53 protein-coding genes and 1 pseudogene (2 of these 54 only partly in view) are annotated in these 57,671 nt (G+C 34.0%); 35 read left to right on the top strand and 19 right to left on the bottom strand.

Translation table 11 applies throughout. The annotated features are described in order from the left end of the window. The 3 genes from BMY39_RS08750 to BMY39_RS08740 all read right to left on the bottom strand — a co-directional run. Positions 1-514, bottom strand: the 5' portion of a protein-coding gene (locus BMY39_RS08750; RefSeq protein WP_092578665.1) for a M28 family peptidase. It extends 536 nt beyond the left edge of the window; 514 of the gene's 1,050 nt are visible here — the first part of the coding sequence; it begins with the start codon at positions 512-514; its stop codon lies beyond the left edge, outside the window. Between the two features lie 113 nt (positions 515-627). Beyond that, a complete protein-coding gene (locus tag BMY39_RS08745; RefSeq protein ID WP_092578663.1) occupies positions 628-969 on the bottom strand; it encodes an FUSC family protein in 342 nt (113 codons plus the stop codon). 12 nt (positions 970-981) lie between these two features. Then, positions 982-1,746: a DUF3108 domain-containing protein gene (locus BMY39_RS08740; protein WP_092578661.1), complete on the bottom strand. Its 765-nt coding sequence runs from the start codon at positions 1,744-1,746 to the stop codon at positions 982-984. Between the two features lie 182 nt (positions 1,747-1,928). Between BMY39_RS08740 and BMY39_RS08735 the strand changes: the two genes are divergently transcribed. From BMY39_RS08735 to BMY39_RS08700, 8 genes are all read left to right on the top strand, one after another. After that, on the top strand, positions 1,929-2,774 hold the full coding sequence (locus tag BMY39_RS08735; protein ID WP_092578660.1) for a universal stress protein: 846 nt from the start codon (positions 1,929-1,931) through the stop codon (positions 2,772-2,774). 17 nt (positions 2,775-2,791) lie between these two features. Beyond that, entirely contained in the window at positions 2,792-3,247 is a 456-nt protein-coding gene (locus BMY39_RS08730; RefSeq protein ID WP_092578658.1) for a hypothetical protein, read from the top strand. A 90-nt stretch (positions 3,248-3,337) separates the two neighbouring features. Next, on the top strand, positions 3,338-3,679 hold the full coding sequence (locus BMY39_RS08725; RefSeq protein ID WP_092578655.1) for a DUF4870 domain-containing protein: 342 nt from the start codon (positions 3,338-3,340) through the stop codon (positions 3,677-3,679). A 256-nt stretch (positions 3,680-3,935) separates the two neighbouring features. Next, positions 3,936-4,973, top strand: coding sequence for a glutathione synthase (gene gshB / locus BMY39_RS08720; protein WP_092579191.1), 1,038 nt, complete (start codon positions 3,936-3,938; stop codon positions 4,971-4,973). Positions 4,974-5,080: 107 nt separating this feature from the next. Then, entirely contained in the window at positions 5,081-6,235 is a 1,155-nt protein-coding gene (locus BMY39_RS08715; protein ID WP_092578653.1) for a sulfurtransferase, read from the top strand. Continuing rightward, positions 6,228-6,740 carry a hypothetical protein gene (locus tag BMY39_RS08710; protein ID WP_092578651.1) on the top strand — a complete coding sequence of 171 codons (513 nt, stop codon included), beginning with the start codon at positions 6,228-6,230 and terminating at the stop codon, positions 6,738-6,740. The genes BMY39_RS08715 and BMY39_RS08710 overlap by 8 nt, the downstream gene beginning before the upstream one ends. A 42-nt stretch (positions 6,741-6,782) precedes the next feature. Further along, complete coding sequence (locus BMY39_RS08705; protein ID WP_092578649.1) at positions 6,783-7,613, top strand: N-formylglutamate amidohydrolase; 831 nt, start codon at positions 6,783-6,785, stop codon at positions 7,611-7,613. Positions 7,614-7,615: 2 nt separating this feature from the next. Then, positions 7,616-8,776 carry a peptidase MATCAP family protein gene (locus BMY39_RS08700; RefSeq protein WP_245738220.1) on the top strand — a complete coding sequence of 387 codons (1,161 nt, stop codon included), beginning with the start codon at positions 7,616-7,618 and terminating at the stop codon, positions 8,774-8,776. Between the two features lies 1 nt (position 8,777). Here BMY39_RS08700 and BMY39_RS15080 read toward each other — a convergent pair whose 3' ends face one another. The 5 genes from BMY39_RS15080 to BMY39_RS08680 form a co-directional block, all read right to left on the bottom strand. Beyond that, complete coding sequence (locus tag BMY39_RS15080) at positions 8,778-8,951, bottom strand: hypothetical protein (RefSeq protein ID WP_177176574.1); 174 nt, start codon at positions 8,949-8,951, stop codon at positions 8,778-8,780. A gap of 60 nt (positions 8,952-9,011) precedes the next feature. Next, positions 9,012-11,093 carry a DUF4139 domain-containing protein gene (locus tag BMY39_RS08695; protein ID WP_092578648.1) on the bottom strand — a complete coding sequence of 694 codons (2,082 nt, stop codon included), beginning with the start codon at positions 11,091-11,093 and terminating at the stop codon, positions 9,012-9,014. A gap of 112 nt (positions 11,094-11,205) precedes the next feature. Next, entirely contained in the window at positions 11,206-11,628 is a 423-nt protein-coding gene (locus BMY39_RS08690; protein WP_092578647.1) for a hypothetical protein, read from the bottom strand. Between the two features lie 70 nt (positions 11,629-11,698). Next, entirely contained in the window at positions 11,699-12,118 is a 420-nt protein-coding gene (locus tag BMY39_RS08685) for a thiol-disulfide oxidoreductase DCC family protein (RefSeq protein ID WP_092578646.1), read from the bottom strand. A gap of 18 nt (positions 12,119-12,136) precedes the next feature. After that, positions 12,137-14,035, bottom strand: a complete 1,899-nt coding sequence (locus tag BMY39_RS08680; RefSeq protein ID WP_092578645.1) for a tetratricopeptide repeat protein — start codon at positions 14,033-14,035, stop codon at positions 12,137-12,139. 308 nt (positions 14,036-14,343) lie between these two features. Here BMY39_RS08680 and BMY39_RS08675 point away from each other — a divergent pair, with 308 nt between their 5' ends. Continuing rightward, the gene (locus BMY39_RS08675; RefSeq protein WP_092578644.1) at positions 14,344-15,885 is read left to right on the top strand and encodes a thiol-activated cytolysin family protein; all 1,542 of its coding nucleotides are present in this window, start codon (positions 14,344-14,346) and stop codon (positions 15,883-15,885) included. Between the two features lie 77 nt (positions 15,886-15,962). On the opposite strand, the gene BMY39_RS08670 is transcribed toward BMY39_RS08675, so the two are convergent. Continuing rightward, on the bottom strand, positions 15,963-16,826 hold the full coding sequence (locus BMY39_RS08670) for a polysaccharide lyase family 7 protein (RefSeq protein WP_092578642.1): 864 nt from the start codon (positions 16,824-16,826) through the stop codon (positions 15,963-15,965). Between the two features lie 51 nt (positions 16,827-16,877). Then, positions 16,878-19,046: an endonuclease MutS2 gene (locus BMY39_RS08665; RefSeq protein ID WP_092578640.1), complete on the bottom strand. Its 2,169-nt coding sequence runs from the start codon at positions 19,044-19,046 to the stop codon at positions 16,878-16,880. A gap of 168 nt (positions 19,047-19,214) precedes the next feature. On the opposite strand from BMY39_RS08665, the gene sppA reads away from it, so the two are divergent. After that, positions 19,215-20,978, top strand: a complete 1,764-nt coding sequence (sppA, locus tag BMY39_RS08660; RefSeq protein ID WP_092578638.1) for a signal peptide peptidase SppA — start codon at positions 19,215-19,217, stop codon at positions 20,976-20,978. Positions 20,979-21,070: 92 nt separating this feature from the next. On the opposite strand, the gene BMY39_RS08655 is transcribed toward sppA, so the two are convergent. Next, positions 21,071-22,714, bottom strand: a complete 1,644-nt coding sequence (locus BMY39_RS08655; RefSeq protein WP_092578636.1) for an acyl-CoA carboxylase subunit beta — start codon at positions 22,712-22,714, stop codon at positions 21,071-21,073. A gap of 141 nt (positions 22,715-22,855) precedes the next feature. On the opposite strand from BMY39_RS08655, the gene BMY39_RS08650 reads away from it, so the two are divergent. The 6 genes from BMY39_RS08650 (at position 22,856) to ettA (ending at position 27,634) form a co-directional block, all read left to right on the top strand. Further along, the gene (locus tag BMY39_RS08650) at positions 22,856-23,386 is read left to right on the top strand and encodes an NADPH-dependent FMN reductase (RefSeq protein WP_092578634.1); all 531 of its coding nucleotides are present in this window, start codon (positions 22,856-22,858) and stop codon (positions 23,384-23,386) included. 33 nt (positions 23,387-23,419) lie between these two features. Next, a complete protein-coding gene (locus BMY39_RS08645; RefSeq protein WP_092578632.1) occupies positions 23,420-23,857 on the top strand; it encodes a MarR family winged helix-turn-helix transcriptional regulator in 438 nt (145 codons plus the stop codon). Between the two features lie 53 nt (positions 23,858-23,910). Beyond that, a complete protein-coding gene (locus BMY39_RS08640; RefSeq protein WP_092578630.1) occupies positions 23,911-24,783 on the top strand; it encodes a pirin family protein in 873 nt (290 codons plus the stop codon). 70 nt (positions 24,784-24,853) lie between these two features. After that, a complete protein-coding gene (locus tag BMY39_RS08635) occupies positions 24,854-25,570 on the top strand; it encodes a pirin family protein (RefSeq protein ID WP_092578628.1) in 717 nt (238 codons plus the stop codon). Between the two features lie 100 nt (positions 25,571-25,670). Then, complete coding sequence (locus BMY39_RS08630) at positions 25,671-25,853, top strand: CAL67264 family membrane protein (RefSeq protein ID WP_092578626.1); 183 nt, start codon at positions 25,671-25,673, stop codon at positions 25,851-25,853. An 89-nt stretch (positions 25,854-25,942) separates the two neighbouring features. Further along, positions 25,943-27,634, top strand: coding sequence for an energy-dependent translational throttle protein EttA (ettA, locus tag BMY39_RS08625; RefSeq protein WP_092578624.1), 1,692 nt, complete (start codon positions 25,943-25,945; stop codon positions 27,632-27,634). A gap of 217 nt (positions 27,635-27,851) precedes the next feature. Here ettA and BMY39_RS08620 read toward each other — a convergent pair whose 3' ends face one another. After that, complete coding sequence (locus BMY39_RS08620; RefSeq protein ID WP_092578622.1) at positions 27,852-28,091, bottom strand: hypothetical protein; 240 nt, start codon at positions 28,089-28,091, stop codon at positions 27,852-27,854. Between the two features lie 326 nt (positions 28,092-28,417). Between BMY39_RS08620 and BMY39_RS08615 the strand changes: the two genes are divergently transcribed. From BMY39_RS08615 to BMY39_RS08565, 10 genes and pseudogenes are all read left to right on the top strand, one after another. Continuing rightward, complete coding sequence (locus tag BMY39_RS08615) at positions 28,418-29,761, top strand: coiled-coil domain-containing protein (protein WP_092578620.1); 1,344 nt, start codon at positions 28,418-28,420, stop codon at positions 29,759-29,761. Positions 29,762-29,961: 200 nt separating this feature from the next. After that, positions 29,962-31,023: a hypothetical protein gene (locus BMY39_RS08610; RefSeq protein ID WP_092578618.1), complete on the top strand. Its 1,062-nt coding sequence runs from the start codon at positions 29,962-29,964 to the stop codon at positions 31,021-31,023. Between the two features lie 40 nt (positions 31,024-31,063). Further along, positions 31,064-31,426, top strand: a pseudogene (locus BMY39_RS08605) (four helix bundle protein). An 82-nt stretch (positions 31,427-31,508) separates the two neighbouring features. Beyond that, entirely contained in the window at positions 31,509-33,470 is a 1,962-nt protein-coding gene (locus BMY39_RS08600) for an AAA family ATPase (protein WP_092578616.1), read from the top strand. Further along, positions 33,460-34,044 carry an NUDIX domain-containing protein gene (locus BMY39_RS08595; protein ID WP_092578614.1) on the top strand — a complete coding sequence of 195 codons (585 nt, stop codon included), beginning with the start codon at positions 33,460-33,462 and terminating at the stop codon, positions 34,042-34,044. Before BMY39_RS08600 ends, BMY39_RS08595 begins: the two co-directional genes overlap by 11 nt. Then, positions 34,045-35,280, top strand: coding sequence for a DUF6638 family protein (locus tag BMY39_RS08590; protein ID WP_092578612.1), 1,236 nt, complete (start codon positions 34,045-34,047; stop codon positions 35,278-35,280). A gap of 37 nt (positions 35,281-35,317) precedes the next feature. Next, the gene (locus tag BMY39_RS08585; RefSeq protein ID WP_092578610.1) at positions 35,318-35,842 is read left to right on the top strand and encodes a hypothetical protein; all 525 of its coding nucleotides are present in this window, start codon (positions 35,318-35,320) and stop codon (positions 35,840-35,842) included. 209 nt (positions 35,843-36,051) lie between these two features. Next, the gene (locus BMY39_RS08575; RefSeq protein WP_092578606.1) at positions 36,052-37,749 is read left to right on the top strand and encodes an energy-coupling factor transporter transmembrane component T family protein; all 1,698 of its coding nucleotides are present in this window, start codon (positions 36,052-36,054) and stop codon (positions 37,747-37,749) included. Positions 37,750-37,936: 187 nt separating this feature from the next. Then, the gene (locus BMY39_RS08570) at positions 37,937-38,818 is read left to right on the top strand and encodes a chromosome partitioning protein ParA (protein ID WP_092578604.1); all 882 of its coding nucleotides are present in this window, start codon (positions 37,937-37,939) and stop codon (positions 38,816-38,818) included. 149 nt (positions 38,819-38,967) lie between these two features. Further along, positions 38,968-39,540 (top strand): Crp/Fnr family transcriptional regulator, encoded by a 573-nt coding sequence (locus tag BMY39_RS08565; RefSeq protein WP_092578601.1) that lies wholly within the window; start codon positions 38,968-38,970, stop codon positions 39,538-39,540. A 151-nt stretch (positions 39,541-39,691) separates the two neighbouring features. On the opposite strand, the gene fumC is transcribed toward BMY39_RS08565, so the two are convergent. Then, the gene (gene fumC / locus BMY39_RS08560; RefSeq protein ID WP_092578599.1) at positions 39,692-41,089 is read right to left on the bottom strand and encodes a class II fumarate hydratase; all 1,398 of its coding nucleotides are present in this window, start codon (positions 41,087-41,089) and stop codon (positions 39,692-39,694) included. Positions 41,090-41,274: 185 nt separating this feature from the next. Between fumC and BMY39_RS08555 the strand changes: the two genes are divergently transcribed. Next, positions 41,275-41,916, top strand: a complete 642-nt coding sequence (locus BMY39_RS08555) for a peroxiredoxin (RefSeq protein WP_092578597.1) — start codon at positions 41,275-41,277, stop codon at positions 41,914-41,916. A gap of 88 nt (positions 41,917-42,004) precedes the next feature. Next, entirely contained in the window at positions 42,005-42,184 is a 180-nt protein-coding gene (locus BMY39_RS15235) for a hypothetical protein (RefSeq protein ID WP_092578595.1), read from the top strand. Positions 42,185-42,239: 55 nt separating this feature from the next. Here BMY39_RS15235 and BMY39_RS08545 read toward each other — a convergent pair whose 3' ends face one another. The 4 genes from BMY39_RS08545 to prfB all read right to left on the bottom strand — a co-directional run bounded on the left by BMY39_RS08545 (position 42,240) and on the right by prfB (position 46,795). Continuing rightward, the gene (locus BMY39_RS08545) at positions 42,240-44,645 is read right to left on the bottom strand and encodes a TonB-dependent receptor (protein ID WP_092578593.1); all 2,406 of its coding nucleotides are present in this window, start codon (positions 44,643-44,645) and stop codon (positions 42,240-42,242) included. A gap of 84 nt (positions 44,646-44,729) precedes the next feature. Next, positions 44,730-45,071 carry an arsenate reductase (glutaredoxin) gene (arsC, locus tag BMY39_RS08540; protein ID WP_092578591.1) on the bottom strand — a complete coding sequence of 114 codons (342 nt, stop codon included), beginning with the start codon at positions 45,069-45,071 and terminating at the stop codon, positions 44,730-44,732. Then, on the bottom strand, positions 45,068-45,688 hold the full coding sequence (locus BMY39_RS08535; protein WP_092578589.1) for an HAD family hydrolase: 621 nt from the start codon (positions 45,686-45,688) through the stop codon (positions 45,068-45,070). Before BMY39_RS08535 ends, arsC begins: the two co-directional genes overlap by 4 nt. Continuing rightward, a protein-coding gene (gene prfB / locus BMY39_RS08530) for a peptide chain release factor 2 (protein WP_143064755.1) occupies positions 45,685-46,795 on the bottom strand; the annotation gives its coding sequence in 2 pieces (ribosomal slippage) (positions 45,685-46,731 and positions 46,733-46,795; 1,110 coding nt in all). The genes BMY39_RS08535 and prfB overlap by 4 nt, the downstream gene beginning before the upstream one ends. A gap of 333 nt (positions 46,796-47,128) precedes the next feature. Here prfB and BMY39_RS08520 point away from each other — a divergent pair. From BMY39_RS08520 to BMY39_RS08510, 3 genes are all read left to right on the top strand, one after another. Then, positions 47,129-47,746 (top strand): sugar transferase, encoded by a 618-nt coding sequence (locus BMY39_RS08520; protein WP_092578583.1) that lies wholly within the window; start codon positions 47,129-47,131, stop codon positions 47,744-47,746. Positions 47,747-47,749: 3 nt separating this feature from the next. After that, positions 47,750-48,772 (top strand): ATP-grasp domain-containing protein, encoded by a 1,023-nt coding sequence (locus tag BMY39_RS08515; protein WP_092578581.1) that lies wholly within the window; start codon positions 47,750-47,752, stop codon positions 48,770-48,772. A gap of 84 nt (positions 48,773-48,856) precedes the next feature. Continuing rightward, a complete protein-coding gene (locus tag BMY39_RS08510; protein ID WP_092578579.1) occupies positions 48,857-49,984 on the top strand; it encodes an ATP-grasp domain-containing protein in 1,128 nt (375 codons plus the stop codon). 113 nt (positions 49,985-50,097) lie between these two features. Here BMY39_RS08510 and BMY39_RS08505 read toward each other — a convergent pair whose 3' ends face one another. Continuing rightward, positions 50,098-51,351, bottom strand: a complete 1,254-nt coding sequence (locus tag BMY39_RS08505) for a hypothetical protein (RefSeq protein ID WP_092578577.1) — start codon at positions 51,349-51,351, stop codon at positions 50,098-50,100. A 362-nt stretch (positions 51,352-51,713) separates the two neighbouring features. Between BMY39_RS08505 and BMY39_RS08500 the strand changes: the two genes are divergently transcribed. Next, complete coding sequence (locus BMY39_RS08500; RefSeq protein ID WP_394333963.1) at positions 51,714-52,733, top strand: threonine aldolase family protein; 1,020 nt, start codon at positions 51,714-51,716, stop codon at positions 52,731-52,733. Between the two features lie 4 nt (positions 52,734-52,737). Here BMY39_RS08500 and BMY39_RS08495 read toward each other — a convergent pair whose 3' ends face one another. Next, the gene (locus BMY39_RS08495; protein WP_092578573.1) at positions 52,738-53,061 is read right to left on the bottom strand and encodes a YbaB/EbfC family nucleoid-associated protein; all 324 of its coding nucleotides are present in this window, start codon (positions 53,059-53,061) and stop codon (positions 52,738-52,740) included. Positions 53,062-53,206: 145 nt separating this feature from the next. Between BMY39_RS08495 and BMY39_RS08490 the strand changes: the two genes are divergently transcribed. The 3 genes from BMY39_RS08490 to BMY39_RS08480 all read left to right on the top strand — a co-directional run. After that, positions 53,207-55,276 (top strand): S9 family peptidase, encoded by a 2,070-nt coding sequence (locus BMY39_RS08490; RefSeq protein WP_092578571.1) that lies wholly within the window; start codon positions 53,207-53,209, stop codon positions 55,274-55,276. Positions 55,277-55,350: 74 nt separating this feature from the next. Beyond that, positions 55,351-56,391: a cysteate synthase gene (locus tag BMY39_RS08485; RefSeq protein WP_092578569.1), complete on the top strand. Its 1,041-nt coding sequence runs from the start codon at positions 55,351-55,353 to the stop codon at positions 56,389-56,391. Between the two features lie 227 nt (positions 56,392-56,618). Next, on the top strand, positions 56,619-57,671 hold the 5' portion of the coding sequence (locus tag BMY39_RS08480) for a cysteate-C-fatty acyltransferase (RefSeq protein WP_092578567.1). Its footprint extends 207 nt past the window's final position; the window shows 1,053 of its 1,260 coding nt (coding positions 1-1,053); the start codon lies at positions 56,619-56,621; its stop codon lies off the right edge, out of view.

Here is a 57,671-nt window from a genome sequence, read left to right as displayed (position 1 = left end):
CAGCTTTAAAAGCTTCTGCAATTTCCATAATGGCCACAATACCTGAGCCATCATCATCAGCACCATAATAAACATTACCGTCTTCTATTCCTAGATGGTCTAAATGCGCTGAAATAATAACAACTTCCTCAGGTTTTTCAGAACCTTTTATATATGATAAAACATTTTCAGATGCAGATACGTCTTCTGGTAAATAAGTGCTGGAGATACCTTGGAAATAATTTTTATTTCCTAATGGGGAGTCTATATCGAGGTTAACGTAGTAAGACTTTAAGAAATTAGCGGCCTTTTTTTGTCCTGGCTCTCCAACTTTTCTGCCTTCAAATTCATCTGATGCAAATTTATAAAGATGCTCGCTTAACTCTTCCGCGGTAATAGTTTTAGAGTATTTTTCTACTAGGGCACTATCAACCAGTGTAATACTATCTTTTAAATTTTCAATCCTTGTTGTATATTCCGGCGTAGCACAAGTACCAACAAGTGTTAATAGGGAGAGAATGCTAAAAAATTTCATGCGTTTTATTTTACTTAAAGCAATACGCTAATACTTTGTATTTAGAGAGGGAAACAGTATGTTCGTTTTGTTTTTAAACCGCAGCTAAGATAGTGAAAAGTAAGAAAAATGGGCTATTCTATATCTAATTCTTCGAGTTCCAATTCTTCTAATTCTTCGATAGCCTCTTCTTTTGAAGCTTCTTCCGTTTCAGCTAAAATTTCTGTATTACCAACTTCTGTTTCATTAAAAATAGCTTTGTAGGTGGTTAATAAGAGTGCCATGATGGTTAAAAGAAAAGAAAATTGGATTATCTTCTTTACTTTTCCTGTCTTTTTAGAAAGGTAAAATGCTATTAAACCAAAAATTAATGCTACCGCAGAAGGGAAAATGGCCAAATTTGAAACAGGTAAAACCGATAATATTACTGCAAAAATAGAAGCAATAACTGAAAGTGTTGTAAATAATTGTTTCATGGTGTTTTATTGTTAGTTTTTTAAACCAGTGGCAGACTTTATTTTTAGTTCGCCATTGCCCACAGGGATTTTGAATTTGCCGTAAACCATGATTTTGTTGGCATCGGCTGTTAGCCAAACTACATTATCTCTATTTCCTTTTAATACTCCCGATTCGTTGCTACCTACAGCAATTTTATAACATGTTTTACTACCAATTGCTGTACTTATGGTTTCCTTTCCAAGGTAGGTTATTTGTGCTTTTATTTCCTTTCTATCAAAAATTATAGTAAACGATGTTTTAGCATTTACCTTCATAGATTCAAAATCCAAGAGTCTTATTTTATATAAGGTTGATACAATATCTCTCGTTCCTGAATTTATTTTTACATCCTTTTTTTCAACCCAATCCTTTTTAGTTTGTACGGTTTTAACTGTATTTGTTTTATGGCTAAACGTATACTTAACATTTTTGGCATACCCACCTTCATTTATGTCGCGTTTATATAAATATGGCGTTAATGTTTTTGGATTAACGTAGCTTTCGTAAAGGTCTCTAATCTTAAAAAAATTATCCCATTTACTATAAGTTACTGCTTTACATTTTAAGTGCAACAGTGTTGCTTTAGATGTCTTAACATTACTGGTTTCTAAAGTAACTTGGGCAATATCGTTAAGTACACCAGACATGTTGTAAGATGCTGTATAAACCAATTTTTCACCTGCGGCTACAGCACTGTTTTGACCATATATAGAACACATGGCACACAAAAATAAAACAAGAAGAACACGATTCATTTAATTGGCTTTTTGTTATTAACGTAATGCTAAACATTTATTGTGCCGAAAATACAATGTCAGAGGGTTTTATGCTAATATTTTTTGGATTTCATTTAAAAAACGCTGACACACCTGATAAAAGTCATATGGTAAACCTTAAGTAGAACTTATATTTATATATCCTAATAAATCTATTGGTTATGAAAGCTGTTCTATTACCCACCGACTTCTCTAACAACTCAATAAATGCTATTAATTATGCCGTTGCATTATTAAAAGATAAACCGTGTAAATTTTATTTTCTGAATGTTCAAAAGGCTTCGTCGTTTTTATCAGATGATATGATGACCGTAAGTTCGTCGGCAACTGTTTATAAAACTTTAGTGTCTGCTGCAAAAACATCTATTGAAAATATCATTAACAAGATAAAGGCGGAACATGGTAATATGGAGCATCAGTATTTTTCAATTGTAGATTATGACAACTTTATTGATGCTATTCATCAAACAGTTGATAAATATGATATTGATTTAATTGTTATGGGTACTAAAGGAGCCTCAGGCCTGCAGAAAGTATTATTTGGTAGTAACACGGTACGTGTTATAAACCGTTGCAGCACACCTATTTTAACTATACCAGGAGAATGTAAGTACCAAGAACCTCGCAAAATTGCATTTACTGCACATCATATAGAACTTTACACCAAAGAAGCACTGGCAGCGTTGAACAGCATATTGAAAACCTATAAAGCAAAATTAACAATTTTACATCTGGCAGGACCTAATGTTGTTGCGCATAAACGGGTTGATAATATGGCGTTTTTTGATACTAGTTTTCCAGAAGCAGAACACGATTATATTGATGTGGTAGATAATGATATTGTAGACACCATTAGCAATTATATGAAGATGCAAAACTTTAATTTATTGGCAATGGTTAAAAAGCCACATTCTTTTTTAGAACGATTATTGCATACTTACACTGAAGAAAAAATGGCTTACAGTTTTGATTTACCATTTTTAGTACTTACCAATCCCGAATTATAATTTTAAAATAACATAAAATGAAACTAGTTGTAATAGTTTGCACGTTCTTTTTAGCCTTTAGCTGCAATACCGAGAAAAAACAACGCTATGAGATAGCATCAAAACCAGCTGTAAAAATAGAACAAACTCATCCTGGTAAAAAACTGATGAAGGTACACTGTTATATTTGTCATGATGCAACCACTGCCGAAGATAAAAGACTTGCACCTCCAATGGAGGCTGTTAAAAGACGTTATGCAATGGAAAGTGATACAAAAGAACAATTTATATCTAATATTAAAAACTTCATAAAGCACCCAACTAAAGATAATGCCATAATGTTTGGGGCAGTTTCGCGATTCGGAGTGATGTCTAAAATGGCATATCCTGAATCTGTGATTGAAAAAATAGGTGATTATATGTATGATAACGAATTGGAAAAACCAGATTGGTTTGAAGCGCATTATCAAAAAAACCATGGAAAACAGAAATAAGAATAACTACAATCATTTTTTATTAAAAATCTGTAACATTTAGCTTTATGATGCGTCGTATATGTATCAATCAATCATTACAATACCATCATGAAAAGACAAGACAATCAATTAATAGTTATAACCCATTTAGCTCAACTTATATCGTTGGTTATAGGTTTTGGCAGCTTAATTGTTCCGCTAATTCTATGGGCAACCCAAAAAGAAAAAGTATATCAAATGGACGAACATGGTAAAAACATCATTAATTTTCAGTTAAGCTTAATAGTTTACTGTTTATTATGTATCCCATTAATCTTGTTGTTTGGTTTGGGTATTGTTGGTTTAATAGTGTTAGGAATTATCTCGATAATATTCCCCATTGTAAATGCTATAAGGGCTAACAAAGGAGAAACCCCAAAATACCCTTTATCTCTTAATTTTATTAGTTAGTTAGAATACTTTTGAGATAAACAAAATGCCCACTGTAAAGTGGGCGTTTTAGATTGTATTCTTCTGTTTCCACCTTGAAAACGTTTACTAACGCTGTTGCCGTTAACTGTAACATCATCGAATTTACGTTGAGTACTTGTTATCTAGACTGCGCTTAGTACGGCAAAACCCTTTTGTTAACGCAAAAAAGAAATCTAAAGAGTTTTGTGGGTGTTCTAAAAATCCTTTAAATTTAGGTCAAACCAAAAAACAGAAAATGAATATTTGTTTTATAATGTATCCATGGAAGGATATTGACCCTGAAAATGATACTACGCTTGCATTAATTAAAGAATGTGTAAAGCGTAATCACGGTGTTGCCATGTGTATCCCAGAGGATTTAACGATTCGAAATAGCGTAACAACTGCAAATTGTAAAGTAATTAACCGAATGGAAAAAACGCCATCATCCTTAAAGTCGTTTTACAATAAAGCAGAAATAAGAGAGGAAATGTTGCCGCTTGCGGGTTTTGATGTCATATTTTTTAGGGCTAACCCGCCTCTAGACCCTATTATGTTAAACTTTTTAGATTCTGTAAAGGATGATGTGTTTATTATGAATTCTTTGGAGGGCATGCGAGAAGCTAATAATAAATTGTATACGGCTGCTTTTGGCGATGCGCATAGTAACATAATTCCGGCTACTCATGTATCGAAAAGCAAACGTTATTTAATAAAGCAGATTAAAGAATCTAAAGCAGATAAAATGATTTTGAAACCACTAAATGGTTTTGGTGGTTCTGGTGTTATCCTTATTGAAAAATCGGCTATGAGTAATATTAATTCGTTACTCGATTTCTATATAACTAATAGTGATGGCACGTCCAGTTATGTGATTCTGCAAGATTATATTGAAGGCGCAGATCAGGGCGATGTGCGCATTTTACTTTTAAACGGAGAACCTGTTGGTGCCATGAAACGTGTTCCAGGAAATGACGACCACCGTTCTAACGTATCTGCAGGTGGCAGTGTGGAAAGACATTCCTTAACTAAAGAAGAAAAGGCGCTCTGTAAGCAAATTGGGCCTAAATTAGTAAACGATGGCCTTTATTTTGTAGGGATTGACGTGATTGGTGGAAAGCTGGTTGAGGTTAATGTAATGTCTCCCGGTGGTATTACATATATTAATAAAGTGTACAAATTAAAAACTAAAATAGAGGAGAAGGTGATTGACTTTTTAGAAATGAAAGTGGTTGACAAACTTCAGGCTTTTGATAGACGTACGCGACTGCGTAAGGCAGTTGAAGATGCTTAATTCAGCTATCAGTCTCAGTTTTCAGTACATCATTATTTTTATATGTCGAAGTGAGGCATGATTGAGACATCTCATAATTTAGCTTTAAGATTACCAGTTTACGCATTATGAACATCACACTAACATCGCCGCTAGTTTCCGCTAAATGGCTTCATGAACATTTAGAAGCCGAAAATCTAATTGTATTAGATGGCACTATTGCCAAAACTTTTGATGCAATGTTGTTACAAATTCCTAAGGCACGCTTTTTCGATATCAAGCACAAATTTAGTGATACGTCTAATACGTTTCCTAGTGCTTTTCCTTCGGAAATTCAATTTCAAAAAGAAGCTCAGAATTTAGGTATTAATAATGATAGCGCTATTGTGGTTTACGATGATAAAGGCATTTACTCTAGTGCTAGGGTGTGGTGGTTGTTTAAAGCATTTGGGTGTAATAATGTAGCTGTTTTGGATGGTGGATTTCCTGAATGGCAGAAACATAATTTCCCAACCGAATATATGAGCGCGTATAATGGTGAAAAAGGAGATTTTACAGCCAGATTACAACCAAATTATATGTTGTTTTTTGATGATATTCAAAAAGCTTCAAAATTAAAGACACATAAAATAATAGATGCGCGTTCTTCGGCCAGATTCAATTGTGAAGTCTCGGAACCTAGAGCAGATTTAAGGCGAGGTACCATTCCAAATTCTGTAAATTTACCGTTTACCGATTTACTTGAAAATGGAACATTTAAATCAAAAAAAGAAATTGCCAAAGCGTTTTATATGCTAGCAGAACAAGATGATCCGTTGGTGTTTTCTTGTGGTTCAGGAATTACTGCCTGTGTATTAGCATTGGGTGCAGAAATTTCAGGGTATACTAACATTTCAGTATACGATGGCTCGTGGACAGAATATGGAACTTTAACTTCAGGAGATATGCAACAACCTAAAACATGGACGAAAGATGAATTATTGGCTTACATTCTTATGTATGTGTCACATTCAGATTTAAATGAATCCAAAGAAGAGAAAGATTATATTTTAAGTCGTGTAAACAAGGATGTATTTAACCGCGTTTACCCAAAATTTGAAAAGGATAATGATTACCAAAACATTCAAAATATCATAGAAGCTGTTGAAGCTCATGATTACTTTAGAAACGATTTAGCGGATTTATTTGCAGATATAAAATTGATGGCTTTTGCTGATGGCGATTTTGCTGAAATGGAAAAAGCCGTGTATTCAAATTTGAAACGCATTTTAAAGGATGGTTAAGTTTTTTAAGGGTGTTTTTCCATCGTTTTTCATCAAAATCGGAGTGATTTTTTTTGTTAGTTGTGCTCCCTACGCTTTAAAGCAAAATAGAAGTAAACAATGTGTGAAAAATTATGAGAATGATTTTGCATACATAAAAGAAGTTGATTTTAAAATTATTTCTGGAAGAGATACTATCATTTGTACTGAAGTTAGGTATCAATGTTGCGCGAGTGCTTTGTACACAAGAACAATAATGAATGATAAATATGGAAAGTATCATAGGTCTTTAATATTCGAAGATTCTAGTGTAGAATTACTGATTTGGGAAAACATCAATTTGCTTAGTAATAATAAAAGATATAGTGTAGCTGCATTTGGCGCAGAAAATACCATTGATGATATTTTTTGTTCTGTAATGGTATTTGATAAAAATGGTGAAGATGTTTTGAAATATGACTCTGAAGAAAAACAGGAAATAATTAACTTTTTTGCTCAGAACATAAGAAAGGAGGGTAAGAAATAGTAATGGTTTACTCAATATAATTGATAAGCAATAAAAGAAAATATGGAAAGGTTTACAATAGAAGAAATTATAGATAATATATGTAATTTAAAAACCTTTGAAGCCGTGTCATCAGATTATTCGTTTACCATAAAAATTGACGAATATGTGCCATATGCCTGTGCAGCGATTCACGACGGACATCAATTTAGAAAAGAGCTATGGGATAATTGTATTCATACCGAATACGAGCGTTGGTACGAAGAAGATCCAGAAACAAAAGCCATGGTGCAAAACCATCCTATTGTAATTTCCGGTTGCGATTCCCGTTTTGAATACGATTTAAACCGAGCGCCCGAAGATGCTGTTTTTGAAACCGCTTGGGGAAAGCAATTGTGGCACAAACCGCTTTCCGAAGAAATGAAAGCAAAAAGTTTAAACAAACATGCAAATTTTTATAAAGTGGTGCATGCTCTCATAAGTACTTTAGAGCAAAAATTTGGCTTTTGTACGGTTTACGATATGCATAGTTACAATTGGAAGCGTTGGGATAGGGAAGTGCCAACATGGAATTTAGGAACAAGCAATGTGGACAATGAGCGATTTGGAAGTGTTATTGAAGATTGGCGACAAAGTTTATCTGAAATAGAGTTGCCGTATGGTATTAAATCAACTTCAAAAATCAATGATACGTTTCAGGGCAATGGTTATTTTCTCAAATACATTACCAAAACCTTTAAAAATACCTTAGTTTTGGCAACCGAAATTGCAAAGGTATATTGCGATGAATACGAGCAAGTTATATTTCCAGAAGTCGTTACAACTGTGGAGGAAGCCTTAAAAACTCGCATCCCAAAGCATGCTGAAGCGGTTTATAACATATTTAAAGGGTGAAAATGATGGTTGACAATAGTACAAGTACAAAAACACTATTAGAAATAGATAAAAACATTGATATGCTCGTGAAGCAAATCGAGTTGTTGAGCTATGTGAACCCTACGAATATAGAAGAAGAAAAAGAGCGTTTTTTTGCGTCTAAATACTTAACCGATCCTGTTTTTAAATATCCCAACATTAATTTCGATAAGTTTAAACTTCACAGAAAGTTGTTTACACAACCACTGGAATGTATTGAGGATACTGAAATTAGGGATTTGTACGAAGATATTATTTATTTCTACTCAGGTTTAATCCAGTGCATTGAAAATATTGGTAATGGCAAGGATTTTTACTTTAATAGTTTGCACTGTTTTGGTACACCAACAGAAAACGATGTGGAAAATGCAAAGTTTATTTTGCATTTTGAAGACGAGAATAGGGAAGTAGCACAGTTCCAACCAAAATATAGCGCTGAGGCATCTGAGGTGTTTTTTAAAGAATTTTCCAAAAAATACGATTTTAGTTATCATATAGAGTATTCCGATAAAATTTCGGCCATTGCTATGGTGCTTAATAACATTAAAACTCTAGTGCTAAACACCAATCATACCTATTCGGACAATGAAATTGCTGTATTAACCAATCATGAAATTGGGGTGCATATGGTGACCACTATGAATGGTTTGCTGCATCCGTTGAAAATATTTTCTCATGGCTTTCCAAATAACGAAGAAACACAAGAAGGGCTAGCGGTGTTTTCAGAATATATGAGTAATAATTTAACCATTACCCGATTAAAGGAACTCGCATACCGCGTTATTGCTGTGGATAGTTTAGCAAAAGGCTATCCCTTCTCTAGAACTTTTAGGATGTTGCATAATAATTATGATTTAGACAGGGAAAGCGCATTTTACATTACGCTTAGGGCGCACCGTGGCGGAGGCTTTACCAAAGATTATTTGTACTTATCCGGACTTAAAAAAATCTATGATTATTACCATTCTGGAAAGGATTTAAGTTTGTTGCTTACCGGAAAAGTGTCTTTAGATTATGCAGATGAAATTCAATCTTTAATTGATAAAGGGTTTGCAGTTGCGCCAAAACACATTACAGACGCTTTTGCAGAAAATAAAAACACGAATAGAAAGGTAGATTTTATTTTACGGAGTTTAAAGTAGGTTAACCTTTGTTTTGCTTTCTCTGTTCATTAAATCGACTTTCAATTCTGGTTACAGGATCTTTTTTCTTACCAAAACGTTTATGATATGGAAGAGGTCCATCATACAGGGTATCCACGTCGTCCAACATAATATCTCTAAACCAGTTGTTCAGTTTTTTTAGAAAAGTGAGCATTGAAGAATGTTATAAGTTCTAATTCTAAAATACTCACTTTTAAATAATTTGTAATCGTTTTTATAAATTAATCTTTCTAAACTTAGGATATTTTACAGTATAGCCAAATTTATAAGTATTAGAATTACCTGAGTTAATCTTAGTTTTCCACTTTAAAATACCTTTCTTAGAATTATAATCAGAATTTCCAGAATCAATATCATCTACTTTAATGTCTTTATTTTGGCTTACAGGAATTCTATCTACTATCACCACATCAACTGGAGACGTTTTATTGTTTTTTATTTCAATCTTATAAGATTTCTCTACTATTCTATTATTTCCAATAAAATTAGTTTTCTTAAAGTCGTTCACCGATTTTCTGGTAACTATAACATTGGGATCAATACCTAAAGACACCGTTAAGCTATCTGTATTGGCATATGGGTTAATGGCAGTAACACCAGAATAGCTGTCTTCAAAATAAATATTGGCTTCACCCGGTAATAAGTTTAGTTTTTGCCAATCTCCAATTTTTGCCGTAAGAAATACGTTTTCATTAATTACTGGTGCTGTAAAGTAGGTGAATGAAGCGGGTAACTCAAAATTATCAATTGCAATTACGGTAATATCACCATCAGATGCTATTGTGGCTAATTTTTGAATTTCAAAATTTGTATTTGTTATGCCTTCAGAAATAATATCACCATTAGAGGTGTAGCTTCCCTTTTTAGTAGTGATTATAATTACACCATTTGAGGCTCTGCTGCCATATATATTTGTAGCGTCGGAGTTTTTTAAAACATCTACATGTACAATCATATCTGGGTCAATCTTCTTAAAATCACCCGCACTACTTGGTGTCCCATCTATTACATACAATGGTTCTCCTTTAGATTTTATAGAGCCCACTCCTCTAATTTTTATATTAGATGAACTAGAAATACCTGCAACACTCCCAGAAATAGTATTGTAATTACTTGTGCCATAACCAACCACAACCACTTCATCTAGTTGTGAAACGTCTTCTTGTAAGCTTACATTTATAACGCTAGAATGGATAGGGATGGTTTCAGAACTATATCCAAGATAAGATACTTCTAATGCTTCCCCACCTTTAGCGTCTAATGAAAAATTACCATCAAAATCTGAAGTTGTTCCTATAGTTGTTCCTTTTATCAAAATATTGGCGCCAGGTAATGGCAAACCGCTTGCATCTGTAATAACACCAGTTATGTGTTTTACAAAAGGATTGTGCTTAAAGTCGTATCGTTTGGTGGCATTTTCAGATTTGTAATTACTATACCTGCTTACAAAGTTTAGATATTTGGTATCAATGTTTGGTTTTAAATTGTTTGTGTTAGGATCGTTTGTAGACAATGTAAGTTTTATATTGTCCCAACTTACACCAGTATTTTGGTAAACATGTGCTTTGTAGTTTAATTCAAGCGGTTTATTGATGTCTTTTGCCTTTAAATCATAAACTGGAAACCATCCAGACTTGGAGACGTTGTACTTTATTATCAAATTAAGCTGTTTAGTTGTATTTGATGACAGTTTCACTTTAATTTCTCCGGTTTGTATTTTGTCATCCACATTTAATTCTGCCAATTGGTTTTTAATATCTTGAATTTGCTTTTTGTAATCATTATTCTTTTTCAAAGATTGATGCATTAAACCTTTCAATTCAGTAATACGTTTTCTGTAATATGCTGCAAATTTCTTTAGTTTTTCTAAGTCAACAACTTGATTATCATTACCTAATCTTCTGTTTTCTTCAATAATTTTTATTTCTTGCTCATAACCTTCCATTAAATCTTGCTCTTTTCTGATGGAATCGTTTATGGCATCCATTTCATTTTGAAATTTTGTTACAGCATCCGTTTTGTCAAGTTTATTTATATGGTTAATGGCGTAATTTATAGACAGGATAGAAGCACCATTTAACCCAGAGATCTGAATGCTGTTTTCCTGAATATGTGGCGAAAGCTTAGTGAACGAAAATTCAGTTGTTCCCTGTGGCAAATTAATCTTTGAATGTCTTGTAACCTGAGCACCGTCCACAAAAACAGTCACTGCTTTTACTGAAGATTTAGTAGGATTTGTAGGGTTGGCAAAAATAAAAGAAGAGCTAAATACGAATAGGAAAAATAGATATTTCATGATTAGTTATTTAAAGTTTAGGTTAAAACTAATCAGCAAATAACTTTTATGAAAAGTAAAATGAGTGAACCCTATTTTTTAAGCGGTAGCACACTAGAATGAATGAGTGAAATTAAACATATATTGTTATTACACCATCAATAATTTCAAATACCTTGTTCTCGATTTGAAGGTTAATAAGTTCTCCAAAATCACAACAATCATTGGAGGTTGGAAGAGATGTATCAAATGAAATCAACAAATTAGTATCTGGTTCAATACTAATTTTAACGGTATCAGTATTGCTAGGTTTTTGTATGATTAGTATACCAGTGTTTTTATCAATATTGAAGTCTAAAGCAAGAGCAGATGAATTTTGAATTGAAATAGTTGCTTTATCAATCATATTTGATAATAAAAAGCTCTCTTTTGAAGCGTCATCAATCAAATTAACAATAATTCCTGCTTCTAAACAAGATACTGCTGAGCAATCAACTTCATTTTTATCACATGATAAAAGAAATGTAAATACAAGAATATAGATTAGTTTTTTCAAAAGAAATGTGTTTTCTAAAAGATGATGAAAACTAAAAAAGGTTGCGTATGAAAAGCAAGCGAAAAAACAACTACTCCAAAAACTTACGCTTTAGCTCGGGTGTAGGAATCATACAGGCATCTTTTTTACCATACCATCTGTAACGATTTTTAGCGACAAAATCGTAAACCCAATTGCTCATAAACGGTGGGATAATTAAAAAAACACTTAGCATATTTGTTGGAAAACCAAGTTTAGAAGCGACTTTTAAAGCAGCAGTACTTTTTGAAACAACACCTTCCTCGGGTGTATAAAGTAAAATAGAATCTACTTTAGACGTATCGATATTAAAATATTTGATAATTTTTTCTCCAGTTTCGCTTTGCAACGGAGCAAACATAAAACGGTTTTTTTTATCATGTTTTATTACAAACTGCACAGAGGTATTGCAAAGGTTACAAACACCATCAAAAAGTATTAACTGTTTATCCTTGGGTACACCAAAAGTCATGTTGCAAAGATACACCCTTTACAATTCACTTAAAAATTGGTTGAGGTCGGTTTCCTTGGTAAGGTTTAGCTTTTTCTTTAAACGGTATTTACTTTTTAAAACACTTTCTGGTAATACATTTAGCATAGAAGCGATTTCCTTTGTAGAGAGGTTCATACGTAAAAACGAAGCTAAACGCATTTCTTTTTCAGTGGCATCAGGATATATATCTTTTATTTTGTGGTCAAAGTTGTTGTGTACCTCAGAAAAGTAAGATTTAAAAACTTCCCAGTCTTTATCTTCAGCACTTTCCTTTTTCAGGAGCATTACAATACGCCTAAACTCTACTTTAAATAATTCAGGAGAACGTTTTATTTTTTCCAAATTATCTTTTAACTCTTGAATAAAGGTGTTTTTCTGAACCAAATGTAAGGTTTGTGATGCTAGTTCTTTTTTCTTAAATTCAATCTCCTGCTTATATATTTCCTCTTGTTTTTCACGTTCTATTTTATTTTTTTTCATGCGCTGTTTAAAGCTGAAATAGAGGAGTCCAGAAATAACAAAAAATGAAAACATACCAATGCCGTAAAGGGTTTTTGTTAGTTTATCGTTTTCTGCTTGAGCATTTAAAGTTTCTATTTCTTTCTTTTGAAGGGCGATTTCTGTCTCTTTTTGTTCGGTCTCATAAATAGCCTTTAATTCCTCTATTTGTTGGGTTTTTTTTGTAGTAAATAAGCTGTCGTTTATAGTTTGGTATAATTTTAAAAACTCAAGCGCATCATTATTTTTATTGAGACCTTCTAAAAACATTGAGCGGTTTTTATATAAATCTGCAAGATGCCTCATGGCACCTAATGACTTTGCAATATCAATTGCTTTGGCATTATGTTTTAGAGCTGAATCATAGTTTTTATTCCTGAAGTCAATTTTTGAAAGACTCACTAGAGCGTTAACCATTCCTAATTTTAAATTTGCTCTTTCGGCTATCTCTTTCGCTTCTATCAAAATAGGTGTTGCTTCTGTGTAGTTACCTTGTAAGCGCTTTATGTCTCCTAGGTTATGAAGAGCGTTGGTTATCCCAAGATTATCTTCTACCTTTTTTGCCTTTTCCACCGCTAAATTGAAGTAGTTTTCGGCAGATGTATAGTCGTTTATATTTTGATAAGAAATCCCGAGAGAATTATAGGTGTAAGCTGCATAAAACGTTTCTTCATAGCGTTCATAAATTTCTAAAGCTTCCTTAAAATATGTAATGGACGATTCGTGATTTTCTAAACCGCTTTCTATGTCGCCAATTTGTTTCAGCGCATCTGCTTTTCTGGTTTCATGATTTATAGATTTAAAGGCTTCCAAGGCCTGAAATGCATAAATAAGTGCTGTTTTAAAATTTGCCTTTTCAATATAGATGTTAGCCAACGAAACGTATTGTGCTCCAAGAAATTTTGTTTTAGAATCTCCTTCCTTTTCATGGGTTTTTATAAGCTCAATATTTTCTTTGGTTATCGCAATAGCGTTATCTAAATTACCGTTACTACTTTCAATAGAAGACAAAGAGTGGTTAACAAAAATTAAACCTCGAGTACTATTAGCTGCTTTAAAATATGTTTTCGCTCTATCATAATAAAAATATGCCGAATCGTTTTCAGACCTGTTGGCAAAATAATCTGCAATATGAAGGTTGCCTACAGCAATTCCCTTGGTATAGTTAATTTTTTTTGAAATTGCTAATTCCTGTTGGGCGTACTTTTTAGCTTCCTCTGGTTCAGAAAACATAAGCTTTTCATGCAATCGTGTTAAAATCATCACCTTAACAGAATCGTCTTCTTTTCTATTGGTAAGTTCAGTTTTTAAGCTATCTATAAGTTTCGTGTTTTGGGAAAATGTAAATAGAGTAGTTAGACAAAAAGCGGAAATTAAGAATAAACGGTAATTTTTCATTGTCGTGTTAATTAGCTTTTGCTAAGTTAAATATTATATTACCTCATATTACAAGAGGCTACTTTTACTAAAAAGCGCTTGTCCATTGCTTGTCCATGTTTTTGATATTCTTTTGATTACTCGAAATAATTATAAAATATTGAAAATCAATAACTTAAATTTATTTATTTTAATTTTGAAATAGGCTTGTCCTGTTAAAAAAGGAGCTAAATTTACAGTGGTTGTCCCCTTTTTGTCCACCTAAAAAATTAGATTCTAGGTGTTTTCATAGTTAGTTTCGAAGTGTTGAATCAATAAAATATAACATTATGAAAACACAGCTATTAACAATTAAAACATTTTTTAAAGCAATACCTATGGTCGCTTTAATTGCAATTTTTGGGTGCAGTACCGAAGAAACTACATCAGGTCCAGCAGTTAATCCAGAGGCAACTGAAATTTCTGATCTAATATCTAGTTTAAGTTACGACGCAAGTGCAATGCTAAATGTTAAAAATACTGGAGGTGCACCCAAAGAACGCACGGTTACAAACACTAAGAACACACAAACTACACCAAGCATGGGCAGTTACGACGAATGTGAAGAAAAGTTCTATACATTAGAGGCCAACTTTGATGATGTGGCCATATTACGGCCAACAAATGGTATTATTTGGCCGGGGGCATTGGTTTATGGAAATAAAGATATGTTGGACGGTATGCCCAACCCGATAACTTTAGACAGGTCTCCTGTAACATTGCGTATTGATTTACCAGGAATAGGCGCACAAGGGACTTTGGTAGTCGAGAATCCACGAAACTCCAATATACAGACCAGTATAGATAAAGCGCTAGAGTGGTGGAATGCTAATGCCTACGAAGAAGGCTATGTAAATGCATCTAATTCCAGCTATCAGGCCAATACATCTTATTCTTCAAAACAATTAAGTTTAGATGTAGGTTTAAATGTAGAATGGGCTAATGGTTCGGTAGCTTCACAATTGGAGTACGAATCTAGTACTACAAAACGTGTTGCTGCAATGGTTTACAAACAGGTATTTTATACTGTAACTATGGATACTCCAAAAACACCTGCAAGCGTATTTGGTGCAGATGTAACGTTTAGTGAAGTGGATGCCGCTATCGGTTCAGATACGCCTCCAGCTTACATCAATTCCGTTTCTTACGGACGCATTATTATGTTTAGAATGGAAACTACTGATATGAGAAAATCCATCGATTTAGATTTGGTACTGGAATATGCTACAGGAGCGGCAAATGGCTCGGGAAGTGTAAATTCAGAATATGATGAAGTACTTAAAAAATCAAGTATCACTGTTGTAACTATAGGGGGAAATGCTGAAGTTGCTTCAGAAGCAGTAAATGCCGATGGTTTTGCCTCTTTAAAACACATCATTACTGGTGAAAACGCAGTTTATAGCAGAAACAATCCGGGCGTTCCGATTGCATATACAGTTAGATATTTAAAGGATAACACTTTTGCTAAAATGGGTTATACAACCGATTATAAAATTAAAGATTGCAGTACAAAAGCTTTTTCGCATGCCAATGCATTTTTAGATAATAATATTGGTCAAGATGTTCGTTTTCGTTTTAAGTATAAAAAACAGGGGTCAAACGCTATAGATTATACCAATTGGCAAAAGGTAAAGAAAAACGATGCCCCACCTGCCATAAGACCTCCAAGTGGCGCACATGATGTAAAGGTGCAATTTGAGGTTTGGGATATAACGTGGAAACATATGGGGGAGTTTAATGAAGGGTATTTGTACAGCGATAAAAAATTTGAAGCATATTGTTCCAAGAGATTTGCAGGTATTTGCACGGAGGTTTCAGTAAGGCGAGATTAAATTTATAGTTAATTTGCATAGTTAATACAGTCGGTGCCTAAAGTTGTGATTCAACAGCTTGGTGCTGGCTGTTATTTTTAATTATGTTCTGTTTTTACTTTATACAACGTTACCTGTGCTGCTTTCTCGTAGTCGTCATGCCATCCAAAATAATTACCCGTCTTAAAGTAGTTTTCGTGTATATAACCATTACCAACATAATCATATACCAAAGTATAATCTATATTTATACTCTTTGCTTCACAAACTAACCCATAGTAAAATTTACCATTTTCAATTTTTATTTTGAAGGTGAAAATGTCGTTACCAACTTCTGCGATGTTAATTTTATCATCAAAAGCACTAGTCCATGGTTTTCCAGAATCTGGTTTGGTATAGTAATCTATTTGTATGGTGCCGCTATTCCATCTAATTTTAACGGTGGCCGGATTACCTGAAATGCCAGCAGATTCTTTACCATGAATTTGCGCTACAATAGTTTTACCGTTACCTTCAACATAATCTACTTTTAACGTAGTTTCTAGGATATGAGTGCCAGTAGCCATTGACCAATTATCAGCTGTAGATTGTACGCCTCTCCAAAATTCACGTAATTCGGTACGGCAGTACTTATCGCCTAACGGAGACAGACCAGATGTAGTAAATCCAGTAAATTTGGTGTACATGGTGTAGCTATCATCGTTGTTTTTATAAAAGTATTTTGAGGCTTGCTCACTTAAATTATCTTTTACAATGTCTTGGTAAAAAATAGATGTAGCGCTACCATCACCTCTATTTAGAGGCACCGATAAATACCAATTTTGCCACTTTATGTTGGGAACTTCTTCCGGAGTTTCTTCCTCTTCTATTTCCTCTTCAATAATAGGGGTGTCTGAATTAGAACTACAATTGGAAAAAAGAATAAAACAACTTATGAATATTATAAGGCAACTTTTTTTCATTCTATTTTTTTATAAATATAGCTAAAAATTGGTTAACCAATTTGTCCTAAGTTACTTTTTTGCCTCAACAAGTTCCAGTAAATCTAGTGACACATTAGTTGTAAACATACCATAATTCACATTGGCCTTGTTTTTTTCAATGCTATCAATACTACCAATGGCTCTACCATCATGCATGCGTACACGATCGCCAACTTTAAGAATAGGTTTTGGTGGTTCTGGTTTTTCTTTTTCCTTTTGTTTAGCAGCTTTCTTTTTTTGGCGAATTACATTTACCTTCTTTTCAGCCTCTTGTTTTACCTGTTGCTCTTTTGCCTTTTGTGCACGCTTCTGTTTAGCCGAAACCTTTTTACGCTTAGAATTTTCAATTTGCACCAATTTAAATAGTTCTGCCATCAACTCACGCTTTTTATGGTTTTCGAAGTATTTTTCGGCAATATCATTTACTTTTTGTCCTAAGTAAATTAAGCGTTGATTACTATCGTATAACTCTTGATAGCTTTCCAATTTTTTTTGAACTTTAGCATTAATTTCTTCTAGCTTATCGGCTTCCTCGCTTTTCTTTTTTTCGTTTAGCTTTAAGGATTGCCCTGTTTTTTCCAGTCGAGAGCGTTCCTTTTGAAGTTTCGCAATTGTGGCATCAAAACGAATTTTACTACGTTCAATTTTCTTCTTGGCTCGATTAATTAATGAATACGGAATACCATTTTTCTGTGCCACTTCAAATGTAAAACTACTACCAGCTTGTCCAACTACCAATTTAAACATAGGTTCTAGCGAACGCTCGTTAAATAGCATGTTTGCGTTTATCATATATGGTAATTCGGTAGCAAGAATCTTAAGGTTAGAATAGTGCGTTGTGATGATACCAAAAGCTTCCCGATGGTAAAATTCTTCTAAAAAAGTTTCGGCAAGAGCGCCACCAAGTTCAGGATCACTTCCTGTACCAAATTCATCAATTAAAAAGAGGGTGTTTTTGTTACACTTCCTAAGGAAATAGTTCATCTGCTTCAAGCGGTAGCTATATGTGCTCAAATGGTTTTCAATGGACTGGTTGTCGCCAATATCGCTTAAAATTCTGTCGAATAAACAAACAGTACTGCGCTCGTGCACAGGAATTAACATGCCACTTTGTAGCATAACTTGCAATAGTCCTACAGTTTTTAAGGTGATACTTTTTCCTCCAGCATTTGGGCCAGAAATTACAATAATTCTACTGTCTTCTTTTAAAGAAAGAGTTTGCGGAAACGTTTTTTCCTTCTTTTCTAAATTATTTAAATAGAGTAGTGGGTGGTACGCATCACGGAGATACATACTTTTATCTTCAGAAATTTCGGGAAGAATGGCATTCATCGATTTGGCATACTTCGCTTTTGCTGAAATCACATCAATATCAATCAAAAATGATTGATAGTCTTTAAGAAGTGGTAAAAACGGGCGCATAAAATCGGTGACTTCTTTTAAAATCCTTACAACCTCTTCTTTCTCTTCATACTCTAAATTATTGAGTTCTCTTGTGTATTGTAATGTTGTTTCAGGTTCAATATAAACAATGCTTCCTGTTTTGCTACCGCCCATAATAGCGCCCTTTACCTTACGGCGATACATGGCCTTTACTGCCAGCACTCTGCGGTTTTCAACTACTGATTCTCGAATGTCATCTAAATACTCAAGGTTGTGATACGTATTTAATGCCGAGGCAAAACTTTGGTTAATCTTGCCTTTTACCTTATTTAGAGATTTTCGTAATTCGTATAAAGTGTCGGATGCATTATCCTTTATATCACCAAACCTATCAACTATAGCATCTACTTTTTCAATTACAACTTTAGTAACCTCAATATGAGCCGCAAATGCATTCAGATTTGGATAATATTCTTCAAACTTTTTTAAAAACGTAACGATGCTATTCACGGTTAAAGACATTGCAACTATTTTCTTCAATCCATGAACTTCTAGAAAAGTATTTTCAATATTTAAAAGCTGAATTTCTTTTGAAATAGTATCAAACCCATGGTTAGGTATGCGATTATCATTGTAAAAAGACGATACATATTCATTGGTGAGATGAAGCGCAAACTGCAAATCTTCCTTTGTTTTTAAAGGAGAAATTTTTAAAGCAGATTGGTTTCCAAGAGGCGTAATGCACAACTCGCTAATCTGCTGTAGCACCGTTGGGAATTCTAAATCTTGTAATGTTTTTTCGTGAATGTGTATCATTCTTTTTTTAATGCAATTCTTTTTCTAAGATTGCAAAGTTAAGTAATCTGCTGTATTAACATTATTTAAAGAATCGTTAGATTTGCCAAAAATGCTAAAGCTGAGTTAAAAAGTAAATATGTTGTAACAATTTTACTTTTTTCAGACTAACGAATAAAATAGAAAATAATGAATTTTATAAAAAGAGTATTATCAACAGTTATTGGGATTTTTGTGTTTTTGGGCCTATGTTTCTTCGGGTTAATCATCATAGGTGCTTTGTTTGGAGGGTCTTCAGAGGACGTGGTACAAGTAAAGTCTAACTCTATTTTAGATTTAAAGCTGGATTTCCCCATACAGGACTATGCAGGTAAAACCATTTATAAAGAATACCCATTTTTAAATGAAGATGACAAAAATGGCTTGTTCAATTTGGTGGATGCTATAGAATATGCTAAAACGGATGATAAAATAAAGGGTATTTCAATAGAAAATAATTTTATCATGGCAGGTATTACCCAAACCAAAACCTTACGCGATGCCTTATTGGATTTTAAAGCATCAGGGAAATTTATTGTCGCGTATGCCGACATCTACACCCAAAAAGATTATTACTTAAGTTCGGTTGCCGATACGGTATATATCAACCCCGTTGGAATGATGGAATTTAAAGGCTTATATACAGAACGCTTGTATTTTAAAGATTTTCAGGAAAAATCTGGTATAAAAATGGAAGTGGTACGCCATGGAAAATATAAAAGTGCGGTTGAGCCATTTCTAGAAAATGAAATGAGTGACAATAATCGTGAGCAGATTTCAGTATATCTAAACGGCCTTTGGTCTGAGATTAAAAAAGAAGTTTCAGAAGCTAGAAATATTCCAGTGGAACAATTAGACGTAATTGCAGATAGCTTATTGGCAAGAACACCAGTACTGGCAGTAAAATCTAATTTAGTCGATAAAATTGCCTATTACGATGAATACGTAAATGATTTAAAAGATGCTGTAGGTATTGCCCAAGATAAAAAACTGAATTATGTATCTGTTGAAGATTATGCAAAATATGTAGCGCCTAAGTTAAGAACTAAATCTAACCAAAATAGAATTGCTGTAATTTATGCCGAAGGCGATATTATGTATGGTGAGGGGAGAAAAGGTATTGTAGGTCATGTTACAATCAACGAATCTATTAAAAAGGCTAGAGACGATGATAAGGTGAAAGCTATAATTTTACGTGTAAATTCCCCTGGTGGAAGTGCATTGGCAAGCGAATTGATTTGGCGTGAAATTGAGTTAACTAAAACAATAAAACCCGTTATTGTTTCTATGGGTGACGTGGCAGCATCTGGTGGATATTACATAGCAACAAATGCGGATAAAGTTTTTGCTGAACCTACAACAATTACAGGGAGTATAGGTGTGTTTGGAACTTTGCCAAACTTTAAAAACCTTGCTGATAATATGGGTATAAACGCTGAACAAGTAGTAACCAATACCAATGCAGTAACCTATAGTATTTTTGAACCTTTAAGTGAAAACCAACACAAGTACATAAAAGAAGGTGTTATTGATGTATACAGCCTGTTTACAAAACGTGTTGCCGAAGGACGAAATTTAACCGCTGAACAAGTTGAGGAAATAGCTCAAGGTCGTGTTTGGACTGGAAATGATGCGTTAGAGAGAGGTTTGGTAGACGAATTAGGCGGTTTAGATTTGGCACTTAAATATGCTGCTGAGGCTGCTGAGATTGAAGATTACAACATTCGAGAATACCCAATATTTGAAAGAAATCTTGACGAGATGTTAGAAACCTTTGGACTAGCAAAAGCAAAAGAGCAAATTTTAGCTGAAGAACTCGGAGAAGAAAACTATAAACTCATTAAAGAGGTAAAACGTTTGTCCCAGAAAAAAGGTGTACAGTTGTTGTTTCCTTTTAGTACGGAGATAAAATAAGAAATTCCTGCGAAAGTAGTAATCTCAAAATAAACCAAAGGAGGCTTTCATGGAGGAAGCCTCTTTTTTGTAGTAAGTTCGTTTTAAAAATATTAAACTTGCAAAACCCCCAAATTAAAGGGTTTTTCTATAGGGGCATGATTAGCAGCCTCAATACCCATAGAAATCCAAGTTCTTGTGTCTAAGGGATTAATTACAGCATCTGTCCAAATTCTTGCAGCAGCGTAATAAGGAGAAACTTGATTATCATAGCGGTCTTTTATTTTATTGAATAGTGCTTCTTCTTTTTCAGGAGTAATTTTTTCACCTTGTTTTTCTAGTGATGCTTTTTCTATTTGCAATAAAACTTTTGCAGCGGAATTTCCACTCATTACAGCAAGTTCTGCACTAGGCCATGCGAAAATTAATCTTGGATCATAAGCTTTCCCACACATGGCGTAATTACCTGCACCATAACTATTCCCAATGATTACAGTGAATTTTGGCACCACCGAATTGCTAACGGCATTAACCATTTTAGCACCATCTTTAATAATACCAGAATGTTCACTTTTACTACCTACCATAAATCCTGTAACATCTTGGAGAAACACTAAAGGAATTTTCTTTTGATTACAATTGGCAATAAACCGTGTAGCTTTATCAGCGGAATCGTTGTATATCACACCACCAAACTGCATTTCAGTCGGTTTCGTTTTAGAGCCTGTGGTTTTTACAACCTGACGTTGATTTGCTACAATACCAACAGCCCAACCATCAATTCGCGCATAGCAAGTTATAATCGTTTGTCCGAAACCCGCTTTGTATTCTTGGTATTCTGAATTATCCACTAATCGTTTGATGATTTCATACATGTCGTATTGGTCCGCACGACTTTTTGGAAGAATACCAAAAATATCTTCAGGGTTTTCGGTTGGTTTTTTTGCTTCAATTCTATTAAATCCAGCCTTATCGTAATCACCTATTTTATCAACAATGTTTTTTATTTTATCTAAAGCATCTTTATCGTCTTTGGCCTTATAATCGGTAACACCAGAAATTTCACAGTGCGTTGTTGCGCCTCCTAAAGTTTCATTATCTATAGTTTCACCAATGGCCGCTTTTACTAAATAACTTCCTGCCAAAAATATACTCCCAGTTTTATCAACTATTAAAGCTTCATCGCTCATAATAGGAAGGTAGGCACCACCTGCAACACAACTTCCCATAACAGCAGCAATTTGGGTTATGCCCATACTACTCATTACTGCGTTGTTTCTAAATATGCGTCCAAAATGTTCCTTGTCAGGAAAAATTTCATCTTGCATGGGTAGATATACGCCTGCAGAATCTACCAAATAAATAATTGGCAATCGGTTTTCAATAGCTATTTCTTGTGCGCGAAGATTCTTTTTCCCTGTAATGGGGAACCAAGCACCAGCTTTAACAGTAGCGTCGTTAGCCACTACAATACATTGCTTGCCTTTAATGTAGCCAATTTTTACCACGACACCTCCTGAGGGACAACCACCATGTTCTGCATACATATCTTCTCCAGCAAACGCAGCGATTTCTATGGACTTGGCTTTAGCGTCCAATAAATAGTCAATACGCTCTCTAGCCGTAAGTTTGCCTTTGCTGTGTAGCTTTTCTATTCGTGATTTTCCGCCACCTAAACTTACTTTAGCTAAGCGTTTGTTAAGTTCAGAGACTAATAATTTATTATGATCTTCATTTTTATTGAAGTTGATATCCATAGGTGTTTTTATTTGTACACGAATTTACAAAACCAATTCCTGTATAAAAAGTGAATAATTTGTTAAAATATATAACATGGAAATATATTCCTTGGAATATAAAATTATAAATACTATCTTTGAAGTCAAATAAAGAACAATATGAAAAAGATTATAACATTTGCAGGGAGTAATAGTAAAACCTCAATAAATAAGCAACTAGCCGTTTATGCTTCAAGTTTAGTTGAAGATGTAGACGTAGAAGTTTTAGATTTAAATGATTTTGATTTGCCGTTATACGGTATAGATTTAGAAAGTGAAAAGGGTATTCCAGATGATGCGCATCGATTTTTAAATTTGATAAAATCATCTGATGGTATCGTACTGTCTTTAGCAGAGCACAACGGTGCTTATTCGACTGTATTTAAGAATTTGTTCGATTGGATGTCAAGAATAGAAGGTAAAACTTTTTTTGGAAAACCAATGTTGTTGATGGCAACATCTCCGGGGCCTAGAGGAGGAGCTTCAGTTTTAGGTATCGCACAAGACCGTTTTCCAAGGCATGAGGCTAATATAGTTGAGGTGTTTTCGTTACCATCGTTTGGTGATAATTTTTCAGATGGAAAAATTGTTAATTCGGAATTAGATGAAGAATTAAAAGAAAAGGTAGGAACCTTTAAATCAACTTTATAATTCACAACTGCGACTGAAAACTAAATACGAAAGATGGGTGATTTATCAAAAGATATAAATTCTACGTTTGCAAATAATAGGGTTAAGGCTTTATTAAATATTATCTATACATCAAATTGGATAATGAGTCATCAAAATGAGTTTTTTAAGGCATACGGTATTTCTCCCCAACAATACAATATTTTAAGAATTTTAAATGGAGCAAACGAGCCATTGAACGTGCAAACCATTAAAGATAGAATGATAGAGCGTTCGCCTAACGCAACACGGCTAATGGATAAATTATGTGCTAAAAGTTACATTGAACGTTGTCCTTCAGACCATGACAGACGTGTTGTAAAAATTGCTATAACCAAAGAAGGAAAGACCTTTTTAGAGTCCATACCAAATGATTTCAATAGAGATTTGTTGAAGAATTTGAGTGAAGAAGAAGCAGAACAATTAAGTAATCTGCTTGATAAAATGCGATAGTCGTGTTTTTTTAATCCAATAGTTTCCATGGAAACTAATATAAAGTAATTATTATGAAATTTAATACCATAAAAACAGTAGGGCGAAGCGATTTCGTAAATATGGGACCGATACGATTAAGGCAACCCATACCTACAAGAACTATAGATTCTATAGACCCATTTATATTATTGCACCATTACGGCCCTTATGAAATCTCAGAACGAAATAATCCGTTTGATTTAGGCCCTCATCCACATCGCGGTTTTGAACCAATAACCTTTTTGGTGCAAGGGGAACAACTGCATAGAGATTCACTTGGAAATGAAAGTGTGGTAAAAGCAGGTGATGTACAGTGGACAACAGCAGGTAGAGGCATTATTCATGCAGAAGCACCAACAAAGAGCTTCGTGCAAAAAGGAGGTGTACTTGAAGGTATTCAGTTATGGTTGAATTTACCCGCTGAAAAGAAAATGATGGAAGCCAATTATCAACATGTGACGAATGAAGATTTTAGAACGGTTGCATCAGATGATAAGAAAGTAAACATTCAAATAATAGCCGGAGAATTAGAAGGGGTTTATGGGCGTATAAAAACACAGACTTCTGTAAACGCTTTTATTATAGATGTTGACACTGGTGGACGTTATGAGATTGAAGTTCCTAAATTACACCAATCGATGATTTATTTGTTGAAAGGTGATGTTACTATAAATGAATTGGAATCTTTAAAATTGAATGAGAATCAACTAATTCAGTTTAACCAAGATGGAGAAGGATTTTCAGTTGAGGCCAATTCAGATAGTAAATTGCTGTTCCTTTCTGGTGAGCCTTTAAACGAGCCGGTAACAACATATGGCCCTTACGTGATGAATACCCAAACCGAGATTATGGAGGCAATGCGTGATTATCAGATGGGGAAAATGGGTTTTCTACCAGCTAATTAATAAATGTAAGTTCAAATGTCCTGATTTTTTAACTGTGATATTTTGAGAATAATTCTAAATAATACATAATATGAACACTATAATTGACAGAGCAGATAGTAGAGGTTTCGCAGACCATGGTTGGTTAAAATCGCATCACACCTTTAGTTTTGCGGGCTACCAAAATCCAAAGCGCATGAATTTTGGGAAGTTACGCGTATTAAATGACGACCTTGTACAGCCTACTATGGGTTTCGGAACACATCCGCACCAGAATATGGAAATCATTTCTATTCCATTAAAAGGTGCTTTATCACATAAAGATAGCATGGGAAATAAACGTGCCATTGAAGTTGGTGAAGTGCAAGTAATGAGTGCGGGTACTGGCTTAACCCATTCCGAATTTAATGACAGCCAAACAGATGAAGTCAACTTTTTACAGCTATGGATTATTCCAGAGGAAATGGGCGTAGCCCCTAATTATGAACAGTGTAAGTTTGATATTTCTGAATGTAAAAATAAGTTACAGACCGTTGTGGCTCCAAAGGACAAAACAGAAGGTGATGCGTTACCAATTAGTCAACAAGCATATATCTACAGAACTGATTTAGATAAAGATAATTCAGTTGCTTTAAAGCCTAAAAATACTGATAATGGTTTTTACATTTTCGTTGTAGATGGTAGTATAGAAGTTTCTGGAAAAAGTTTGAATAAAAGAGATGCTATTGGTGTCTGGGATATTGATAGTGTTGATGTTGCAGCGCATGAAAGTTCGGAAGTAATCATTATTGAAGTTCCTATGAACTAATTTGTTTTATGGATTAATAGCGAAAAAGCACCTAGAAGTAGGTGCTTTTTTTATTTAAAACTACGATATTTGCTTCCAACTAACTAATAATAGAAACATTATGGCGATGAATAAGAATACGGTTTTAGCATGGGCAACCATTTTAATGATTGTTATGGGTGTTGTGTTAATTTTAATGGGCGCATACAGATACGATGATGTAGCAGGTTGGGGCTTTGCAACTGTGGGTATAGGTTTTTTTGCAATAGCATGGGTGTTTAATGCTTTAAAGGGAAGAGTTTAGAGATTTTAGATTTACGAATAACAATTTTAGATTTCCAATTTACCAAAAGTCGATTAACAATTAAAGGTAGCAACAAATAAACGTAAAAGATGAGTGACGATAAAAAGATAATTTTTTCAATGTCTGGTGTTACTAAGACATTCCAAAGTGCAAATACGCCAGTTTTAAAAAATATTTATTTAAGTTTTTTCTACGGAGCCAAAATAGGCATCTTAGGTCTTAACGGTTCTGGTAAGTCTACATTACTGAAAATAATTGCAGGTGTTGACAAAAATTATCAAGGTGATGTGGTGTTTTCTCAAGATTATTCTGTTGGATATCTAGAACAAGAACCACAACTTGATGAGGAGAAAACCGTAATGGAAGTAGTTCGCGAAGGAGCAGCAGAAACCGTCGCTATTCTTGATGAATACAATAAAATTAATGATCAATTTGGTTTAGAAGAGGTGTATAGTGATCCTGATAAGATGGAGAAACTGATGAATCGACAAGCTGAATTGCAGGATCAAATTGATGCCGCTAATGCCTGGGAGCTAGATACTAAGCTAGAGATAGCAATGGATGCCCTACGAACTCCAGAAGGCGATAAGAAAATTAGCGTGTTATCTGGTGGTGAGCGCAGGCGGGTTGCCTTATGTCGTTTACTTTTACAAGAGCCAGATGTACTCCTTTTAGATGAGCCTACCAACCACTTAGATGCAGAATCGGTACATTGGTTAGAGCATCATTTAGCACAATATAAAGGTACTGTGATAGCCGTAACGCATGATAGGTATTTCTTAGATAATGTGGCGGGTTGGATTCTAGAGTTGGACAGAGGTGAAGGTATTCCTTGGAAAGGAAACTATTCCTCTTGGCTAGATCAAAAATCTAAACGAATGGCTCAGGAAGGGAAGGCAGCCTCTAAACGCCAGAAGACATTGGAACGCGAGCTGGAATGGGTAAGGCAAGGGGCAAAAGGGCGCCAAACTAAACAAAAGGCGCGTTTAAAAAACTACGATAAACTAATGAGTCAAGACCAAAAACAGCTTGATGAAAAACTAGAAATATACATTCCTAACGGACCTCGTTTAGGAACTAGTGTAATTGAAGCTAAGGGTGTTGCTAAAGGATATGGTGATAAATTACTGTATGACGATTTAAACTTCAAATTACCACAAGCAGGGATTGTTGGTATTATTGGCCCCAATGGAGCTGGTAAAACCACAATTTTCAGAATGATAATGGGTGAGGAAACCCCTGATAAAGGCGAATTTATCGTTGGAGATACGGCTAAATTGGCCTATGTAGATCAAAAACATTCCAATATAGATCCTGAAAAAACCATTTGGCAAAATTTTAGTAACGAGCAAGAGCTGGTGATGATGGGTGGTAAACAAGTCAATTCAAGAGCATATTTAAGTAGATTTAATTTCTCAGGAAGTGAACAAAACAAGAAGGTGAAATTGTTATCTGGAGGAGAGCGCAACCGTCTGCATTTGGCGATGACCTTAAAAGAAGAAGGGAATGTGTTGCTTTTAGACGAACCTACTAACGATCTTGATGTTAATACGTTACGAGCATTGGAGGAAGGTTTAGAAAATTTCGCAGGATGCGCTGTTGTGATTAGTCACGACCGTTGGTTCTTGGATAGAATATGTACACATATTTTAGCTTTCGAAGGTGATTCTCAAGTGTATTTCTTTGAAGGTAGTTTTTCAGATTATGAAGAAAATAAAAAGAAACGTTTAGGGGGAGATTTGATGCCTAAGCGCATAAAGTACAAGAAACTAGTGAGATAAGTAAAAAAAAAAGCGGCATTTTTAAATGCTGCTTTTTTTTACTCATAAATATGTCCTGAGCCTAATTTGTAATCAACAAGCTCAATGTTATCTATTTCCTTTTTGTTTAAATCAAACGCATGTAACAGTCGGAAATATCTAATACGTTTTTATATTATTAAAAGCGATAGTATAATTATGGGTGAAATTAATAATAAGAGCGCAATCATAGTAGATTTTATTTGTTATCGTACAAATGCCCTTCTCTAAAATCCTTGTAGGCTTTGTTATCATCATCACTTTGTAATGAACCAGACTGTGCTAGCTTATCATTTTCCTTCTTTAGGATGTAAGATTTCCTAACACCTAAAATAAGAAGTATTAGAAAAAACACTACGACCACCGAAAGGATGGTAACAATTTGACTCTGACTTATAAGAAAAGAGATTTTGATTTGAGGTATGTTTAAAAGAAACATGAACTATATGATTTGGGTTAATAGCTTCACAAATATAAAGTTTTTTTGAACTAAAACTCTATAAATGAATAGAATAATCTATTATTTATTAACATATGTTTATTAAAAAGTTAACGATTGTTATATAAATCAATGGTTTTCAATCATTTACTTTGACGTATTCTCTGACAGAATTTTAGGATGAAAAATGAAAACTTATAGTATTTTGTAACAATTATTATTAAAACAACACCTATAATTTACAGACAATTAAATTTTAAAAGTCATCTTTTTTAACGAAATTGCTTGTCCTTAAAAATGTTTAACTTAAAAACACTATACATACCATGTCTGATGATTTTGATTTATTAGAAACCGACTCGAACGAAAAAACCGAAAAAGTAGATGTTAACTGGGGGAAAGCTATTGACACCATGAAATCTAAACTATCGCAAGAGGATGATCCTGAAGTTCGTCAGAAAATATTAAATGCAACATTGGATGATGTCGTACATATGGCAGAAAAGGATAGAACTACACTTTTGGATGCCATTAAAGATTTAACAGATTATCAGGATGAGGTAGGTATCTTGTTCGAGAAGTTCTCATCTTTAAATGCCACTGAGCAAAAGGTGATAGACGATGCACAAAAAGCATTAGAGCGCGCTAGAATTGAATTGGAAGATGCTCAAAAGAAGCCAGATACTTGGTGGAACAACCTTTGGGGGCGCAAAAGTAAAATTGCAAAAGCAGAACAAGCACTTAAGGATGTCGAAAAAACAAGAGCCGCCGCGGATAATAAGGCAAAAGCTATGTTTCAGGAGCGTATTGAAAGTGCAGACGTACAAACACTTTTAAAAGAGTTATCCTATAAATCTCAGGCAGCAGTTACGCGCTTAAAAAACCGTGAAATTGAAATTAAGGAAGTAGAAGATAAATTGCAAGATGCTATTGTTGAAGCCACTAAAAATCATACAAAAGCGCTTGAGAAGAAAAAAGAAGTAGAAGCTAAATTAGAAGAGCAGTATGCGCTTTTAAAACAAGCAAGGCAGGAATTAGAGGATATCGCCGACAAACAATCTGCGGAATATGCTCAAGCTATCGGTAAAGTTACAGAACTTGAGCAAAAAGTAGAGGAATTAGAAGGTTTAAAAAATGCGTATACAACGCTTGCTGCTAGTAAGGATAGTTTTGTACATAAGCATAACTTAACTATTAAAGTGCTAACATCGCTTAGAAGTAATTTACAAACACACCGTGCGAAACTTAAAAGTGATACGGAAGAGCGTTTAAAATATTACGATGGTTACGTGGTGGCATTAAAAGCCCGTACAGACCAAGAATTTGCCGCCATTCTAGAGCATCTTGGTGTAAAAACCGATGAACATATAGGAGAAACCCTGGCTGCGATGCATACTGCAAGCGCCAAGGCACGTCAGGACATGATGGATAATATTCCAGTACATGAAAAAGTTATGCAAGGTGTTTACAGTAGTTATGCTGAGGCTTTACAGGAAATTAGGGAGAAGGATGTAGACATTCAGAAGAATTTTGCGGAGCGCTATGGTATCGATATGAAGGAAATCTTTGAAGAGTATTATAAAGCAGATGCAAATGCACCTTCAGGTGGCGATGGTAAACCGGTAGGAGAACCAAAGCCAAAAGCGGAGGATGACGATTTACTATCGTAAATTTTCAATAAAAGGCTATAACATTTAAACTAGCTCTATCTGCGTTAGGGATTGAACGGTATGTTTGAGCTCCCCGATCCCGAAGCTTCGGGAGTGGGAGCGAGTAGTGAAAGCCCGACCCTTGTGGTAACGCAAAAAAAAGAAAAATTAATTACGCATACTGCTTCTGCACACTGCGACTTTTTACTGAATACTGACTCATGTCCATAAACCAAATTGTTACACCTTTAGATTCTGCAATTTTAGATTCCAAAGCACACTACACGTTTTATCATAAAATGATAGACTTTGTGTTTAAGGAACTAGTGGTTGCAGTACAACGGGAAAATATATGTAATAATGCCGAGGTGGCTATGTTTAAACAATATTGTGATTTGATATTGTACTCCATCGAAGCAATGCGTATAAAATATATGTACGATGATGAGGATAATATGAAGGTAGATTTAACCGAATCTGGATTTCCAAATTATTTAGAATTTCGTTATTTATTTAACGATTTAGAGCTAAGGGATGAGTATTTAGGCAGGTTGACGCCAATTGCATCGCTTAAAGAGGAGTTTTTGGATACCTTGATGCGTAAAAAACAGCGTGTGAAGAAAAGTAGGTTGTTTCAAGCGGCATCAATCGTATATTATTCGTCTGTAGATAAGCACTATATTTTCAATCGCTTTGTACAGGGCAAAATCGTAAGCGCCCCTAAGGAAAGTAATGCGGTATATATGACCAGTTGGAGCTTTTATGATGTAATACTAAACAGACCCTTTATATGTTTTATGTATTTTGACTATAGTGGATTGGATGTGCAAGATGTAAAGCATGATATATATGATGTTTTAAAAAATTCTGCAGACCGTAAGATGGCTTTAGATACAATGGCATATGGTATAGATAAAAAACTTTCAAAGGTATCGCCCAAACACATAAAGCGTATAGATTTAGGACCCGTACATAACATGTTTACGAAAGATGAAAATACCATTACACACACTGTTTTAGAGGCTATAAGCAAAAAAACAATCCCTTTAGAATCATACGCAGTGTCCTTAAAAGTTACTGAAGTAAGGACTGAAAGTGAATTTAAAGAAGGTAGCTTTTTTAATAAGCAAACCTTACAGCGTTGGGGCGATGTGTTTCAACAAAAATATGTGTTGGCACCGCATCGTGTAATTCAATTATTATACAACAGAACACCAGATATAATGAATGGATTGGCAAAACCACCGATTGAGATTGCTGGTGTAGAAATAAGTTTGCAGTAAGCAGTAAGCAGTTGGCAGTTGGCAGTCAAAAAAATGAAATATGAGTTTTAAGACATTGTTAGCATATCAAAAAGGATTTGATTTAGCAATGGAGATTTTTCATTTAATTAAAGAATTTCCAAAATCTGAGATGTTTGGATTGACTTCTCAAATAGTTCGGTCAAGTAGGTCTGTATGCTCAAATATAGCTGAAGGTTATAGAAAACGCTAGTATGAAAAGCATTTTAAAAGTAAGTTGTCTGATGCTGATGGTGAAAATTCTGAAACACAATTATGGCTAGATTTTGCAGTGGCTTGCAAATATATTTCAGAAGATAAAAGAAATGAATTGCAATATAAAAGAGAAGAAATAGGCAAACTATTAAATTACATGATGAATAATCCAGACAAATTTGGAGTATAAAATAATTAACGAAAATATGGTACAGAGTGAGTAAGTATGAGTGAGAACTGAAGACTGCTTACTGCCAACTGAATACTAAAACATGGAACATAACTCAACATTTCCTATAAAACTATCTGAACTTGACATGCTTCGGGATGAAGCTTCATCGTACTTAAAAAGTGTGCAATGGGAGCAAGGTGCTCGTGCAAAAAACAGAGATAAAGATGCTAAAGATGAATCTATCTTGTTGTATTTATCTCGCGCTAATAATGGAAGTTCGGTAAATGTAACTTCGGTTTCTAAAACTATTTTAGCTTTGAAGAAACGCTTATTACCAGATTCCGTTGCGATTCCTATTTATTTGAATCAGACGTTGTATGCGGTTCAAGAAGGGATTACTTTGGGTATTTGGATTAAGGACAGTTATTACGATGCCTCTGGTTTGGCAAGTCTAAACGAGAATAAATCAGCTTTAGACACCAACGGAAAGCGTGAGTTTGAAAGCAAAATGCACACTGCAACGGCATTCATGCTGTTTTCTAAAGCCTATAAGATATTACATGACTTAAAACCTCATGCTTCGGACGATTTGAGCGTGATGAAGCAGAAGTTCGCAGGTATTCCTGAAGTGTCTTTAATGTCGCCCATCAAAGGGATTTCCTGTAGTTTATTTTATTATGATAAATATTTGGGACATCCAGAAATTATTAAGTCTGATAAGGATGTTATCGATTTCACGGTAGTTTATTTTGAAGCCTTAATGGACGAGATTCAATTACGTAAGAGCTCTTTAGAGTATACAGAAACGATTGAAGATAGAACGTATAAACTGGAAAATTCGGAATTCGCCGTTTCAGGATGGAGTAACGTGTTTCAGGGCACTGCAAAAAGTGTAGAGTTCAATAAAATTCAGTTTGAACAAATAGTTGGTAACCGAGATGCAAAGCATTTTGCACGACGTTTAACCGAGCGCTTGTTGAGCTACGATTTTACTGCAAAGAAAAACCCCTTTCAAGAATTAGGTGGCTTTATGCCTGTTTTTATGGGCTATGGTATTCCAGGAACAGGTAAAAGTATGTTAATAGCAGCTATTGCTACGCGATTAAAAGAGCATTGTGATACCTTGGATATTCCGTTTTTATTTCACCCAATGCCAGATACGTTGATCTCAACATTTCAAGGTGGTTCAGCAGAAAAAATGGTGGAGTGGATGAAGCCGCTGCAAGATCCTTCAAAATTAATTTTTGCACCTATTGATGATGCTGAAAATAATTTACAAGAACGAACTACACAAGGTGTTTCGGCGGGAGTTAAAGAAGTGATTGGGGTGTTTTTACGTTATACTGAAGGTGCTTATGCCGTAAATTATGGTAACAGTTCTATTGGATTGTTCACTAATTTACCCGAAATGTTGGATAAGGCAGTGATTTCGCGTGTACAAGGTCGTTTTAAGATTGATGGTGCGCGAACAGAACACGACTTTTTAGATCAAGATCATCTATGGTGGCGTAAAATTGATGATACCATGCCAAATTTTGTAAATATGCAAGGGCCAGAAAACTACAGCTATTTACAAGATCAAGGTTTAGCGAAAAACATGGGCGACATTTTAAGTAGTGTTGAAAAACCTACTGAAGAACGTGTGCATGAGGTTTATGATAGCGTGGAAAAACACTTTAAAACGAATCAGCATTTGTTTTATGCGAATCTGTATAAAGAAATTCAGGCAATATTCCCATTCTTTTCATCACGTGATGTTCGCAATATTCAGTCGGCTATTTCGTTACGATTAACCGATTTTGATTTGGAAGAAGATTGGTTTGAAAACCCAGATATTTATTTTAAACAAGACTATGATACGAAGTTTAATATGCTTCAAGAATTAATGCGCTCAAATATGAAAGGATTGGATTTCTCTGAAATTCGCCGTCAGGAAGTAGTGAGATATTTAGATAATGTGGCGACTATAGCTGATACCGATTTTAAACGAAAAGTAGATGCTAGAGTAAATCAATTACATATTGAAACAGAAGCGAGAAGAACGTTTGAGAATGAAAAATAAACAAGTTAAAAACATTGAGCATACCTTGCTTTCAGATAACTATTACATTCTGAATAAAGTTACTTTTGATTATTTGATGAAAAGTGGTGAATGGGTAAATCAAATGCGAGAGGTGTATGATAGAGGTGATGGCGCAGGGATTTTACTGTATAACAAACAGAAACGAACAGTTATTTTAACCAAGCAATTTAGAATGCCAACCTATTTAAACGATAATGAAGATGGTATGCTGGTTGAGGTCGCGGCGGGAATGTTAGATAAAGACAACCCAGAAGATTGCATTATTCGTGAAACTGAAGAAGAAACAGGATATCGCTTAAAATCAGTAAAGAAAGTTTATGAAGGGTATTCTTCACCTGGTGTTATGACTGAGAAAATGCACTTTTTTATTGGCGAATACACTGATGATATGAAAGTGAGTGATGGTGGCGGTTTAGATAGTGAGGCTGAAGATATTGAAGTGTTAGAAATACCTTTTTATAAAGCTGTAGACATGTTGCATAGTGGTGGAATAATGGATACTAGAACCATAGTGTTGCTGCAGTATGCTATAATTCATAAGTTAATAGATTAAATGAACAAACTAAAACAAGCAAATCTATACAGAAGTGAATTGATCCCCGTAAGCGGGAAACTCGTAGAGCGTTATAATAAATGCTTGGTAAAATTGGGGTTTTCAGAAACCAAACTTAATACCTTTCATATAGATGGTATTGGTTGGAGCCCTGAAGTGGCCGAGGAGAAGGACGATACTTCATATCTAAATAATGGTGATGCAAATCCACATGGCATCATTATTTCGCCGCTTCAAAAAGGAAAACCGGTGTATTTACCGTTTCATACGTTTGATCGGGATTTAATGAAATATGTTTTTAAAGTACACGGCGTAAAAATTAAAGATATTACTAGAGACTCTGCTATTTGCCTGGATTTCGATCAAAATATAGATGCCTTTTATGAACCGCTTGATGTCTTAAAATATGATGAAATTACAGTAAAATTTCATTTAATTGATAACCTAGACAAGGTTAAAGCGGCACAATTAGAATTGGTTGATGAATTCAATAGAGGTAACAATTTCATTAGCGAAACGATGCACCAAAAGTTGTTAGATTCGGCAAAAACCTATGGAGATTTACGCAATAGAGATCTTGATTTGCACGAGTTAGAATACACTACCGATTCTTTTTACACAAGGGCTTTTGGAGGTGTGTACGTATTACGGGATTTTATCGTGCCCATAGTTGTTTTTGAAGACGAGACATGGCATAAAGAAGCCATTAAAGACACAACTCACGACGTTTTGATATATCATATAAATCAGCCTGAATTAATGGATAAATTGCGCAGTCATTCCATTATTGATTGTGATTTAGAAGCTGAAGTAAGGACAGAGCGTTATAACCGCATCAAGAAATTTGAGATGTTTCAGTTTTTAAAACAAACGCAGCATCCTATTAAAGATATTTTAGATGACCCTATTTTATTCAAAAGTTATTTGAATAAACTGGATATAAATTCCCTAAAAAAAATAATGAGTGTGGAGCGTTATCTGGAAAAGATAGAGAAGAGCAATCAGTTTAAAATAGTTGATATTATTGACGACAAGCTGTTTTTTGCATTGCATAAACCCCATTCTTCGCTAGAAGCTAAACATCAAGATTTAATATGGAAACTATTAATGAATATAGCTCCTAAAGATGTATTGTTTTGGTATTGGTATGATAAAGAGGATTTTTATAAAAATTTTAAAAATTGGGACGACTCCTTTAAAGATTGGGCTATAGAAACAATACGTAACAATATTTAAGTTTTTTAGACTAATTTTATAAATCAAACTTATAAATATGACATTAGAACTCATAATTTTTATTGGCTCCATTTTATTCGGAGCTTTACTATATTGGAGAGAATCCCATAGTAATAAACTCTACAGGTTTTTTAATAAGTTGATGTACTCTAAAGCGTTGCAAATGCAGCCATCGGATAAAACAGGCTTTTTATATCAGCAAAAGTTTATTGTTCGTTTAGTATTTATTGGGTTTTTATTCCTAATAGGGATTGTTGTTACACGGTTTTTAATTCCAATAGATGTTGCAACTCTATCAATATTCGCATCAATGATTGTAGGCACGGTTTTAGGCACGTACTTGGCTGGTTTTATTTTTAAATCCAGCGAAATAATTGATAAAAAAAGCGAATCTGTTGAAGACTTGGTTCAAGGTACTATTGAGAAAGGTAAAGATTTTATTGAGGACATGGCTACCAAAAAACCTCCGGTGATTGAAGAAGCTAAAAAAGAAATTGATAACAAACCAAAATCAGAAGAAAAAAGCGCAAGAGAACGATTAAAAGATAAAGGGTTGTTGTAAAATGCATAAGAATAGGTTTAGATACATATTAATTGCAATATTTTCAGTTTTATTCATTCTTCAATTGTTTAATTATGATTTTTCTGCAGAGTTTAATTGGATAAGTTTTTTGAATATACTAGTTCCAATACTAATGATTATAGCCATGGTATTATCCATTAAGCATGTAAAAAAGCATGGTGAAAATTAATTTTAATAGCATCTAAATAATGATAAAAAACTACTGGAATAAAGGCAAAAAGCAAAAAACAATAACTGTAGTAGCTATTATAGTTCTACTTATAGCATTATTTGTTTTAAGAGACGATTATCAGCCCGCTCTATTATTTATTAGAAAGTTTATTTTCATTATTCTGCTAAGCGGTAGTATTTTGTTTTTTGGGTTACGAAAATTTAGAAAATCTGCAAGTACTGGAACCCGTCTAGGAATACTGGGAATATTGGCGTTATTTTTTGGAATTTTGTATAGCGTTGGATGGCATTTTAAAATGTACGATTATATGAAGACTTACAATGTCTTCAATCATTTAAATAAGGTTGAAATAAATGAGCTGCCATTAACCCAAAACGAACGCATTCAACCATTACGGAATATTTTCTCCATGGCAAATGAAAGTGTAGGGGAGACAAAAGACGTGTCCTTACCGCATTTGGTAAGAGTAGGTAATGAGAATAAATGGACCATGGCCATTCAGCCAACAGAAAAGTATGTTTGGCAGGGCATGACAGATAATACAGAAGAAGTATTTGCGGTGTCGAGCACCACACCGTTTCCAAGGTTTTCGAGTGAAAATAGAATTCCGGTAACGTTTTCTATAGGGGAATCTTTAAAATTTAGTAGGAACACCTATAATGCTGTAGTACAACGTTTCAATTTTTTTCAATTGTTTACTATGGAGCCTAGTGATACATATTATATGAAAAATGATTCTGGTGCTTGGGTTCAGGTGGTAAGTTTGATTAAGTGGAAAGGCTTTTTATTTCCATATCCAACCTTTGGAGGTGTTATGGTGATAGATAATGGTGAGCATGGTTTTAACGATTATGTAGAGCGTATTTTGATAGGTAAAGGCACATATATTGATCCTGAAAACATGAAAAACCATCAATATTTAACCCGGCAGAACACATTAGCTGAAAAGGTTTCAAGATTGCAGGCAGAATCTTTAAAATTCTTAGGAGGTTTTAGTGACCCTTTACCTTGGAACATGGAAACTGCGGTAAAGATTCCTGAAATGCCAAAAGACCAAAATCAACAACCATATGTTACCGATTTCGATTTTTCAGAAACTGAAACGGACGCCTATAGCGGACTTTACCATTGGTTTGGTTTAGAGCCTGTAGGAGAGGAACGTACCAGTTTAAGTTTTAGTGTTTTTGTACCTGCTGATGGTACAGATAAATTGTATTATTATAATCACGCCGCTAAAAAACAAGGATATGCAGGTGTTTCTGCAATGCCTCTAAAGGTTAAAGAGTCTAGAAAAGAATATGATTGGACAGCGAATACACCAGTAGAATTTCGCCCATATATCAAATATATAGCAGGTAAAAAACGTATGTTCTTTATGGGAACTGTATCTTCAATAAGTGATAAAAACGCCCAACAATTTGATGGTTCTGCTACACCAGATTTGGTGTTAATTGATAGCGAATACCGTGATGTGGTATGGATAGATGTAAAACACCCAAGCCAATGGGATAAAACCGTTTATGATCAATTAAACGAAGCCTGGAGAGCTAGCGAAAAAATTGGCTATTATTTTGTTGAACAGTCAAGGACTATCGATATAGAGCAATTTGTTATGGATTCTATAAATAAAACTATCCCTATTAAAGACGATAAAACAAAGCTACTTGAAAAATTACAACGTCAAATAGATTCTTTAAAAGCCTCTGAAGACTAAATTTATATTAAAAATCTGAAAATCAATTGATTATTTTTAAATTTCGTATGTTTTTTAGTCTGTAAACATCTAAAATAAATGTATTTACGTATATGATGTTGTAAGTGATATTGGAAAATGTCTATTACCAAAAATTAAGTAAAACTACGAACGTAGTTAATCGTTAACACAAAAAACAAATAAAATTATGGAAAATAAGAGCAACACTGGTTTAAAAGTTGGATTAGGTATAGCATTGGTTTTATTTCTAGCTACAGGATTTTATACAATGAATTTGTATAAAGAAAGTAACGAAACCAAAAAAGAGCTAAACGAAGAAAAACAATTGGTAATGAATGATTTAAATGCTATGGCAAAACAATATGATGAAGCCATTGCAGAGAACGATATAGCCAATAAAGATTTAATTGAAGCCAGAGAGCGTATTCAAGGTTTGATAGATTCTCTAAGAATATCAGAAACAAACGTAAAAAGTCTTTGGCGCTACAAGACAAAGTATAGAAATCTTCAAAAAGAAATGGATATTTTATTGGCTCAAAACGATTCATTAAGAATTGAAAACTCTTATCTAGCGACTTCTTTGGATAGTACTAGGGTAAGATTAGAAGAGCGCACTATGTTTACCGATTCGTTATTGGTTCAAAATACAGCATTGGCAGAAGTAGTTGAAAACGCTTCTATTTTAAATACTGTGGATTTAAAAGGTTTTGGTGTTATTGAACGGACTTCAGGAAAATTAATTCCAACCGAAAGAGCAAGAAGAGCGGATAAAATTAGAGTATGTTTTACTGTTGCTAAGAATCCATTGGTACAGGCTGGTGATCAAGAATTATATGTGCAAGTAATAGACCCTAATAACAATATACTAGGTGCAAATGAGCAAGTTATTTTTGAGGACAAAACACTTAATTATAGTGTTGTAAGTAAGTTTAATTATGAAAATTCAAACTTAAATGTTTGTGAGTTTGTAACCGCCAAAGGTGATAATGATTTTGAAAAAGGGCGTTATGTGGTGAACGTATTTAATCAAAAAGATTTGGTGTCTACATCAGAATTCACACTTAAGTAAATAAAAAAAATAATAATCTTTCGAGCCCAAAAGTGAATGCTTTTGGGCTCTTTTATTTTTTATATAGAAATTCTAGCCTTATGTAGAGTTTTTTTCTTCATTTATAAAACATATTTTATATTGCAGGTACCAACCAACCCTTATAACCCATGTTTGATAATGATAAGTTTTCAAGTTCCTTTGGCAATCTGCCAGAAGAGGCTTTTATTAAATTAAAAAGTATCTCAGAGTTTAAAAAATTCGGGCCTAATACACAACTTGATGAACTCGGAAAGGTACCTTCAAAATTGTATTTAGTGCTCTCTGGAATTATGCGGTGCTATATTATTTCAGAATCTGGAAAAGAATTTAATAAACGCTTTTTCTTCCCGATGAATTTTGCAGGCTCTCTCACTGCTTTAATTAGAAATTCGCCATCTGAAATAGTATATGAGACTATTACAGAATGCAGTGTATATGAAATAGATTATAAGAAGCTAAAAGCGATGTGCAAAACCGATGATGTAATAAGTAATTTATACACCACAATCTTAGAAAAGGTTTTTATAACATACGAAAAGAGGCAATTGGAATTAATTTCCTTAAATGCATCCCAACGCTATCAAAAATTAAAGAAAGACATACCCGATATTGATAAGTTAATACCACAATATCATATAGCTTCATATTTAAGCATAACTCCAGTTCAGCTTAGCAGAATAAGAAAAAAGTTACGAGGATAGCTATATTAACAAATGTTATCTTTTAAGATTTTAGATAATCATATATTTGATTTAGGATCTTCCAGATAAGTTTTAGGAGGATTAATAGCTAACCGACCGAAAAAGCAGGTGTTTTACACCTGCTTTTTTATTCAATATATTTTTTATTCTTTTATTTTAATGACCCTACCATGTTTTCTGGTTTTACCCAATCATCGTATTCTTCTGCGGTAACATAACCAAGATTTATAGCTTCTTCTTTTAGAGTAGTTCCATTTTTGTGAGCGGTATTTGCAATTTCTGCTGCTTTGTAATATCCAATTTTTGTGTTCAAAGCAGTTACTAGCATTAATGAATTATTTAATAATTCCTTAATTACAGCATGATTTGGTTCAATACCAACAGCGCAATTAACATCAAAACTTACACAAGCATCTCCAATAAGTTGTGCAGATTGTAGGACATTGGCAGCCATAACGGGCTTAAATACATTTAATTCATAATGCCCTTGTGTACCACCAACAGAAACAGCAACATCATTACCTATAACCTGCGCACAAACCATAGTTAAGGCCTCACATTGTGTTGGATTTACTTTTCCTGGCATTATTGAACTTCCAGGTTCATTGGCAGGAATAATTATTTCTCCGATACCAGAGCGTGGGCCAGAAGCCATCATTCTTATATCATTTGCAATTTTATTAAGGGATACAGCTAATTGTTTAAGAGCACCATGGGTTTCAACTAAGGCATCATGAGCTGCAAGAGCTTCAAATTTATTAGGAGCAGTTACAAAAGGCAAACCAGTAAATTCAGCTATGTATTCTGCTACACGCTTGCTGTAACCTTTAGGTGTATTTAATCCTGTTCCTACGGCGGTTCCACCTAGTGCCAATTCACTTAAATGGGCCAACGTGTTTTCTAAAGCTTTAATTCCGTGATCTAACTGTGCCACATAACCAGAAATTTCTTGTCCTAAAGTTAATGGTGTAGCATCCATTAAATGGGTTCTGCCAATTTTTACTACCTCTTTAAAATCTTTTGATTTTTTATTGAGCGTATTTCGTAATTGCTTTACTCCTGGAATAGTGGTCTCTACAATTTTTTTATAGGCTGCAATGTGCATACCAGTAGGGAAGGTATCATTAGATGATTGTGACTTATTCACATCATCATTTGGCTGAATGGTTTTTTCGCCTTCACCGATAGTTTTGCCAGCTATTTGGTGCGCTCTATTGGCGATTACCTCGTTTACATTCATATTGCTTTGTGTACCAGAACCTGTTTGCCAAATTACTAATGGAAATTGGTCATCGTGTTTGCCCTCTAAAATTTCATCACAAACCTGTGCAATTAAATCGCGTTTTTCAATATCTAAAACACCAAGTTCGCAATTGGTATATGCAGCTGCTTTTTTCAAATAAGCAAATCCATATACAATTTCTAATGGCATTGATGCACTTGGACCTATTTTAAAATTATTTCTTGAGCGTTCTGTTTGCGCACCCCAAAGTTTATCGGCAGGCACTTTTACCTCGCCCATGGTATCTTTTTCTATTCTAAAACTCATTTTGTTGGAAATTAAAAGTAAGGTACAAATTTAGGGGTTTTAAACCTGTTTAGTTTATGATTTTTGTTAGTTTTTGCATTTCTTTTTTTAACATTTTAATAACTAATTAAATATTGGAATAAATTTTAAATCTATTAATTTAGTAGGAATTAGAATTTTATAATTATTAACTAAAAAAATATATTATGGCAACGATTAGACTAGGAGATGAAGCTCCTAATTTTAAAGCAAAAACTACTGAAGGTGAAATAAATTTTCATGAATGGTTAGGAGATAGTTGGGGGGTTTTGTTTTCTCACCCAGCAGATTACACGCCAGTTTGTACCACAGAATTGGGTACTGTAGCAAAATATAAAGATGAGTTTGATAAACGAAATGTAAAAGTCGTAGCGTTAAGTGTTGATGGTTTAGAATCTCACAAAGGCTGGATTGGAGACATTAATGAAACACAAAATACTACAGTTAATTTTCCTATTATAGCAGATGAAGATAAAAAAGTTTCAGAATTGTATGATATGATTCACCCTAATGCAGATAGCAATCTTACTGTACGCTCGGTATTTGTAATAGACAATAATAAAAAGGTAAAATTAATTATTACATACCCTGCTTCAACAGGAAGAAATTTTGATGAACTCTTGCGCGTTATAGATTCGTTGCAGCTAACAGCATATCATAAGGTAGCTACTCCAGCAAATTGGAATAACGGCGATGATTGTGTGGTTGTACCAGCTGTAGCAACAGAAGACATACCAAGTATTTTTCCCAAAGGATATAAAGAGGTGAAGCCCTATTTGCGTATGACGCCACAACCAAATTTAAATTAGTTGAAAAAACTGTTGATAATTTTTGATTTAGTATTGTAAAACAATCTGCTTTACATTAACTTTGCAACACATTATAAAAACGCTTACAATGTTATTTGAATTTGACCAGTATTTAGGATTTTTAGCTTTCTTAACTATTTTAACCATAGGATTTTGGTTAATGATTTTTTTGTTAACCTTTGTAATCCCTTATTGGATTGGAGGTTCTTTAATTGAAAGGCTCAAGGAAATAAGGGAAGAAAAGAAAGCGAAGCGTTTGCAAAGTTAGAGTTAAAAGTTATTTATAAATAAAAAAGGTGAAACATTGTTTCACCTTTTTTTTACTACATTTCCATACCTTCGCTGTCGAAATCTCTCTGACGCTCGGGCTTTTTCTTCTGGTTAAATCTGTAAGTAAACGCTAAATTATAGATGCGCCCTCCTCTAAATTGTATTTCTTGATATGCGGTAAAAGTTTCTGCATTAATGTCATTCCTGTAAAACCTCGAGTTAAAAACATCTTGAACATTAAAAGCTATTGAGGCTTTTTCTTTAAATAAATCCTTGCTTAAAGCTACATTTGTGCCAAATACACCTCTTCTGTTATTTTGAGCATCTTGAGATGGTCCCCTGTAACTAATATTTGTTTGCCAATCAATGGCATAAGGTAAAGTAATTTTATTGTTTATTCTTGCAGTCCAAGTCAAATTATCTGCACTCAGATCTATGCCTTCAAAAGTACCTTCACGCTCAAATCTAAAAATATTAAAATCTGTATTTACGCGCCATTTTCTTGATGGACTGTAATTAAGGTTAAACTCAAAACCATACCGGCGATCTTCACCCAGATTTACTGGCCCACGTTCTATTACTGGAAATTCTTCGCCATCTACAATTACAGTTTGCCCCGTTCTTCTGCTTACAAAAGTCATTATGTCTTTAGAGCTTGCGTAATATATAGATGATGAAATGGTTACTTTGTTTAATCTGTTTAAATATCCCAATTCAAAAGTGCCTGCAAAAGTAGGGTTTAAATCAGGGTTTCCTTGAAAAACGTTTGTAACACTGGAGCGAGAAGGGAAGGGGTTAAGCATAAAACCTCTTGGTCTTCGTATTCGTCTGTTATACCCTAAGCTAAAACTCTGTGTTTCGCTAACCTCATAATTAAAATTCACCGTTGGAAATAATCCATCTATTTTTTTTCTATTAAAATCTCCTGTTGTTGGTTGATCTAAGGTAATTCGTGTATTTTCCATACGCAGTCCCAATAAATATGAGAAGTTCCCAATTTTACTTCCAAATTGCGTATAAGCAGCTGTGATGTATTGCTTAAAATTAAAAACGTTCGTTAGATTTCTATTTATTTCGAAAGCTCCAGAATTTGGATTTAGAAACGAGACTTCAAAATCAGTAGATCGGGTAGTGAAATCGCCTCTATATCCAATCTCGAATTGACTTTTTTTTCCTATAGGAACAACATAATCTGTTTGTAATAAAATATTTTGCTGGTCTTCTAAAGTATTCACTATTTCAGAATCTATACCATTAACGTTAATGAGTGAATTTATGTTTGCATCACTATCTTCGTATTGAAAATCGGCAGTTAGTTTATGATCTGTTTTCTCAAAATTTTTGGTAAAGTTTAGCGCATATTGAATGGTTTTATTATCCTCTTTCTCTGGGTCGAGTCTAAAACTTTCACTTATGGTATTATTAATCTTATTGAACTGCGTAAGGGTATTAACAGAGTTATTTAGGTTGTCACTATTTCTATAAACAACCGAGCCAATAAGTGATGCTGAATCGTTTATATACCATTCTATTCCAGTGTTTGTTGTTACGCCTTTTCTGTTATCGGTCCAGTTACGTCTTTCATTTAAATCGGGTGTATTTATATCAAAATAACTTACATCGTTATACCATTTCCCAAGACGCTCCCTGTCATTATATGCAGTAGTATTAAAAATATTTATATTCCCCGTACGATAGTTTATATTTCCGTTAATGCCATAAGTTTCCGGATGACCTATATTAGTTGTAACAGAACCATTAAGCCCCTGAAGTTTACTTCTCCTTAATATAATATTCAAAATACCAGCTGTACCCTCGGCTTCGTATCGTGCTGATGGCGATGTAACTACTTCGACTTTTTCGATAGCTTCAGCAGGTAATTGCTGTAATGCTTCGGCAGAATTAAGCCCAACTAAACCAGAAGGTTTTCCATTTATTAAGATTCTAACATTGTCGTTACCTCTCAAAGCAACGGTACCTTCAGCATCAACCGAAACGGACGGTACATTGTCTAGTACATCACTAACGGTTCCTCCACTTACGGTTAAATCTTTTCCAACATTATAAATCTTTTTATCTAAACGAACTTCTACAGTTGTTTTTTCAGCAATTATTTCTACTGCCTCAAGGGTTTCTGTATCTAGTTCTAAGTTAAAAGTGCCAATATTTTCAGATGTCGTAATATTTTTATCTGGAATGGTAATGGTTTTAAACGAAATGTATTCTATTGAAATATCATAAACACCAATATTTACAGGGATGTTAAAATTTCCATCCAAATCTGTTATACCTCCAGTTTCAATTTTATTTAAACTTTTGTTAAAAAATGAAACTGTAGCATATTCAAGAGGTTGTCCAGTTTCTTTATCTAATACTTTACCTGAAATCTCAACCTCTTTTTGAGCAAAAATGCTAAAGGAAATGAGAGATAGACATAAGAAGAATTTTACTTTTTGCATTTCACCAACCAATTTTTCTGCGAAATTAGAGGTTCATTATGCCTGTTTCGGTTAAAAGTATGTTAAAAGAAGTTTAGAGCGTATCTAAATAATATCTAAAATAAGCGAAGGAGGTCGACCAATAATCGCTTTATTTCCATTAATAACAATGGGGCGCTCTATTAATTTAGGATATTTTACCATAGCATCAATAATGTCATCATTGTTCAAGTTCTTACCCTTGAAGTCTGATTTCCATATCGCTTCATTTTTTCTGACTAATTCTATGGGTTGTATGCCTAATAATTGAATAATTTCAGCTAATTCTGATTTTGATGGACTGTCTTCTAAATATTTAACAATTTGAAATTCTTTTCCAGAATTTTCTAAAATTTCTAACCCTTCGCGCGATTTTCTACAGCGATTATTATGGTAAATTTTTATCATTTGATGTGGATATTATAGTCTTTTAATGCTGATATTAATTGATTTGGGTCTTCATACAAAATTCCATGAATACCTAACGCATTGGCAGCATTAACATTTCTTTCATTGTCATCTATAAAAATCGATGCTTTAGGGGTTATATTGAATCGTTTCAACATGATTTCGAAAATTTCCTTGAAAGGTTTTCTAGTTTTTTCTTCTCCAGAGACTACTATGCCCTCAAACCACGTTAAAAACTCAAATCTTTTAAGAGCTATAGGAAATGTCTCAGCACTCCAGTTTGTAAGTGCCACTACTTTATATCTTCCATCGTTTACTAAATTTTTTAAAACTTCTACAGTTTCATGTATGGCATCGCCTAACATGTTTTCCCAGTCGCCATAATACATTCTAATATAGGTTTCGTATTTTGGAAATTGCTCCACTAAATCTTCAGTAGCTTTATAAAGAGGATAACCAGCATCTTGATTTTCATTCCAAGCCATGGTACAAATATTATCTAGAAACCATTGCATTCTTTCTCTATCTCCGTTAAAAGTATCTAAAAAAACGTATTCTGGATTCCAATCAATCAGGACACCGCCTAAATCAAAAATTATGGTGTCTATTTGCGTCATAATTGATTGTTATCTTCTGTTTTTTGCCCCATCATCATTAAATATGCTTTTAAAAACGAATCTATATTGCCATCCATAACGGCATCCACATTTCCAGTTTCGTGGCTAGTTCTTACATCTTTAACCAATTTATAGGGATGCATTACATAATTACGTATTTGGCTGCCCCATTCAATTTTCATTTTGCCAGCTTCAATATCATCTCTTTGGGATAATTGCTTTTGTAGCTCAATTTCATATAATTGCGACTTTAACATTTGCATTGCCCTTGCTCTATTATCATGTTGAGATCGAGTTTCGGAACACGAGATTTGAATACCCGTAGGTTTATGGGTTAGCTGTACTTTGGTCTCTACCTTATTTACATTTTGGCCACCAGCACCGCTAGATCGGGCTGTTGTAATTTCTATATCAGCAGGATTAATTTCAATCTCAATGGTATCATCAACTAATGGATAAACATAAACCGAGGCAAAACTTGTATGGCGTTTTGCATTACTATCAAAAGGAGAGATACGTACCAAGCGATGCACGCCATTTTCACCTTTTAGCCATCCAAAAGCAAAATCACCCTCAATTTCTAGAGTTACTGTTTTTATGCCAGCTACATCGCCTTCTTGAAAGTTAAGCTCTTTAATTTTAAAGCCACTTTTTTCGGCATACATTAAGTACATACGCATAAGCATACTGGCCCAATCGCAGCTTTCGGTACCACCAGCCCCTGCGGTTATTTGTAATACGGCGCTTAAACTATCGCCTTCCTCAGACAGCATGTTTCTAAATTCTATATCTTCTAATAAGTCAGCTGCTTTATTGTAGCGGTTCTCTACATCTTCTTGGGTGGCTTCGTCCTCTTTAAAAAATTCGTAAATAACCTCTAAGTCTTCAATAAGGGTTTTTACATCTTTATAGTCTTGTACCCATTTTTTCTTAACCCGAAGTAATTTCATTACTGTTTCTGCAGCTTTCGGGTCGTTCCAAAAATTGGGGTCGAAGGTTTGCTCTTCTTCGTTTTGTATTTCTACAAGTTTGGCATCTATGTCAAAGATAGTGCCTAAGTTTGTCAAGGCGGGTATTAAGATTCTTAATATTATCGGATGTGATCATGTCTGTTATTTCATTTTGAGCAAAAATATGTTTAAATATTTGAGATTTAAACGAAAAAAAGGATATTTTAAGGGTGATTATTGTTTTATTATCGAATTTTTTGTGACTTTAAAGGTTATACTACTATTTTTGAAACTTAACCAAATGTATCCAAATATTGTAACCTACATATTTTATTAAAACTAGATTTTATTGTTATGGAGCATGCACATTACTTCCTTAAAAAAAAAGCCCTATACAAAGCATAAGCAAATATTTATAGGGTATTACAAATAAAATTTTAGATTAAAACCTAGTAGAGTTATGATATTTTATACATCAATGTTTTAAGTTATGTATAAGGTTTTTTTTAAACGTTTTATAGATGTTACATTAGCTTTTATTGGTATATTGGTTTTACTACCCATATTGTTAATCGTTCTTATCATGTTATTCTTTGTTAATAAAGGAGAACCATTTTTTTTTCAATCTCGCCCAGGTAAAGACGAGCGTATCTTTAAGATAGTAAAATTTAAAACCATGACAGACAGAAAAGACACAGAAGGGAATTTGTTGCCCAATGGAGAACGCATAACACGTTTAGGTGATTTTTTACGAAAAACATCTTTGGATGAGATTCCGCAGTTGTTTAATGTTTTAATTGGTGATATGAGTTTGGTAGGACCAAGACCTTTACGAGTGCGTTATCTTCCTTATTATACCAAAGAAGAGTCCATTAGGCATACTGTAAGGCCCGGAGTTACTGGTTTAGCACAAATCTCAGGAAGAAATTCTTTAAGCTGGAATGCTAAACTAGCCAAAGATATTGAATACGTTGAAACGATGTCACTGTTTCTGGATTTAAAAATTTTGCTAAAAACCTTTAAAAAAGTGTTTACAAATTACGGCGATGTTGAGCTAGATTCTAACATGTTAGATCTTGACGAATTGCGTAAAACAGCCAAATTATAAAAAATGGAGTACAACATACTTTTTACATGTGCTGGAAAGCGTAATTATCTTTTAAGATATTTTAAAGAAGCATTGAAAGGAAGAGGGAAAGTTATTGCCGTAGATAGCCATAAATACGCTGCGGCTTCGGCTGATGCAGATATGTTTCTACAAGTTCCAAATATTTATGATAAAAACTACATATATAAATTAAGAAATATAATAGCCGATTATAATATTGTAGCTCTCATATCATTAAATGATTTAGAGTTATCTATTTTATCGAAAAACAAAGACGCCTTAGAGATTAATAATTTAAAAGTATTGGTTTCAAATACTAACATCATCGATTTAGCTTTCGACAAATGGAAAACGTATCAGTTTTTTAAAGGTTTAGGTTTAAACACTCCAAAAACATATATTAATTTTGATGCAGCTCTAAAGGCTATCAAAAAAAACACCTTATCATTTCCGATAGTTTTAAAACCAAGATTTGGCAGTGGTTCTATAGGCATAGATATTTGCGAAGATATGGAAGAGTTAAAATTGGCGCATCAACTAAAGAAAAAGCAATTAAAAAGATTAGGTTATAGCTTAAATGGCACTATGAAAGTTGATGATATCATAGTAATTCAAGAAAAAATAAACGGTAGAGAATTTGGCTTTGATATTGTGAATAATTTTGATGGTGAATACTTTGGCACGTTTTTAAGAGAAAAAATAGAAATGCGCTATGGAGAAACCGATAAGGCCAAATCGGTTATAAATAAAAAATTTAATGATTTCTCAATTGAATTAGCCAATAATTTAAAACACGTTGGCTGTTTGGATGGAGATGTTTTTTTTGTAGAAAACGAATGGATTTTTCTAGAGCTAAATGCAAGATTTGGGGGCGGCTATCCGTTTTCACACGAAGCAGGTGCTAATATAGCTGCGGTTTATGTAGATTGGATTATTGGAGATAATCATAATGTAAGCAAGCACATTAATTATAAAGAAGGTCTGGTTTTTTCCAAATTTGATCTACTGGTAAGGCTTTCTGAATAAAAACTTTGATATTATAAAATAAGCGCTTGATGAAAATAGTATTAAATAAGCCAATTTAAGCACAACATATTAGTCTTATATAGTATGAGTATTACTAGAACTATCAAAGTTTTAATTCCCGACGGTGAAGCTCATGTTTTATTATATGTAGTAAACTGCTTATCGTTAAAAAAACATATTAAGATATATGTAATGTCTTCCAAAGAAGATGGGTACATGAAATATTCAAGGTATATAGAAAAGTACATATACCAACCCGAAGTATCCCCAAAAAAATGGATTAAATGCATAAACAAGACAGTAGATAAACATAATATTGATTTGGTTATGCCTATTTATGAAGCTGGAATAGCAATTTTAGCGGAACGCATCAATGAGATTAATATACCAAAAAAAATATGTGGCTTACCCAATGCCAAAAATCTTCACGTAGCTAGAAATAAAGGATTACTGTACTTACATCTAAAAGATTGGGAAATTCCTTGTCCTAGAAGTATAGTAGTAAATAGTATTGAGACTCTAGACGCCAAAACACTTAATTTAAACTATCCATTAATTATTAAGCCGGTAGAAGGAGGAGGGGGAGGAAAAGGTATATGTATAGTAGAAAATGAAGAAAAGTTTATACGCTATTGTAAAAATTACAACGGCGCTCATGGTTCTATAATTCAAGAATATATTTTGGGAGATGATTTTTGCTGTAATGTTCTATGTAAGGAAGGTGAGATAATTGCGTATTCAATACAAAAAGCTACAGATTTTAGATCAGGAGAATTAACACCACAAATTGCATTTGATTTTATAGAGAACAAAGAACTTTTTGAGAATGCAAAAAAACTTATGAAGAGTTTAAACTATTCAGGAGTTGCAAACATAGATTGGAGGTACGACAGGGAACAAAAAAAATTCAAAGTCATAGAGATAAACCCCCGATTTTGGCTTGGAACCGATGCATCTTTAATTACAGGTGTAAATTTCCCATACTTGTACTGTCTATCTTCGCTAGGTTATCAAACACATTACAAAACAAAGGTTAACATATCTTATTTAAGTTTAGAAGGTTTGGTAAAACGGTTTAAAAAAAATCCTTTCTATACATTAAATCTGTCCTATATTTATCAGCATTCACCTATTCGATTTATTTTAAGAGACCCATTACCTATACTCTATAAAGCATTTTTAACTTTGAGGGGCGATAAGAGTAAAAGTTAAAATAACATCTTCACTTAATGAGTTTCAAACAAATTAGTACAAATAAAAAAACCTAAACGATGCAGAAGCAACATTTAGGTTTTAATGTTAAAATATTCTGTTTTAAAATAGGATTAGTATCCGTATTTACAGTATTTATAATAGTAATAGCAAATCCAGTGTCTATAACATTTGGTTGGTTCTGGTTTTACGTATTCACAAAGTTCTCCTCCATGCGTACTAGTACCGCTAATTACATTAAATACACCTTTTTCGTAGCCAGGGCCAATATTTAGGTAACAATTAGTTTTAATTTTGGTATAGTAACAACTTCCAATATAGATATAAATGTATCTACCAAAAGACCCGTCATGGTTAACTCCTTCAATTGTAAACTCTTCACCTGGCTGTAAAACTTGATCAAAAACTTTCACGCCATAGCAGGTATTTTCTTTTCTTTGGTAAATCCTTACTCGTTTAGCGTAATGCCAATCGAATTCCATGGTTAATTCATCAACATCACCTTCACAATCTTCACATTCTTTTTCCTTAGCAGGAACCTCTTTAGTGATTATAATGGATTGTTTTCCTTCTGGTACTAAAATAATACCAAGTTTCTCTCCACAACCAGGAACAAAACCAGCACCATTAGCCATTGCTAAATCAACTAGTTCAACAGCTTTTGCAACGTTGTATGGGGCAGAATTCCAATTACCAACAGGATCGGTTAAATAGGTGCATTCTTGACATACCGAATCATCAACAAGCTTCCAAATAGCATACTGTATGTGGCCAAATGTGTAGTTACCACCATTAGGGCTTTCAGTACCTATTATAGATTGGTTAAGTAACCAGTTCACTTTATCGAAATTCTCAGGTTTTTCAAATTTCCCTTCAGGAAGGTCTCCTAAACTAGAATATACTGAAAAAGAAAAAGGACCTTCAACATTTAAACTTAAATCTTGATCTACACACCAAGCAGGAATGTCAGTTCCAGCTAGATTAGTATCAAGAATTTCTAAATCAAAGTAAGCATCCACACCAGGTTTTGCTGTAGTTGTTGCGGTTAGAGTTTCCGGAAGGCTAGCAACCAAACCATCAATATCCGCTTCACATTCAGTTGATTGTGATTTACTAGCAGTACTAAATGTTAATTCGGGATTGTTAGTGGGGCGTTTAATTAAAATTTCACTTTCAGCGGTCATTTGAAGTGCATCATCGCCTTCATCAATTCCGGCTACTTCAACTTCAGATGATAAAATTTCAGACTCTGCAGCAATTTCTGCTTCGATGGCCGTTTGGTTCTGTCCTTCTGCTTCGGTGCTTTCGTTCTGACAGGAAAAGAACATGACTGCTACACCAAGCAGTAATAATAGATTTTTTTTCATAATTAAAGGATTTGTGTTTATCAGATTAATAGTTAACAAATGTAAATGTATTAAAGGATGTATCTCTCCTATTAAATTTTTGTTAAAAGAAATATTTTTTCGATTAATAGATGAAACCTAAAATTTTAGGGTTCAATAGATTAAAAGCCTATTTTTTAGATAAATTGAAAATTTAAAGAGATAAAAATGGTAATCTGCTAATTAATATCATCGTCTTCAATTAGAACTAAGTCACACTTGGAGTTATTTTTAATGCCATTATTGCTTAGGGGTAATTGGGATTGATAGTAAAAACTAGAGATCGTTTTTTGATATAGCTTTTTAGAAATAATAGCTTAATTTTAACGTCTTTAATTATGGTTATGATAGATTTAAGAAGCGATACGGTTACCAAGCCATCAAAAAACATGTTGAAGGCAATGATGCATGCTGAGGTTGGTGATGATGTATTTAGAGAGGATATAACGGTAAATCAATTAGAATCTCGCGTTGCAGATATGTTTGGTAAGGAGCAAGCGCTATTTTTTCCTAGTGGAACAATGGCAAACCAAACAGCGATTAAACTACATACCAATCCGGGTGAACAGGTGATTTGCGACAAGTATGCGCATATATATAATTATGAATCTGGAGGTGCTTCGTTTAACAGTGGCGTTTCTTGCCACTTAATTGATGGAGAACATGGCATGTTTACAGCTGATGATGTAAAAAAAGCCATCAACCCAGATGCATATTATTACAGTAAAACAAGCTTGGTTGAAATTGAAAACACAACAAACAAAGGTGGTGGTGCCTGTTGGGATTTTAATGAGATTTTAAAAATTAAACAGGTATGTAAAGACAACAACCTTGGCTTTCATTTAGATGGTGCGAGGTTATGGAATGCTTTAGTGGCTAAAAATGAAACTACAAAGCAATACGGAGACGTTTTTGATACCATTTCAATTTGTTTCAGTAAAGGTTTAGGATGTCCCGTAGGTTCTATTTTACTAGGGGATAGCAAAATAATGGAAGATGCTATTCGTATTAGGAAGATTTTTGGTGGTAATATGCGTCAAGCAGGTTATTTGGCTGCTGCAGCTTTATATGCTCTAGATAATAATGTAAAACGACTTTTGGAAGACCACAAAAGAGCCAAAGAATTAGGTGAAGCACTTGCAAGCATGTCTATTATAAAGCAAGTAGAACCTATTGAAACTAATATTGTTATTTTCGAGTTAAACGAAGATGTGGATGAGTCTCAGTTTACCAAAAAATTAAAAGATAAAAATGTTTTAATCATTAGTATGGGCGGAGGCAAACTAAGAATGGTAACACATCTAGATTATTCTAACGAAATGCATGAGAAATGCATTAGAGCCATCAAGACTATAGAGTGTTAGCACGTTACTTAAACATATCCATACCTGGAATGTTTGGCATACCTTCTTTGGCTACAGCTGCAAGTTCAGTTTCATTTACATTAGTCGCTTTTTCAATAGCTTTGTTTAATGTTATGATTAAATAATCTTCAAGTTGCTCTTTATCTTCCAGCAATTGGTCGTCAATTTCAATAGCTTTTATAGTTCTGTTGGCTGTTAGTGTAATTCTAAGTTTTCCATCATTACTTTGTTCATCTATCAAAACTGTATCTAGTCGTTTTTTAGTTTCTTCTACTTTTTTTTGGGTTTCTTTAAGTTTGCCCATCATATTCATCATATCTCCAAACATATCTTCTTTATTTAAATAAAACGTATGCTACAAAATTATCAAAATACACTGTAATTTTACTTCAAAAATTGTTAAAGTAAAAAAACAACTTCTAATTCTCATCTTTACGCTTATTTTTGTTGTTTTTTATAAAGACTATACGTAAATGCCGAATACTATCAATACTATAAATCCTCCAGTAGCAAAAAAGATTCCATATAAACTAACTATTCATAATGATACAAGGATAGATAATTATTATTGGCTAAATGATAGAGAAGATAAAGAGGTGCTAGATTATTTAAATGCTGAAAATGAATATACCAAAGCCATAATGCAGCATACCGAAAGTTTTCAAAAAGAACTCTTTGAAGAAATGAAAGCTAGAATTAAAGAGGATGACACTTCCGTACCTTACAAACTAAATGGGTATTGGTATTTTACGAAATTTGAAACAGGTAAAGATTATCCTATTTATGTTAGAAAAAAAGAACATTTAGAAGCTCCAGAGGAAATTATGTTTGATTGTAATGCTATGGCAAAAAACCATGCGTATTTTAAACTTGGAGGGATTTCTATAAGTCCTGATAACACCATGGCCGCATTTTCAACTGATGTGGTAAGTAGAAGGCAATATACTATTCAGGTTAAAAATCTTATTACTGGTGAAATTTATACAGATGAAATAAAAAACACTACTGGAAGTATTACCTGGGCAAACGATAATAAAACGTTATTCTATTCAAAAAAAGATGAAGTGACTTTGCGCTCCCATAAGATTTTTAGGCATGTGTTAGGAACAGACGTAGAAGATGATATCGAGGTGTTTCATGAAGAAGATGAGACGTTTAACACATTCATATACAAAACAAAGTCAAAAAAATATTTGGTTATAGGTTCATCCAGTACGTTAACCACCGAATACCGCATTTTAAATGCCAATACACCTAATGAACCTTTTAAGGTATTCCAAAAGCGCACACAGGATTTAGAATATTCCATTGCACATTTTCATGATAGTTTTTACATTATTACCAATGCAAACGAATCCATAAATTTTAAGGTTTGCAAAACACTAGAAACAAAAACGAATAAGGAAAACTGGGAAGATATTATTCCTCACAGAAAACATGTTTTGGTTGAGGATATCGAGATATTTAAAGACTACCTAGTTGTTAATGAGCGTGAAAACGGGTTAAACAATATTAGAATTATAAGTTGGGAAGGTAATGAAGATTATTATTTGCCCTTTGATAACGAAACCTATAATGCATATTTAGGCAACAATCCAGACTTTGAAAGCGACACCTTGCGCTATGGTTATAATGGACTAACAAATCCAAGTTCTATAATAGATTACAACTTTAAAACTAAGACAAAAGACATAAAAAAAGAGCAGGAAGTTCTAGGTGGTACTTTTAAAAAAGAAAATTATGAATCTAAACGCATATGGGCCACTGCAAGGGATGGGGTGAAAATTCCAATTTCAATCGTTTATAAAAAAGGTGTTAAGTTGGATGGAAAAAACCCTTTGTTACAATATGCCTATGGTTCTTATGGTTCAACTACAGATCCTACTTTTTCTAGCATAAGGTTAAGTTTGTTAGATCGTGGCTTTGTTTATGCGATTAGCCATGTGAGAGGTGGCGAGTATTTAGGGAGAAATTGGTATGAGAATGGGAAATTATTAACTAAGAAAAACACATTTACCGATTTCATAGACTGCTCTAAGCACTTAATTTCTGAAGGATATACATCCGAAAAACATTTATATGCATATGGGGGGTCTGCAGGAGGTTTGTTAATGGGAGCCATCATTAACATGAATCCAGAGTTGTATAATGGGGTTTTAGCAGCAGTACCGTTTGTTGATGTGGTAACTACCATGCTAGACGAAAGCATACCTTTAACAACTGGGGAATACGATGAGTGGGGAAATCCGAACAATATTGAGTTTTACAACTACATGAAATCTTATTCACCCTATGATAATGTTGAAGCTAAAGCATATCCAAATATGCTAGTAACTACAGGGCTGCACGATTCCCAAGTGCAATATTGGGAGCCTGCAAAATGGGTAGCTAAACTTAGGGATTTAAAGACCGATACTAATAAATTATTATTGCATACAGATATGGATGCAGGACACGGAGGTGCTTCTGGAAGGTTTGAAAGTTTAAAGGAAGTGGCTCTAGAATATGCTTTTTTATTAGATTTAGAAGATATTAGGCGCTAAAAAAAAAAATCCTTATTTTTGCCAAGTTAAAGTCACCATTTTGATAGTTATCAAAATGATGATAAATTACACTTATGGAACAAACAAATCAAGTTTTTGACAACTTATTAGATTTAATAGGTAATACACCACTTGTTAAGCTTAATAAAATAACTTCAAAACTAAAGGGAAGATTTTACGCTAAGGTAGAATCGTTCAATCCAGGTCAGTCCTCAAAAGACAGAATAGCACTTTACATCATCGAAGAAGCCGAAAGGCAAGGGATTTTAAAACCCGGCGATACTATTATCGAAACTACATCTGGTAATACAGGTTTTAGTTTAGCTATGGTAAGTATCATCAAAGGTTACGATTGTATACTTGCGGTGAGCTCTAAATCTTCAGCAGATAAAATAGATATGCTGAAAACCATGGGTGCAAAGGTTTATGTATGTCCAGCACATGTAAGTGCAGACGACCCTCGTTCGTATTATGAAGTAGCAAAGCGCTTACACGACGAAATGAAAGGCTCTGTGTATATTAACCAATATTTCAATCAATTGAATATTGATGCACATTACGCGTCTACTGGTCCTGAAATTTGGAAACAAACAGAAGGTAAGATTACGCATTTGGTGGCTTGCAGCGGCACTGGAGGAACTATTTCTGGAACCGCAAAGTATTTAAAAGAGCAAAACCCTGATGTGAGAATTATTGGTGTTGATGCTTTTGGTTCGGTTATTAAAAAATATCATGAAACCAGAGAATTTGATGAAAAAGAAATCTATCCGTATCGTATTGAAGGCTTGGGTAAAAACTTAATACCAACAGCAACAGATTTTGATGCTATTGACGAATTTGTTAAAGTAACCGATGAAGATAGCGCGCACACTGCTAGAGAAATAGCAAGAACCGAAGGAATGTTTGTAGGCTATACCTCAGGAGCGGCTATACAAGCGATTAAGCAGCTTGGTGCTGAAAAAAGGTTTAAGAAAGACGATTTTGTAGTAGTTATATTCCCAGATCATGGGTCGCGATATATGAGTAAGGTTTACTCTGATAAATGGATGAACGATCAAGGCTTTTTTGATAGTATTCATGAAGAAGCTTCGCAATCTATTCAATACATAAAATAGTAAAAATTTAAATAATTTTTAGAAAATGGTTTTTTGTTTTATCGCAAAAAACCATTTCTTTTTTTAATTTATATATAATTGAAGGGTAAAAATTGTGCTTAAACCAGTTAAATTTTTAATTTTGCACCACTAACTAAGAACTGAAAACTTCATACCTAAACATAAACGAACCTTTGTTGTGTTCAAAAAAAGCTATGTTTAATTTAAGTGCATATATGTAATAGTAGATGAAAGATTTATTTGATAAGATTTATAAGGATAAAGGCCCTTTAGGAAAATGGGCTGCTCATGCTGAAGGTTATTTTGTGTTTCCTAAGTTGGAAGGAGAGATTTCTAACAGAATGAAATTCCAAGGTAAAGATGTAATTACTTGGAGTATAAACGATTATCTAGGTTTAGCCAATCATCCTGAAGTAAGAAAGGTAGATGCTGAAGCTGCGGCAGAATATGGTTCTGCTTACCCTATGGGAGCACGCATGATGTCCGGTCACACAAATCTTCATGAACAACTACAAAACGAATTAGCTGCCTTTGTAAAAAAAGAAGCGGCTTATTTACTTAATTTTGGTTACCAAGGTATGGTGTCCACGATTGACGCATTAGTTGCCAAAGATGATATTATTGTTTACGATGTTGATGCGCACGCATGTATAATTGATGGTGTGCGTTTGCACATGGGAAAACGCTTTACGTATAAGCATAACGATGTTGAAAGTTTAGAGAAAAACTTAGAGCGCGCCACAAAAATGGCAGAACAAACCGGAGGAGGTATTTTGGTGATTTCTGAAGGTGTATTTGGAATGAGAGGTGAGCAAGGGCGATTAAAAGAAATCGTTGAGCTTAAAAAGAAATTCAACTTTAGGCTTTTTGTTGATGATGCCCATGGTTTCGGAACATTAGGTGCAACAGGAGCAGGAGCAGGTGAGGAACAAGGTGTGCAAGATGATATTGATGTTTATTTCGCCACTTTCGCCAAATCTATGGCTAGTACAGGTGCTTTTATAGCTGGAGATCAAGAAATCATAGATTATTTAAAATACAATTTACGTTCTCAAATGTTTGCAAAATCTTTGCAGATGCAATTAGTTAAAGGTGCTTTAAAGCGCTTGGATATGTTGAGAACAATGCCAGAGTTGAAGGATAATCTATGGAAGATTGTTAATGCCTTACAATCTGGTTTAAAAGAAAGAGGTTTTGATATTGGTACAACGCAAAGTTGTGTAACGCCTGTGTATTTAAAAGGGAGTATTCCTGAGGCTATGGCACTCGTTAAGGATTTG

It is taken from the genome of Hyunsoonleella jejuensis (genome assembly GCF_900111025.1).
GTDB classification, from domain to species: domain Bacteria; phylum Bacteroidota; class Bacteroidia; order Flavobacteriales; family Flavobacteriaceae; genus Jejuia; species Jejuia jejuensis.
The sequence above is the reverse complement of the archived record's forward strand: the minus strand, read 5'-3'. Positions and strand labels throughout refer to the sequence as shown.

Bases quoted from the DNA above. Each gene is read 5' to 3' on its own strand.
- BMY39_RS08745 (WP_092578663.1), bottom strand. From the start codon at position 969: ATGAAACAATTATTTACAACACTTTCAGTTATTGCTTCTATTTTTGCA.
- BMY39_RS08705 (WP_092578649.1), top strand. From the start codon at position 6,783: ATGGAAAGGTTTACAATAGAAGAAATTATAGATAATATATGTAATTTA.
- BMY39_RS15080 (WP_177176574.1), bottom strand. From the start codon at position 8,951: ATGCTCACTTTTCTAAAAAAACTGAACAACTGGTTTAGAGATATTATG.
- BMY39_RS08575 (WP_092578606.1), top strand. From the start codon at position 36,052: ATGATAAAAAACTACTGGAATAAAGGCAAAAAGCAAAAAACAATAACT.
- BMY39_RS08500 (WP_394333963.1), top strand. From the start codon at position 51,714: ATGATAGATTTAAGAAGCGATACGGTTACCAAGCCATCAAAAAACATG.
- BMY39_RS08505 (WP_092578577.1), bottom strand. From the start codon at position 51,351: ATGAAAAAAAATCTATTATTACTGCTTGGTGTAGCAGTCATGTTCTTT.
- BMY39_RS08730 (WP_092578658.1), top strand. From the start codon at position 2,792: ATGAAACTAGTTGTAATAGTTTGCACGTTCTTTTTAGCCTTTAGCTGC.
- BMY39_RS08620 (WP_092578622.1), bottom strand. From the start codon at position 28,091: ATGTTTCTTTTAAACATACCTCAAATCAAAATCTCTTTTCTTATAAGT.
- BMY39_RS08565 (WP_092578601.1), top strand. From the start codon at position 38,968: ATGTTTGATAATGATAAGTTTTCAAGTTCCTTTGGCAATCTGCCAGAA.
- BMY39_RS08600 (WP_092578616.1), top strand. From the start codon at position 31,509: ATGGAACATAACTCAACATTTCCTATAAAACTATCTGAACTTGACATG.
- BMY39_RS08680 (WP_092578645.1), bottom strand. From the start codon at position 14,035: ATGAAAAATTACCGTTTATTCTTAATTTCCGCTTTTTGTCTAACTACT.
- BMY39_RS08585 (WP_092578610.1), top strand. From the start codon at position 35,318: ATGACATTAGAACTCATAATTTTTATTGGCTCCATTTTATTCGGAGCT.
- BMY39_RS08655 (WP_092578636.1), bottom strand. From the start codon at position 22,714: ATGGATATCAACTTCAATAAAAATGAAGATCATAATAAATTATTAGTC.
- BMY39_RS08685 (WP_092578646.1), bottom strand. From the start codon at position 12,118: ATGACTTTTGGTGTACCCAAGGATAAACAGTTAATACTTTTTGATGGT.
- BMY39_RS08495 (WP_092578573.1), bottom strand. From the start codon at position 53,061: ATGTTTGGAGATATGATGAATATGATGGGCAAACTTAAAGAAACCCAA.
- BMY39_RS08670 (WP_092578642.1), bottom strand. From the start codon at position 16,826: ATGAAAAAAAGTTGCCTTATAATATTCATAAGTTGTTTTATTCTTTTT.
- BMY39_RS08595 (WP_092578614.1), top strand. From the start codon at position 33,460: ATGAAAAATAAACAAGTTAAAAACATTGAGCATACCTTGCTTTCAGAT.
- BMY39_RS08635 (WP_092578628.1), top strand. From the start codon at position 24,854: ATGAACACTATAATTGACAGAGCAGATAGTAGAGGTTTCGCAGACCAT.
- BMY39_RS08555 (WP_092578597.1), top strand. From the start codon at position 41,275: ATGGCAACGATTAGACTAGGAGATGAAGCTCCTAATTTTAAAGCAAAA.
- BMY39_RS08725 (WP_092578655.1), top strand. From the start codon at position 3,338: ATGAAAAGACAAGACAATCAATTAATAGTTATAACCCATTTAGCTCAA.
- BMY39_RS08590 (WP_092578612.1), top strand. From the start codon at position 34,045: ATGAACAAACTAAAACAAGCAAATCTATACAGAAGTGAATTGATCCCC.
- BMY39_RS15235 (WP_092578595.1), top strand. From the start codon at position 42,005: ATGTTATTTGAATTTGACCAGTATTTAGGATTTTTAGCTTTCTTAACT.
- BMY39_RS08665 (WP_092578640.1), bottom strand. From the start codon at position 19,046: ATGATACACATTCACGAAAAAACATTACAAGATTTAGAATTCCCAACG.
- BMY39_RS08485 (WP_092578569.1), top strand. From the start codon at position 55,351: ATGGAACAAACAAATCAAGTTTTTGACAACTTATTAGATTTAATAGGT.
- BMY39_RS08675 (WP_092578644.1), top strand. From the start codon at position 14,344: ATGAAAACACAGCTATTAACAATTAAAACATTTTTTAAAGCAATACCT.
- BMY39_RS08630 (WP_092578626.1), top strand. From the start codon at position 25,671: ATGGCGATGAATAAGAATACGGTTTTAGCATGGGCAACCATTTTAATG.
- BMY39_RS08610 (WP_092578618.1), top strand. From the start codon at position 29,962: ATGTCCATAAACCAAATTGTTACACCTTTAGATTCTGCAATTTTAGAT.
- BMY39_RS08535 (WP_092578589.1), bottom strand. From the start codon at position 45,688: ATGACGCAAATAGACACCATAATTTTTGATTTAGGCGGTGTCCTGATT.
- sppA (WP_092578638.1), top strand. From the start codon at position 19,215: ATGAATTTTATAAAAAGAGTATTATCAACAGTTATTGGGATTTTTGTG.
- BMY39_RS08490 (WP_092578571.1), top strand. From the start codon at position 53,207: ATGCCGAATACTATCAATACTATAAATCCTCCAGTAGCAAAAAAGATT.
- BMY39_RS08650 (WP_092578634.1), top strand. From the start codon at position 22,856: ATGAAAAAGATTATAACATTTGCAGGGAGTAATAGTAAAACCTCAATA.
- fumC (WP_092578599.1), bottom strand. From the start codon at position 41,089: ATGAGTTTTAGAATAGAAAAAGATACCATGGGCGAGGTAAAAGTGCCT.
- BMY39_RS08735 (WP_092578660.1), top strand. From the start codon at position 1,929: ATGAAAGCTGTTCTATTACCCACCGACTTCTCTAACAACTCAATAAAT.
- BMY39_RS08510 (WP_092578579.1), top strand. From the start codon at position 48,857: ATGAGTATTACTAGAACTATCAAAGTTTTAATTCCCGACGGTGAAGCT.
- BMY39_RS08615 (WP_092578620.1), top strand. From the start codon at position 28,418: ATGTCTGATGATTTTGATTTATTAGAAACCGACTCGAACGAAAAAACC.
- BMY39_RS08520 (WP_092578583.1), top strand. From the start codon at position 47,129: ATGTATAAGGTTTTTTTTAAACGTTTTATAGATGTTACATTAGCTTTT.
- BMY39_RS08710 (WP_092578651.1), top strand. From the start codon at position 6,228: ATGGTTAAGTTTTTTAAGGGTGTTTTTCCATCGTTTTTCATCAAAATC.
- ettA (WP_092578624.1), top strand. From the start codon at position 25,943: ATGAGTGACGATAAAAAGATAATTTTTTCAATGTCTGGTGTTACTAAG.
- BMY39_RS08640 (WP_092578630.1), top strand. From the start codon at position 23,911: ATGAAATTTAATACCATAAAAACAGTAGGGCGAAGCGATTTCGTAAAT.
- arsC (WP_092578591.1), bottom strand. From the start codon at position 45,071: ATGATAAAAATTTACCATAATAATCGCTGTAGAAAATCGCGCGAAGGG.
- BMY39_RS08695 (WP_092578648.1), bottom strand. From the start codon at position 11,093: ATGAAATATCTATTTTTCCTATTCGTATTTAGCTCTTCTTTTATTTTT.
- BMY39_RS08515 (WP_092578581.1), top strand. From the start codon at position 47,750: ATGGAGTACAACATACTTTTTACATGTGCTGGAAAGCGTAATTATCTT.
- BMY39_RS08570 (WP_092578604.1), top strand. From the start codon at position 37,937: ATGGAAAATAAGAGCAACACTGGTTTAAAAGTTGGATTAGGTATAGCA.
- BMY39_RS08645 (WP_092578632.1), top strand. From the start codon at position 23,420: ATGGGTGATTTATCAAAAGATATAAATTCTACGTTTGCAAATAATAGG.
- BMY39_RS08715 (WP_092578653.1), top strand. From the start codon at position 5,081: ATGAACATCACACTAACATCGCCGCTAGTTTCCGCTAAATGGCTTCAT.
- BMY39_RS08545 (WP_092578593.1), bottom strand. From the start codon at position 44,645: ATGCAAAAAGTAAAATTCTTCTTATGTCTATCTCTCATTTCCTTTAGC.
- BMY39_RS08700 (WP_245738220.1), top strand. From the start codon at position 7,616: ATGATGGTTGACAATAGTACAAGTACAAAAACACTATTAGAAATAGAT.
- gshB (WP_092579191.1), top strand. From the start codon at position 3,936: ATGAATATTTGTTTTATAATGTATCCATGGAAGGATATTGACCCTGAA.
- BMY39_RS08740 (WP_092578661.1), bottom strand. From the start codon at position 1,746: ATGAATCGTGTTCTTCTTGTTTTATTTTTGTGTGCCATGTGTTCTATA.